60 protein-coding genes (2 of these 60 running past the window's edge) are annotated in these 54,154 nt (G+C 60.8%); 29 read left to right on the top strand and 31 right to left on the bottom strand.

Translation table 11 applies throughout. The annotated features are described in order from the left end of the window. On the bottom strand, nt 1-1,070 hold the 5' portion of the coding sequence (gene nadA / locus ABQ278_RS14590) for a quinolinate synthase NadA (protein ID WP_349320225.1). It extends 19 nt beyond the left edge of the window; the window shows 1,070 of its 1,089 coding nt (coding positions 1-1,070); the start codon lies at nt 1,068-1,070; the stop codon falls past the left edge of the window. A gap of 260 nt (nt 1,071-1,330) precedes the next feature. Between nadA and ABQ278_RS14585 the strand changes: the two genes are divergently transcribed. From ABQ278_RS14585 to ABQ278_RS14575, 3 genes are all read left to right on the top strand, one after another. Beyond that, a complete protein-coding gene (locus ABQ278_RS14585; RefSeq protein ID WP_349320224.1) occupies nt 1,331-1,789 on the top strand; it encodes a DNA starvation/stationary phase protection protein in 459 nt (152 codons plus the stop codon). Between the two features lie 67 nt (nt 1,790-1,856). Then, entirely contained in the window at nt 1,857-2,288 is a 432-nt protein-coding gene (gene arfB, locus ABQ278_RS14580; protein ID WP_349320223.1) for an alternative ribosome rescue aminoacyl-tRNA hydrolase ArfB, read from the top strand. After that, nucleotides 2,278-2,793 (top strand): N-acetyltransferase, encoded by a 516-nt coding sequence (locus ABQ278_RS14575; RefSeq protein ID WP_349320222.1) that lies wholly within the window; start codon nt 2,278-2,280, stop codon nt 2,791-2,793. Before arfB ends, ABQ278_RS14575 begins: the two co-directional genes overlap by 11 nt. Here ABQ278_RS14575 and ABQ278_RS14570 read toward each other — a convergent pair. Beyond that, the gene (locus ABQ278_RS14570) at nt 2,762-3,889 is read right to left on the bottom strand and encodes a glycosyl transferase family 4 family protein (RefSeq protein ID WP_349320221.1); all 1,128 of its coding nucleotides are present in this window, start codon (nt 3,887-3,889) and stop codon (nt 2,762-2,764) included. The genes ABQ278_RS14575 and ABQ278_RS14570 overlap by 32 nt on opposite strands. A 180-nt stretch (nt 3,890-4,069) precedes the next feature. After that, nucleotides 4,070-5,278, bottom strand: a complete 1,209-nt coding sequence (locus ABQ278_RS14565) for a pyridoxal phosphate-dependent aminotransferase (protein WP_018081202.1) — start codon at nt 5,276-5,278, stop codon at nt 4,070-4,072. Nucleotides 5,279-5,562: 284 nt separating this feature from the next. Here ABQ278_RS14565 and ABQ278_RS14560 point away from each other — a divergent pair, with 284 nt between their 5' ends. From ABQ278_RS14560 to ABQ278_RS14530, 7 genes are all read left to right on the top strand, one after another. Beyond that, nucleotides 5,563-6,252, top strand: coding sequence for a VTT domain-containing protein (locus ABQ278_RS14560; RefSeq protein ID WP_349320220.1), 690 nt, complete (start codon nt 5,563-5,565; stop codon nt 6,250-6,252). A gap of 405 nt (nt 6,253-6,657) precedes the next feature. After that, complete coding sequence (locus ABQ278_RS14555; RefSeq protein WP_349320219.1) at nt 6,658-7,701, top strand: rod shape-determining protein; 1,044 nt, start codon at nt 6,658-6,660, stop codon at nt 7,699-7,701. Nucleotides 7,702-7,774: 73 nt separating this feature from the next. Beyond that, the gene (gene mreC / locus ABQ278_RS14550; protein WP_349320218.1) at nt 7,775-8,932 is read left to right on the top strand and encodes a rod shape-determining protein MreC; all 1,158 of its coding nucleotides are present in this window, start codon (nt 7,775-7,777) and stop codon (nt 8,930-8,932) included. 14 nt (nt 8,933-8,946) lie between these two features. Continuing rightward, entirely contained in the window at nt 8,947-9,516 is a 570-nt protein-coding gene (locus tag ABQ278_RS14545) for a hypothetical protein (protein WP_349320217.1), read from the top strand. A 15-nt stretch (nt 9,517-9,531) separates the two neighbouring features. After that, entirely contained in the window at nt 9,532-11,523 is a 1,992-nt protein-coding gene (mrdA, locus tag ABQ278_RS14540; protein WP_349320216.1) for a penicillin-binding protein 2, read from the top strand. A gap of 10 nt (nt 11,524-11,533) precedes the next feature. Next, complete coding sequence (gene rodA / locus ABQ278_RS14535) at nt 11,534-12,703, top strand: rod shape-determining protein RodA (protein WP_349320215.1); 1,170 nt, start codon at nt 11,534-11,536, stop codon at nt 12,701-12,703. Between the two features lie 277 nt (nt 12,704-12,980). Further along, nucleotides 12,981-13,133: a hypothetical protein gene (locus tag ABQ278_RS14530; RefSeq protein WP_349320214.1), complete on the top strand. Its 153-nt coding sequence runs from the start codon at nt 12,981-12,983 to the stop codon at nt 13,131-13,133. Here ABQ278_RS14530 and ABQ278_RS14525 read toward each other — a convergent pair. After that, nucleotides 13,130-14,374, bottom strand: coding sequence for an Hsp70 family protein (locus ABQ278_RS14525; RefSeq protein ID WP_349320213.1), 1,245 nt, complete (start codon nt 14,372-14,374; stop codon nt 13,130-13,132). The genes ABQ278_RS14530 and ABQ278_RS14525 overlap by 4 nt on opposite strands. On the opposite strand from ABQ278_RS14525, the gene ABQ278_RS14520 reads away from it, so the two are divergent. After that, a complete protein-coding gene (locus tag ABQ278_RS14520; RefSeq protein WP_349320212.1) occupies nt 14,373-14,525 on the top strand; it encodes a hypothetical protein in 153 nt (50 codons plus the stop codon). The two genes, ABQ278_RS14525 and ABQ278_RS14520, sit on opposite strands and share 2 nt — an antisense overlap. Here the strand turns inward: ABQ278_RS14520 and ABQ278_RS14515 are convergent. From ABQ278_RS14515 to ABQ278_RS14505, 3 genes are all read right to left on the bottom strand, one after another. Next, nucleotides 14,522-15,214 carry a hypothetical protein gene (locus ABQ278_RS14515; RefSeq protein WP_349320211.1) on the bottom strand — a complete coding sequence of 231 codons (693 nt, stop codon included), beginning with the start codon at nt 15,212-15,214 and terminating at the stop codon, nt 14,522-14,524. The two genes, ABQ278_RS14520 and ABQ278_RS14515, sit on opposite strands and share 4 nt — an antisense overlap. A gap of 1 nt (nt 15,215) precedes the next feature. After that, nucleotides 15,216-15,980 (bottom strand): TPM domain-containing protein, encoded by a 765-nt coding sequence (locus ABQ278_RS14510; protein ID WP_349320210.1) that lies wholly within the window; start codon nt 15,978-15,980, stop codon nt 15,216-15,218. Nucleotides 15,981-16,181: 201 nt separating this feature from the next. After that, nucleotides 16,182-16,829: a LemA family protein gene (locus ABQ278_RS14505; RefSeq protein ID WP_349320209.1), complete on the bottom strand. Its 648-nt coding sequence runs from the start codon at nt 16,827-16,829 to the stop codon at nt 16,182-16,184. A 196-nt stretch (nt 16,830-17,025) separates the two neighbouring features. Between ABQ278_RS14505 and ABQ278_RS14500 the strand changes: the two genes are divergently transcribed. Together ABQ278_RS14500 and ABQ278_RS14495 are read left to right on the top strand one after the other, a co-directional pair. After that, complete coding sequence (locus ABQ278_RS14500; protein WP_349320208.1) at nt 17,026-18,036, top strand: tetratricopeptide repeat protein; 1,011 nt, start codon at nt 17,026-17,028, stop codon at nt 18,034-18,036. A gap of 80 nt (nt 18,037-18,116) precedes the next feature. Continuing rightward, nucleotides 18,117-18,542: a type II CAAX prenyl endopeptidase Rce1 family protein gene (locus ABQ278_RS14495; protein ID WP_349320207.1), complete on the top strand. Its 426-nt coding sequence runs from the start codon at nt 18,117-18,119 to the stop codon at nt 18,540-18,542. Here the strand turns inward: ABQ278_RS14495 and ABQ278_RS14490 are convergent, their stop codons facing one another. The 3 genes from ABQ278_RS14490 to ABQ278_RS14480 form a co-directional block, all read right to left on the bottom strand. Next, complete coding sequence (locus tag ABQ278_RS14490) at nt 18,543-19,052, bottom strand: GNAT family N-acetyltransferase (protein WP_349320206.1); 510 nt, start codon at nt 19,050-19,052, stop codon at nt 18,543-18,545. Between the two features lie 278 nt (nt 19,053-19,330). Next, nucleotides 19,331-19,837 carry a GNAT family N-acetyltransferase gene (locus ABQ278_RS14485; RefSeq protein ID WP_349320205.1) on the bottom strand — a complete coding sequence of 169 codons (507 nt, stop codon included), beginning with the start codon at nt 19,835-19,837 and terminating at the stop codon, nt 19,331-19,333. 89 nt (nt 19,838-19,926) lie between these two features. Next, entirely contained in the window at nt 19,927-21,780 is a 1,854-nt protein-coding gene (locus tag ABQ278_RS14480; RefSeq protein WP_349320204.1) for an alkaline phosphatase family protein, read from the bottom strand. Nucleotides 21,781-21,955: 175 nt separating this feature from the next. Here ABQ278_RS14480 and ABQ278_RS14475 point away from each other — a divergent pair, with 175 nt between their 5' ends. Beyond that, nucleotides 21,956-22,861: a tetratricopeptide repeat protein gene (locus ABQ278_RS14475; protein ID WP_349320203.1), complete on the top strand. Its 906-nt coding sequence runs from the start codon at nt 21,956-21,958 to the stop codon at nt 22,859-22,861. 49 nt (nt 22,862-22,910) lie between these two features. After that, nucleotides 22,911-23,375 carry an Lrp/AsnC family transcriptional regulator gene (locus ABQ278_RS14470; RefSeq protein WP_018081184.1) on the top strand — a complete coding sequence of 155 codons (465 nt, stop codon included), beginning with the start codon at nt 22,911-22,913 and terminating at the stop codon, nt 23,373-23,375. Between the two features lie 98 nt (nt 23,376-23,473). Here the strand turns inward: ABQ278_RS14470 and ABQ278_RS14465 are convergent, their stop codons facing one another. Next, on the bottom strand, nt 23,474-23,671 hold the full coding sequence (locus tag ABQ278_RS14465) for a DUF465 domain-containing protein (RefSeq protein WP_018081183.1): 198 nt from the start codon (nt 23,669-23,671) through the stop codon (nt 23,474-23,476). Nucleotides 23,672-23,841: 170 nt separating this feature from the next. Between ABQ278_RS14465 and ABQ278_RS14460 the strand changes: the two genes are divergently transcribed. The 3 genes from ABQ278_RS14460 to ABQ278_RS14450 all read left to right on the top strand — a co-directional run bounded on the left by ABQ278_RS14460 (nt 23,842) and on the right by ABQ278_RS14450 (nt 25,418). After that, complete coding sequence (locus tag ABQ278_RS14460) at nt 23,842-24,438, top strand: UbiX family flavin prenyltransferase (protein ID WP_349320202.1); 597 nt, start codon at nt 23,842-23,844, stop codon at nt 24,436-24,438. Next, nucleotides 24,428-24,931 (top strand): TIGR02444 family protein, encoded by a 504-nt coding sequence (locus ABQ278_RS14455; RefSeq protein ID WP_349320201.1) that lies wholly within the window; start codon nt 24,428-24,430, stop codon nt 24,929-24,931. Before ABQ278_RS14460 ends, ABQ278_RS14455 begins: the two co-directional genes overlap by 11 nt. A gap of 70 nt (nt 24,932-25,001) precedes the next feature. After that, entirely contained in the window at nt 25,002-25,418 is a 417-nt protein-coding gene (locus ABQ278_RS14450) for a DUF465 domain-containing protein (RefSeq protein WP_349320200.1), read from the top strand. Between the two features lie 96 nt (nt 25,419-25,514). Here ABQ278_RS14450 and nagA read toward each other — a convergent pair whose 3' ends face one another. The 8 genes from nagA to ABQ278_RS14410 form a co-directional block, all read right to left on the bottom strand. After that, nucleotides 25,515-26,666, bottom strand: coding sequence for an N-acetylglucosamine-6-phosphate deacetylase (gene nagA, locus ABQ278_RS14445; protein WP_349320199.1), 1,152 nt, complete (start codon nt 26,664-26,666; stop codon nt 25,515-25,517). Continuing rightward, the gene (locus ABQ278_RS14440; protein ID WP_349320198.1) at nt 26,663-27,730 is read right to left on the bottom strand and encodes an SIS domain-containing protein; all 1,068 of its coding nucleotides are present in this window, start codon (nt 27,728-27,730) and stop codon (nt 26,663-26,665) included. The genes nagA and ABQ278_RS14440 overlap by 4 nt, the downstream gene beginning before the upstream one ends. 22 nt (nt 27,731-27,752) lie before the next feature. Continuing rightward, complete coding sequence (locus ABQ278_RS14435) at nt 27,753-28,493, bottom strand: GntR family transcriptional regulator (protein ID WP_349322174.1); 741 nt, start codon at nt 28,491-28,493, stop codon at nt 27,753-27,755. A gap of 41 nt (nt 28,494-28,534) precedes the next feature. Next, nucleotides 28,535-29,311, bottom strand: coding sequence for a copper homeostasis protein CutC (locus ABQ278_RS14430; RefSeq protein WP_349320197.1), 777 nt, complete (start codon nt 29,309-29,311; stop codon nt 28,535-28,537). Then, entirely contained in the window at nt 29,311-30,222 is a 912-nt protein-coding gene (locus ABQ278_RS14425) for a BadF/BadG/BcrA/BcrD ATPase family protein (RefSeq protein WP_349320196.1), read from the bottom strand. Before ABQ278_RS14425 ends, ABQ278_RS14430 begins: the two co-directional genes overlap by 1 nt. 60 nt (nt 30,223-30,282) lie before the next feature. Then, entirely contained in the window at nt 30,283-31,572 is a 1,290-nt protein-coding gene (locus ABQ278_RS14420) for a sugar MFS transporter (protein ID WP_349320195.1), read from the bottom strand. A gap of 263 nt (nt 31,573-31,835) precedes the next feature. Then, nucleotides 31,836-33,542 (bottom strand): sulfotransferase, encoded by a 1,707-nt coding sequence (locus ABQ278_RS14415; RefSeq protein WP_349320194.1) that lies wholly within the window; start codon nt 33,540-33,542, stop codon nt 31,836-31,838. A 94-nt stretch (nt 33,543-33,636) separates the two neighbouring features. Further along, a complete protein-coding gene (locus ABQ278_RS14410) occupies nt 33,637-34,788 on the bottom strand; it encodes an acyltransferase (protein WP_349320193.1) in 1,152 nt (383 codons plus the stop codon). A 98-nt stretch (nt 34,789-34,886) separates the two neighbouring features. Here ABQ278_RS14410 and ABQ278_RS14405 point away from each other — a divergent pair, with 98 nt between their 5' ends. After that, a complete protein-coding gene (locus tag ABQ278_RS14405; protein WP_349320192.1) occupies nt 34,887-35,714 on the top strand; it encodes a LytTR family DNA-binding domain-containing protein in 828 nt (275 codons plus the stop codon). On the opposite strand, the gene ABQ278_RS14400 is transcribed toward ABQ278_RS14405, so the two are convergent. The 5 genes from ABQ278_RS14400 to ABQ278_RS14380 are packed head-to-tail and all read right to left on the bottom strand — an operon-like array spanning nt 35,702 to nt 41,071. Continuing rightward, nucleotides 35,702-37,309, bottom strand: a complete 1,608-nt coding sequence (locus ABQ278_RS14400; RefSeq protein ID WP_349320191.1) for a glycoside hydrolase family 92 protein — start codon at nt 37,307-37,309, stop codon at nt 35,702-35,704. The two genes, ABQ278_RS14405 and ABQ278_RS14400, sit on opposite strands and share 13 nt — an antisense overlap. After that, complete coding sequence (locus ABQ278_RS14395; RefSeq protein ID WP_349320190.1) at nt 37,260-38,030, bottom strand: hypothetical protein; 771 nt, start codon at nt 38,028-38,030, stop codon at nt 37,260-37,262. Before ABQ278_RS14395 ends, ABQ278_RS14400 begins: the two co-directional genes overlap by 50 nt. After that, entirely contained in the window at nt 38,030-39,451 is a 1,422-nt protein-coding gene (locus ABQ278_RS14390; protein WP_349320189.1) for a glycoside hydrolase family 125 protein, read from the bottom strand. The genes ABQ278_RS14395 and ABQ278_RS14390 overlap by 1 nt, the downstream gene beginning before the upstream one ends. Before the next feature lie 57 nt (nt 39,452-39,508). Next, a complete protein-coding gene (locus ABQ278_RS14385) occupies nt 39,509-39,835 on the bottom strand; it encodes a low molecular weight protein tyrosine phosphatase family protein (RefSeq protein WP_349320188.1) in 327 nt (108 codons plus the stop codon). A gap of 54 nt (nt 39,836-39,889) precedes the next feature. Beyond that, nucleotides 39,890-41,071 (bottom strand): TIGR03862 family flavoprotein, encoded by a 1,182-nt coding sequence (locus tag ABQ278_RS14380; protein ID WP_349320187.1) that lies wholly within the window; start codon nt 41,069-41,071, stop codon nt 39,890-39,892. 164 nt (nt 41,072-41,235) lie between these two features. Between ABQ278_RS14380 and ABQ278_RS14375 the strand changes: the two genes are divergently transcribed. From ABQ278_RS14375 to ABQ278_RS14360, 4 genes are all read left to right on the top strand, one after another. Further along, nucleotides 41,236-41,364, top strand: coding sequence for an entericidin A/B family lipoprotein (locus tag ABQ278_RS14375; protein ID WP_018081166.1), 129 nt, complete (start codon nt 41,236-41,238; stop codon nt 41,362-41,364). A 135-nt stretch (nt 41,365-41,499) separates the two neighbouring features. Further along, complete coding sequence (locus ABQ278_RS14370; protein ID WP_018081165.1) at nt 41,500-41,625, top strand: entericidin A/B family lipoprotein; 126 nt, start codon at nt 41,500-41,502, stop codon at nt 41,623-41,625. Further along, nucleotides 41,606-42,226: a DUF1287 domain-containing protein gene (locus ABQ278_RS14365; protein WP_349320186.1), complete on the top strand. Its 621-nt coding sequence runs from the start codon at nt 41,606-41,608 to the stop codon at nt 42,224-42,226. Before ABQ278_RS14370 ends, ABQ278_RS14365 begins: the two co-directional genes overlap by 20 nt. Nucleotides 42,227-42,242: 16 nt before the next feature. Beyond that, nucleotides 42,243-42,899 (top strand): hypothetical protein, encoded by a 657-nt coding sequence (locus tag ABQ278_RS14360; RefSeq protein WP_349320185.1) that lies wholly within the window; start codon nt 42,243-42,245, stop codon nt 42,897-42,899. Here ABQ278_RS14360 and ABQ278_RS14355 read toward each other — a convergent pair. Then, nucleotides 42,861-43,877, bottom strand: coding sequence for an adenosine deaminase (locus ABQ278_RS14355; RefSeq protein ID WP_349320184.1), 1,017 nt, complete (start codon nt 43,875-43,877; stop codon nt 42,861-42,863). The two genes, ABQ278_RS14360 and ABQ278_RS14355, sit on opposite strands and share 39 nt — an antisense overlap. A 754-nt stretch (nt 43,878-44,631) precedes the next feature. Further along, on the bottom strand, nt 44,632-45,513 hold the full coding sequence (locus ABQ278_RS14350) for a LysR family transcriptional regulator (RefSeq protein WP_349320183.1): 882 nt from the start codon (nt 45,511-45,513) through the stop codon (nt 44,632-44,634). A 106-nt stretch (nt 45,514-45,619) separates the two neighbouring features. On the opposite strand from ABQ278_RS14350, the gene ABQ278_RS14345 reads away from it, so the two are divergent. Genes ABQ278_RS14345 through ABQ278_RS14335 form a run of 3 tightly spaced genes read left to right on the top strand, consistent with a single transcriptional unit; the run spans nt 45,620 to nt 47,712 of the window. Next, the gene (locus ABQ278_RS14345) at nt 45,620-46,018 is read left to right on the top strand and encodes a DUF4260 domain-containing protein (protein WP_349320182.1); all 399 of its coding nucleotides are present in this window, start codon (nt 45,620-45,622) and stop codon (nt 46,016-46,018) included. Continuing rightward, nucleotides 46,015-46,926 carry an NAD-dependent epimerase/dehydratase family protein gene (locus tag ABQ278_RS14340; RefSeq protein WP_349320181.1) on the top strand — a complete coding sequence of 304 codons (912 nt, stop codon included), beginning with the start codon at nt 46,015-46,017 and terminating at the stop codon, nt 46,924-46,926. The genes ABQ278_RS14345 and ABQ278_RS14340 overlap by 4 nt, the downstream gene beginning before the upstream one ends. A 30-nt stretch (nt 46,927-46,956) precedes the next feature. Further along, nucleotides 46,957-47,712: a metallophosphoesterase gene (locus ABQ278_RS14335; protein ID WP_349320180.1), complete on the top strand. Its 756-nt coding sequence runs from the start codon at nt 46,957-46,959 to the stop codon at nt 47,710-47,712. Nucleotides 47,713-47,877: 165 nt separating this feature from the next. Here the strand turns inward: ABQ278_RS14335 and ABQ278_RS14330 are convergent, their stop codons facing one another. Further along, on the bottom strand, nt 47,878-48,597 hold the full coding sequence (locus ABQ278_RS14330) for an SDR family oxidoreductase (RefSeq protein WP_349320179.1): 720 nt from the start codon (nt 48,595-48,597) through the stop codon (nt 47,878-47,880). Nucleotides 48,598-48,826: 229 nt separating this feature from the next. Here ABQ278_RS14330 and ABQ278_RS14325 point away from each other — a divergent pair, with 229 nt between their 5' ends. The 3 genes from ABQ278_RS14325 (at nt 48,827) to ABQ278_RS14315 (ending at nt 52,033) form a co-directional block, all read left to right on the top strand. Then, nucleotides 48,827-49,393, top strand: a complete 567-nt coding sequence (locus tag ABQ278_RS14325; RefSeq protein ID WP_349320178.1) for a TetR/AcrR family transcriptional regulator — start codon at nt 48,827-48,829, stop codon at nt 49,391-49,393. A 21-nt stretch (nt 49,394-49,414) separates the two neighbouring features. Beyond that, nucleotides 49,415-50,125: a YoaK family protein gene (locus ABQ278_RS14320; RefSeq protein ID WP_349320177.1), complete on the top strand. Its 711-nt coding sequence runs from the start codon at nt 49,415-49,417 to the stop codon at nt 50,123-50,125. A gap of 120 nt (nt 50,126-50,245) precedes the next feature. Beyond that, nucleotides 50,246-52,033 (top strand): chloride channel protein, encoded by a 1,788-nt coding sequence (locus ABQ278_RS14315; protein ID WP_349320176.1) that lies wholly within the window; start codon nt 50,246-50,248, stop codon nt 52,031-52,033. Between the two features lie 3 nt (nt 52,034-52,036). Here the strand turns inward: ABQ278_RS14315 and ABQ278_RS14310 are convergent, their stop codons facing one another. The 4 genes from ABQ278_RS14310 to ABQ278_RS14295 all read right to left on the bottom strand — a co-directional run. Further along, nucleotides 52,037-52,663 carry an SOS response-associated peptidase gene (locus ABQ278_RS14310; protein WP_349320175.1) on the bottom strand — a complete coding sequence of 209 codons (627 nt, stop codon included), beginning with the start codon at nt 52,661-52,663 and terminating at the stop codon, nt 52,037-52,039. A 21-nt stretch (nt 52,664-52,684) separates the two neighbouring features. Next, on the bottom strand, nt 52,685-53,431 hold the full coding sequence (locus ABQ278_RS14305; protein WP_349320174.1) for a LuxR family transcriptional regulator: 747 nt from the start codon (nt 53,429-53,431) through the stop codon (nt 52,685-52,687). 160 nt (nt 53,432-53,591) lie between these two features. Then, nucleotides 53,592-53,840 carry a hypothetical protein gene (locus tag ABQ278_RS14300; protein WP_349320173.1) on the bottom strand — a complete coding sequence of 83 codons (249 nt, stop codon included), beginning with the start codon at nt 53,838-53,840 and terminating at the stop codon, nt 53,592-53,594. 91 nt (nt 53,841-53,931) lie between these two features. Then, nucleotides 53,932-54,154 carry the final stretch of a LuxR family transcriptional regulator gene (locus tag ABQ278_RS14295; protein WP_349320172.1) on the bottom strand. The gene runs 521 nt beyond the window's last position, so the window shows 223 of its 744 coding nt (coding positions 522-744); its start codon lies beyond the right edge, outside the window — the gene reads right to left on this strand; it ends in the stop codon at nt 53,932-53,934.

Genomic DNA, 54,154 nt, shown 5'->3' with positions numbered 1-54,154 from the left:
TCGACGTGATGGCGGGCCTTGACCATGTCGTAGCGGGCCGGGGTTTTCAGCGGCGGCATATCGATCATGCGCTGTACGGCAAGCGCGGCGCGCGGGATCAGCGCCGGGTCAACCTCGACCTCGTACTGATGGAAGCGCAAGCTGTCATAGATGCCTTGCAGCGTGATGCGCTTCATGTGCGGACACAGATTGCACGGCCGCAGGAACTCGACGCCCGGCGCATCGCTCGTGACATTATCAGACATCGAGCACTCGGTGATCAGCACCACCTGTTTCGGCTTGTTGTGCGTTACATAGTCGCTCATGGCCGTGGTCGAGCCGGTGAAATCCGAGGCGGCGATCACCTCCGGCGGACATTCCGGATGGGCCAGCACGACCACGCCCGGATGGGCGGCGCGGACCTCGGCGATATCCTCGGCATTGAAGCGCTCGTGCACTTCGCAGGCACCGGCCCAGGCGATGATCTTGATATCGGTCTGGCGCGCCACGTTTTTGGCCAGGAACTGATCGGGGATGAGGATGACGCTATCGACACCCCATTCAGCGGCGATGTGCTCGACCACCTGCACGGCGTTGGCCGAGGTGCAGCAGATATCGGTTTCGGCCTTCACGTCGGCCGTGGTGTTGACATAGGTGACGACCGGCAGACCCGGATAGCGCTGCTTGATCAGGCGCACCTGCTCGCCGGTCAGCGACGAGGCCAGCGAACAGCCGGCACGCAGGTCGGGGATCAGCACGGTCTTTTCCGGCGCCAGAATCTTGGAGGTTTCGGCCATGAAGTGCACGCCGCCCTGGACGATGATCTGCGCGTCGGACTTGGCAGCTTCGCGGGCGAGGCCCAGGCTGTCGCCGACATAATCGCCGACGCCATGGAAGATTTCCGGCGTCATGTAATTATGCGCCAGAATGACGGCGTTCATCTCTTTCTTGAGCGTGTTGATCGCATGGATCAGCGGCGCCTGTAGCTGCCATTCCAGCAGCGACACCTTGCCTTGGAGACGGGCGAAAATCTCCGCGGTTTCCGCCTCTACGCGTGGGGTGAACTCAAGTGGCTGAACCGAATCCGCCATGGACTATTCTCCTGTGCCACTTATGCTCACTTTCAGCATAAGTTAGATATAAGATAATCCGAATGCGGCACGATGCAAGGCGATTTTCAAAAAATGCTTATCACGAATTGCTGACGTTGACTTTGGTGCCGGAAAATAAACATCGGCTGACGCGGCAAATAAGGGAAATATTCGACTAGACGGCTTTCCCTCATTGTATCTTTATGCCGCTATTCTCATATGTGAACCATCGCATTCGAAACTTATCTGAGGAGATTATTATGAGCGAATCCGGCGTCGACAACAGCAAGAAGGTGGCCCAGGAACTGTCCAAGGTTCTGGCTGACTCCTTCACCATCTATCAGAAAACCCACGGGTATCACTGGAATGTCACGGGCCCGACCTTCCGTGGCCTGCATCTTCTGTTTGAAGAGCAGTATAACGAGATCTGGACCTCGATCGATGAGATCGCCGAGCGCATCCGTGCGCTGAACGCCACCGCCCCGATGGGTGCTGCCGCCATGGGCAACCTGACCTCGATCAAGGACGGCGACCCGAACGCCAGCGCCGAAGACATGCTGAAAGACCTGGCCGCCGATCACGCCACGGTCGTCGCCACGCTGAAAGCCACCGTGAAGGCCGCCGAAGCCGCCGGCGATGTCTCAACCGCCGATCTGTGCACCACGCGCCTGACGGCGCACGAAAAGCACCTGTGGATGATCAACGCCACCCTGCGTTAAGTTTCGCGGTGATATTTAAAGCCGCCGTGTCTGTTTCCAGACCGGCGGCTTTTTGCTATGTGCCGTCATGGTTTTCATAACGCCCCGCATTACTGTTCCCGATGATGAACTGCACGAGACCTTCGTGCGGGCGTCGGGGGCTGGCGGGCAGAATGTCAACAAGGTCTCGACTGCCGTCGAACTGCGCTTTTCGATCTTCGAAAACCTGACCATTCCTTACGACGTCAAGCAGCGCCTGATCGCGCTTGGCGGGCGGCGCGTCAATAATGAAGGCGTGCTGGTGTTGTTTATCCAGACCCACCGTACTCAGGAAATGAACCGCAAGGCGGCCGAGGCGCGCTTTGTCGAACTGGTGCAAAAAGCGGCCCTGCCACCGCCACCGCCGCGCATTGCCACCAAGCCGACACGCGGTGCGGTCAAGCGGCGACTGGTCGGCAAGGCGATCCGCGCCACCGTCAAATCCAACCGCAAGCGTCCGGATGGCGAAGATGAGCTATAGGATCCGCCCCGCCACCCTCGCCGATGAACCCGGCATCTATGAGGTGTATCGCGCCGCGGCCCGTCAGGGCAAAGGCATATTGCGCCGTGAGGACGAGGTGACGCACGACTATATCGGCCATGGTCTTGAGAACGCCTTGCGCATCGGCATCTCGCTGGTGGCGGCGGAGGATGAAGGTCGTATTCTGGGTGATATCCATGCGTGGCCATCGGAAACGCGCCAGTTGGGCCATTGCCTCGCCAACACCACGATCGCCGTTGATCCGGCCGCGCAGGGTCGCGGGGTCGGCCGGGCCTTGTTCGAGGGCCTGATCGCGGCGGCGCGCGCCACGCCAAAGTTCCGCATCATCGAGTTGTTTTGCCGCGAGGACAATCAGCGCGCCATTGATCTCTATCAGTCACTGGGCTTCACGTTCGAGGGGCGTTTGAAAGGTCGCGTCTGGCAGGAGCATGGCCCCTATCTCGACGATCTGGTTATGGCTTTGCACTTAACAAAGGACGCTTGAGCAGGCTGCCGCGCAAGCGCACCCAGCCATAGCTGTAGGCGCTGATCAGCACGACCAGCACCAGAAAGCGCAGATCGGTCTGATAGAGCCGGTCGATCATGCGGGCGCCGAGACCGACGAGGCTGGAAAACAGGCACAGCGACCACACGATGATCGCCAGCTTCAGGTGCGAGCCGTCGCGGCGCTGCAGCCAGATCTGGTAAAGGTGTTCCTTGTGAGGCTTCAGGATGTTCTGCTTCTTGCGTGTGCGCACGATCAGGGTCAGGACCACATCGACCAGCAGTGGCGCCAGCAAATAGCCACCGAACCACACCGAACCGATGCCATAGGCCTTGACCACCAGAATAGAGCCGCCGATCAGGGCACCGGAGAACATCGAGCCGGCGTCACCCTGGAAGGCTCTGGCCTGTTGCGGCTGTCCGGGCGGCAGGTTGAAGGGGGCGAAACCGATATGGGCGCCCGCCACGCAGACGCAGACCAGGAGCACGCCGCCGACATAGGCGCCGTAGAGGTTAAGCGGCGCCATCAGCACAATGAGCCCGGCCATGATCAGCAGGGCGATGGTCTGGGTGCCGACCGCCAGGCCATTGGCGCCGTCCATGAAGTTGATGGTGTTGATGGTCAGGATCAGCCAGGCGGCGCTGCCGAGCAAACCGAACGGCCACCACACATCGAACTCAAGGCCGGGGCCAAAGTCGATCTCGGTGACGCGGTAATACCAGGCGAAGATGAGGCATAGAACGACCTGAAAGCCGAGCCGCCACTTGGCCGGCAGGTCGATGACATCGTCCACCGCGCCGCAAATGCCCATCAGGGACGCGAAGCCAAACAGGATCAAGCCATCGCGCCAGTTTCCGGGAATGACCGGGCCGTAAAGCCAGATGACGAGGCCGATCACCAGCGCCGAGGCGGCCATGATGGCGAGGCCGCCGCTGGTAGGGGTGGGGGAGAGGTGGGCGCCGCGTTCGCGCGGAATATCGATCGGGCCGCCTTTAAGTACCAGCAGGCTGAACGCCGCCGATGCAAGCGCAGAGGTAACCAGTGCACCCAACAGGAGCCCCGGCGGAATCAGCCATGTCATGTGCCAGTCGCTCATAGTAGGGTGACTAACGCCTTTTTTCACAGGAGGGCAAGCGCAAGTTGCGGCATAATGCGCGGAAAACATGAGTATAAATGAGAACGGGCGCGAAGGAGGTCATCCTTCGCGCCCGTCAAGGTCTCAGGTCAGAAGCCGGCTTTACTTCAGGCTGGCGCAGAAGCGTTGCCCCGCGTCAGCTTACTTCAAGCTGGCGCAGAAACGTTGAATGCGCGAGCAGGCTTCAGTCAGGACCGATTCCGACGTGGCGTAGGAGATGCGGAAGAAGGGTGACAGGCCGAAAGCCGCGCCATGGACGACGGCGACTTCCTCGGTTTGCAGCAGTTCGCCGGCAAATTCCTCGTCATTGGTGATGATCTTGCCCGAAGGCGCGGTCTTGCCGATGCAGCCGGCGATCGACGGATAGACGTAGAAGGCGCCTTCCGGTGTCGGGCAGGTGATGCCACGGGCGTTGTTCAGCATGGCGACGACGAGGTCGCGGCGCTTTTGGAAGATATCGGCGCGCGGGGCGATGAAGTCCTGCGTGCCGTTCAGCGCTTCGACGGCCGCCCACTGAGCGATCGAGCAGGCGTTGGAGGTCGATTGCGAGATGATCTTGGACATCGCCTTGATCAGGGGCTCCGGGCCGGCGCAATAGCCGATGCGCCAGCCGGTCATCGAATAGGCCTTGGAGACGCCGTTCATGGTCAGGGTGCGGTCGTAAAGCTCCGGCACCACCTGGGCGATGGTGGCGTATTCCATGCCGTCGAACAACAGGTGTTCGTACATGTCGTCGGTCAGGATCCACACCTGCGGGTGACGCTTCAGAACCTCGCCGAGCGCCTTCAGGTCGGCAGCGGTATAGACCGCGCCGGTTGGGTTCGATGGCGAGTTGAGGATCAGCCACTTGGTCTTGGGCGTGATGGCGGCTTCCAGAGTTTCCGGCGTCAGCTTGAAGCCGGTTTCCATGCCGGCCACGGCGAAGACGGGCGTGCCGCCGGCCAGGAGCACCATATCGGGGTAGGACACCCAGTAAGGTGCGGGCACGATGACTTCGTCACCGGCGTTCAGCGAGGCCATGAAGGCGTTATAAATGACCGGCTTGCCGCCCGGCGACACCGAAACCTGGGTGGTCTTGTAGTCGAGGCCGTTCTCGCGCTTGAACTTGGCCACGATGGCGGCCTTCAGTTCAGGGATGCCGTCGACGTCGGTATAGCGGGTCTCGCCGCGCTTGATCGCCTTAATGGCGGCGTCGCAGATATTTTCAGGCGTGTCGAAATCGGGCTCGCCGGCGCCCAGCGAAATGACTTTCTTGCCCTGACGGGCCATTTCACGCGCCTTGGCGGTGACGGCTATGGTCGGCGAGGGTTTTACGCGCTTCAGCGTATCGGATTCGGAGAAATCGGCCATGGGAGTGCTCACAGGGGGAAGACGGTTCTCAGGGGAAGAACCGAAGGAAAAATGCAGGCCCTTCTTTACCCGCACGCGCTCATTTGTCCAACTGTCATCATCCATCATCGCTGAATTTCTCTCTTACCTGTGCAGATCGCGGCACGTTTGGTTGCAAACGTTTCTAAAAGCCGATTTTTCGCACGAATTTCACTTGTGCAGACCCTAGCTTTGAAGACATACAGCCTGCAATGCAAAACCGATTTCAACATTTATGGCGAAGAGTAACAGGTTTCTTCCTGCACATGGACGGGAAGAACTCGCGCGCCCTGATGATGAGCCTGCTGTTGCTGGCCTCGGTGGTGGCGGTCTTTCTTATTGGCAAGTCGGCCTGGGGCCAGGAAATGCTCCTGTCGCTGGAGGCCTGGATGGCGCAGTACCGCCATTCGCCGCTGGCCGTGGTCATCGTCACCCTGGTGTTTTGCGCCTCGGCTTTGTTCGGCGCGCCGCAATTCGTGCTGATCGCCGCCTGCGTGGTGGTGTTCGGACCGGGCTGGGGCTTCGTCTATAGCTGGGTGGCGACCGTGATCTCGGCGGTCATGACCTTTTACATGGGCCGCTTTGCCGGCGCCGGCGTCATGAAGCGGCTCGGCGGCAATCATGTGGGCCGCCTCAGCGACTATATCGGTAAGAACGCCTTTTCCGCCTCGTTCATTGTGCGCAATATACCCTCGGCGCCGTTCATCGTGGTCAATATGGCGTTCGGGGCGTCGCGCGCGCCCTTCCTGAGTTTTATCAGCGGTTGCGCGCTCGGCATCCTGCCCAAGACGGCGCTGGTCGCTATGTTCGGCTCGTCCTACACCTCGCTGGTCAAGGGCGGCAACTGGCAGATGGCCCTGCTGATGGCCGGCGTCGCGGTGGTATGGCTTGGCCTTATGCTGCTGGCGCGCAAGGTCTATGAAAATGCCAAAAATAAGGATCAAACGCCGGAGTAATCCACAGGATTCCTCCAAGGCTTTTAGCCTTGGCAAGTACAAAGTACGCCGCCGCCTTTGCGGCGAAAGCCATGCGGCGACTGAGCTACAAAGTCATGATGACATTTTGTGTGATCTGTGCGTTCCGAAATCAGGGTTTCCTATTGAAAACAAGCTGTTAACCATTTCGCTTGTAGGGTGAAACTATCTTTTTTTTCAACCCCCTTGAAATATGATTCAGATAAGGGCAAGTGAGGGCTTTCCGGGATTCAGAACCTGTTGACTCAAGGCTTTTGCCTTGATCCGGCAAACTCCTACCCGATCTGCCCCCAAAATGCCTTCCTTACACTTTAACGGGTTCCACCCCACCCAAAACCGGCTTTTCCAAGCGCCCAGCCTTTCTAAGCACCAAGGTAGTTAGTCTCAATGTTCAAATCCTTCTTCGGCGGTTTCTCCAACGATATTGCCATCGACCTTGGTACCGCCAATACGCTGATCTATATGAAGGGGCGCGGCATTGTGCTGAACGAGCCTTCGGTCGTGGCGCTGCGCAATGTCGGGGGACGCAAGCTGGTGCACGCCGTGGGTATCGAAGCCAAGCAGATGCTGGGCCGCACGCCGGGCCACATGGAAGCCATCCGCCCGATGCGCGATGGCGTCATCGCCGACTTCGAAGTCGCCGAGGAAATGATCAAGTATTTCATACGCAAGGTGCATAACCGCAAGGGTTTCGTAAATCCTAAGGTCATCGTCTGCGTGCCGTCGGGCGCCACCGCCGTTGAGCGCCGCGCCATCAACAATTCCTGCCTGAACGCCTCGGCACGTCGCGTAGGCCTGCTCGATGAGCCCATGGCGGCCGCCATCGGCGCCGGCCTGCCGATCCACGAACCGACCGGATCGATGGTTGTTGATATCGGCGGCGGCACCACCGAAGTGGCCGTGCTGTCACTGTCGGGTATTGTCTATTCCAAGTCGGTCCGCGTCGGCGGCGACAAGATGGACGAAGCCATCACCAACTTCATGCGCCGTAACCACAATCTGCTGATCGGCGAAACCACCGCCGAGCGCATCAAGAAGGACATCGGCACAGCCCGCGTCCCGCACGATGGCGAAGGCCTTGCGATCGACGTCAAGGGCCGCGACCTGATGCAGGGCGTGCCGCGCGAAGTGCGTATCTCCGAGCGTCAGGCGGCGGAAGCCCTGGCTGAGCCGGTGGCGCAGATCATCGACGCCGTCAAGGTGGCGCTGGAAGCCACCCCGCCTGAACTGGCCGCCGATATCGCCGACAAGGGCATCATGCTCACCGGCGGCGGCGCCTTGCTGCGTGGCCTCGATATCGAAATCCGCGATCAGACCGGCCTGCCGGTTTCGGTGGCCGAAGATCCGTTGTCCTGCGTCGCCATCGGCTGTGGCCGGGTGCTGGAGCATCCGCGCTGGATGAAGGGCATTCTCGACGCGACTATGTCTTAGATATCGGGCATGTCGTAATATCGAGCGAAATCAACACCAGATCAAAGCTCTCCGCCTCAAGGAAAAGTAAAGCGTGGCTTACGGGGACAACAACAAGCACTTCGAGCACCTGAAACTGCCCATGACCTGGGCGGTAATGGGGATAGTCGGTGTTGTCTGCGTCGGGGCGGCGCTTTTGTTTCTGGGCGATCACCGCGAAGAGGTCGAGCAGGCCTCCTTTGCCAATCGCGCCGGGTTCGATGGTGTCGCCAGCCTGCCGGACAAGGCGCTGTCCCTGCCGGTCCATGCGGTCGGCGATGGCACCAACTGGCTGGATGACTATCTCTTCGCCGTCCGTGAAAACCGTGTCCTCAAGCGCAAGGTGGCTGAACTCAGCCAGTACCGCGACCTCTATACCGAGGAGAAGGACATCAATGCGCGCTACGAAAAGCTGCTGAACCTGCGCACCGAGCCGGCCGTTGAGGCTGTGACGGCGCGTTCGGTGGCCGTATCGCGCGGGCCGTTCGCCAACAACCGCCTGATCAATGCCGGTTCGTCCAAGAAGATCACCTTCGGCAACCCCGTCATCACCGAACATGGCCTGGTTGGCCGCGTCATCGGCGTGTCGCCCGATGTCAGCCGCGTGCTGATGGTGACCGACGTGACCAGCAATGTGCCCGTCATGATCCTGCGCTCCGACGCCCGCGCCATGATGCGCGGCGATGGCGGCGGCTATCCCAAGCTCGATTTCGTGCGCGGCAAGGAGTCGGTCAAGGTGGGCGATCAGATCCTGTCGTCGGGCGATGGCGGCATCTTCCCGCGCGGCCTGCCGGTGGGCGAAGCGGTCAAGGGCGTCGATGGCATCTGGCGCGTCCGTCTGTATTCCAACCGCTCGGCGATCGATTTCGTCAAGGTTCTGCTGTTCAAGGATTTCTCGCAACTGCCGAACGCCGACACCTTGCTGCGTACCCCCGCCGTCAGCGATGTGCTGCCGCCGCCGGCCCTGCCGCCCGTTCAGGCGGCGCAAAGCAGCGTGTCGTCGTCCAGTGCCTCCTCTGGCTCCACCAGTTCCGCAACATCCTCATCGGCGACCGCCGCCAGTGCCTCCGTGGCCAAACCGCCCGTAGTTAAGCCAAAGCCGAAACCGGTCATGCCCAGGCCCGCCGCCACATCGGCCTCTTCGGCGGCGCCGGCGGTTGAGCCGGACCTGAAGCCTTTCGTGCCGCCCGCCGTACCGACGGGGCAAAACTGATGAAAATGCCGGGCATGCTTGGCATGAGAAAGCGTGGCATCGCCGGCATGGCCATCAATCGCGGCGTGCGCAGCGGCATGGCGTCCAAGGTCATCGGTCCATGGGACTGGATCATCGCGCCGGCCCTGATCGGCCTGGCCCTCACCATTGTGCTGGCCACCGCCTTTCAGCCGTTTGGCTTCTATCTGCCAGAGCCGGTATCGCCGTTTATCCTGGCCTTCGCCTGGCCGCTCATTCGCCCCTCCTATATCGCGCCGTTCGTTCTGGGCGCGCTTGGCCTGTTTCTCGATTTCTTCTGGGGCGCGCCGCTTGGGTTCTGGACGCTCGGTCTGATGCTGGTCTATGCCTCGCTGATCACCGCCCGCACCTTTATCATCGGGCAGGAATGGATCGTTGTCTTCGGCATCTTCCTGCTGGCCGAACTGGCCTTTTTCGGGCTCTGCATCCTGCTGACCACGATCGACACGGGCTTTGTGCCGCGTATATGGGGCGTGGTCGAACAGGCCATTGCCACCACGATCCTGTTTCCGGTCGTGCTCTATCTGCTCGAAAAATACGTCCATACCGACGTCCGGTTTCAGTAAGGGGAGGGGAGACACATGGCTGCCGAACCGTCCCTCGTCTTTACCGATGTCAATGAGCGTCAGGGCGCTTTCACACGCCGCGTCTTCCTGATGGGGGGCGTGGTGGCGTTTGGCATGTTCGCCCTGATCGGTCGACTGGTCCATCTGCAAATCTTGCAAGGCAGCAAGTTCCAGAAGCTGTCAGCCGCCAACCAGTTTAATTTCCGCCTGGTGCCGCCGCCGCGCGGTAATATTCTTGATCGTAACGGCAAGCTGATCGCCGGCAACCGGCCGTCTTTCCGCGTCATGATTGAGACCAATGAGATCAAGAATATCGACGATACGTTGGACCAGGTGTCGTATATCCTGCCTCAGACCCTGACCAGCCGCCGCCGCATCCTGCGCGATATCAACCAGAACCAGCGCTCGGTGCCGACCATTATCGCCTCCGATCTGAGCTGGGAGGATTTCTCCAAGGTCAGCCTCTACGCCAACGATATTCCGGGCGTGGTGGCCGATATGGACGAGATGCGCGCCTATTATTACGGTGGCGCCTTCTCGCATGTCGTTGGTTACGTCGCCAAGATTTCGCAAAAGGACATGGATAAGGAAAAGGGCGGGCCGGAAGGCGAGTTCAATCTCCTGCACCACCCCAGCTTCCGCATCGGCAAGTCAGGCATTGAAAAGGCCTTTGACCGCGATCTGCGCGGCACGGCCGGCGGCAAGAAGGTCGAGGTCGATGCCCGTGGCCGCGTGGTGGCCGAGGATGGCGAGGGCTCGATCGCGCCGGTGCCGGGCAAGGATATCGTGCTGACGCTCGACGCAGATATCCAGCAGCGCGCCATCGATGTGTTCGGGCAGGAATCCGGTTCGGCGGTCATGATGGATATCGAGACCGGCGAAGTGCTGTGCATGACGTCCAGTCCCGGTTTCGATCCCAACCTGTTCGTCTCCGGCATCTCGAACGATGCCTACAAGCTGCTGCACGACTATGACCATAACCCGCTGCTCGACAAGGCCCTGACTGCCACCTATCCGCCAGGCTCGACCTTCAAGACTTTGGTGGGGCTGGCGGCGCTGGAAAACGGCTTCGATCCCAAGACGACCCACACCTGCAATGGCGCGTTTCCTTATGGTAATCGCGTCTTCCACTGCGACGGTCGCCACGGCACGCTCGATCTGCACGGTGCCATCGTCACCTCGTGCGACGTCTATTTCTATCAGTGCGCCCTGAGCGTGGGGCCTGACAAGATCGCCGATGTGGCGCGCAAGTTCGGGCTTGGGCAGATTTTCGATATCGGTATCGATGGCCAGAAGGCCGGCGTGGTGCCTGATCAGGCGTGGAAAAAGGCCTATTTCGAAAAGCGCCAGCCCAACAATACGCGCTGGTGGCCTGGCGAAACCCCGTCCATGGGCATCGGACAGGGCTATACCAATGTCAACGCCCTGCAAAACTGTGTCGCCGTGGCGCGTCTGGCCAATGGCCGCAAGGCGGTGATGCCGCGCCTGATCAAGTCGATCGGCGGCAAGCCGTATAAAGACACCGAATTCGAAGACCTGCCGGTTGATCCGGCCCATATCGCCTTTGTCCGCGCCGCCATGGCTGATGTGGTGACCAGCGGCACCGCTGCGCGTTCGGGCAAGCTCGACCTCGGTCCCATCCTGATGGCGGGCAAGACCGGTACGGCGCAGGCCCATACCTATGCCGCCGGCGGGTCTCGCGCCACGCTGCATCTCGGCTGGGAAAAGCGCGACCACGCCTGGTTCGTCGCCTTCGCGCCGGCCGATGCACCCAAATACGCCATGAGCGTCATCGTCCAGCACGGCGGCTGGGGCGCGTCCTCGGCAGCGCCCAAGGCGCGCGAAATCATGCGTATGGCCCTGCTCAAAGACCCCGAAATTCAAAAACGCATTGTCGCCGTCAATCCAGCCGATCTGGTCGACAAGCCGGTATCGGATGTGCCCGACCCCGAGAGCGATACAGGCGCCGCGCCGCCACCGCCCGATATCATCGATAACGGCGTATAGGTAGAACATCATGGTAGATTCCGCCCTTTCACGCCCCGGCCAACGCGAACGCTACGATTCAAAGCTCGCCCAGATCGACTGGCTGTTTGTCGGGCTTTTGTGCGCCCTGACCGGCATCGGCATCATCATGCTCTACAGTGTCGGTGGCATGACCTGGGGCGGCCCCGGCTGGGCCTATAAGCAACTGATCTTCTTTTCGGTCTGCCTCGTCATGATGTGCGGTCTGTCCCTGCTCGATCTGCGGGTCTGGCTGATGGGGGCTTACTGGTTTTACGGCGCTTCGCTGTTGTTGCTGATCGCCGTTGAGGCCGTGGGCGATGTCCGGATGGGCGCGCAGCGCTGGCTCAGTATCGGTGGCTTTACCTTCCAGCCGTCGGAATTCATGAAGCTGGCCATCGTTCTGGCCCTGGCACGCTTTTATCATGAGTGTTCGGCCAAGGACGCTAACCTCTCTTGGAAGCTGCTGATCCCCGCCGCCATGATCGGCGTGCCGGCCACGCTCGTCATGCACCAGCCCGACCTCGGCACCGCCGTGCTGATCTCGCTGACCGGTGCCTCGGTCATGATCCTGGCCGGCCTCAACTGGAAGATCATCGCCGCCGCCGCTGCCGCAGCACCCGTCGCCGTGTTTTTCGCCTTCCAGTACGCCCTGCACGACTATCAAAAGAAGCGCATCCTGACCTTCCTCAATCCGGAGGGCGATCCTTCCGGTGACGGCTACCACATCCTGCAATCGAAAATCGCCATGGGCTCCGGCGGCCTGCTCGGTAAGGGACTGGGCCTCGGTTCGCAATCGCAGCTCAACTTCCTGCCTGAAAAGCATACCGATTTCATCATGGCGGCGGTTTCGGAGGAACTCGGCTTTGCCGGTGGCTTCACCATCTTCCTGCTCTATGCCCTGATCATACTGATGGCCTTGCGCATGGCCTCGCTGTCGCACTCGCACTTTGGCCGTCTGGCCGCGGCGGGCGCCACGGCCACCTTTGCGCTCTATGTGCTGATCAACGGCGCCATGGTTATGGGCATGTTCCCCGTGGTCGGCGTGCCCATGCCGCTCGTCTCCTACGGCGGTTCGGCCATGCTGATGGTGATGACAGGGTTTGGCGTCGTGCTGGGCGTCAAGGTCCACCGCTACCAGGAACTGCCACGGCAGGCCTCGATCTTCTCGCGCTTCGAGTAAAAGTCAGGTCTTTGGCCGATTGCGTCGCAGTCGTCGCTAGCAGGTACCAGATGTACCCGCGTCGCTTGCCGCCGGCTATTCGACTCAAATCTCTGACTTTTATGCGTCGGTGCTGACGTGTCCTTACTGCTTTTTTTCACCGCGACAATTATACGGCGCGGATTTCTTACGGCAGAGTCGTCAGTCTGAGGCCTGAAAGGGGATTGGTCATGACCACCCGTGAGCCACCCGATCGAAAACCGAGAAGAGGCGCGCCAAGTGGGCCGCCGGCGTCCTTGTGGCCATGATTGTCGCTGTTCTGGCGATGATCCTCATAGCGCCGCAAGGGCCGCATGATCGACCGGGCTCTGACGGCAGCAACCCCGCCGCCGCCGAAGGGGTCGCAAAAGGCGGGCTGACCGGACGAACAGCGCCGGCCATAACGCCTTAGCTTTTACCGCCAAACCGTTCTTTCGCCGCCAGTCCCAGACCGCTGGCGACAGACGAGAAACGGTCGCCATAGGTCATCTGCGCCTTCGGAAAGGCCGCCTGCATCGCCGCCTCAAAGCCAGGCAGGGCGGTTGAGCCGCCGGTCATGAACAGGGTCTGGACCGCATCGGCGTCCAGACCAGCGCGCTCCGTCACGGTTTCCAGCGCCACTGCCACCACCTTCACCACTTCCCGCTCAACGCTGTTTGTCAGGGTATCGCGGTCGATATCGAGTTGCCAGTCCGGATCGATGGCGGTGAAATCGACCGTCGTCGTCTCGGCATCCGACAGCGCGATCTTGGCTTTTTCGATGCGGTTGGCGATATCGTGACCGGCCTGACGCTCGATGACCTCCAGCAGACGCGCCGTCTTTTCGCGTTCACCGGAGAGATAATGGGTCTGGCGGAGGCTCGTCATCACCTTCTGCGTATAGAGGAAGTTGATCAGGTGCCAGGTCGCCAGTTGGAAATAGGGCTGGCTCGACATCTCGTTGCCGTTCTTGAGCTTGCCGCGATAGCCGAGATCGCGCATGGCGGTGTCCAGGCTGAGGCGGGTGTCGAAATCGGTGCCGCCGATATGGACGCCGGCATTGGCCAAAATTTCGCGCTGACCGGAGCCTAGGCGCAGCACCGAGAAGTCGGACGTGCCGCCGCCGATATCGACCACCAGCACGATTTCCTCGGTGGTCAGGGTCTGCGCATAGTCGCGTGCCGCCGCAAGAGGCTCATATTCAAACGAGATATTGCGGAAGCCTTGCGCCTCGGCGATGCCGCGCAATTCGGCCTCGGCGCGGTTATCGGCCTCCTGATCGCCATCGACGAAATGGACCGGGCGCCCCAGCACCACGTCCTCGATGGTCTCGCCGCAGAAGTCCTCGGCGCGCTTCTTCAGTTCGGAGATATAGTAGCCGATGATGGCGCGGAAATCCTGACGGCGTGTGCCGATCTGCGTCGTCTCCGAGATCAGACGCGAACCGAGTATCGATTTCAGCGCGCGCATCAGGCGGCCTTCGTAGCCGTCGAGATATTGCGCGATCGCTTCGCGGCCAATGCTGACGCGGCCGGTTTCAAAATTGAAGAAGATAGCGGACGGCAGGGTGACCGACTCGCCCTCGACCGGCACCAGTTGCAGGCCGTCATCATCCCCTACGCAGACAGCGGAATTGGATGTACCGAAATCGATACCGCAATAGGGACGGGACATGAGCGCAAACCTTGGGGAGAAGGGGAGGCGCTGTTTAACGGGCGGCGGCGTCAAAAGCCAGTGGGAAGTTAAAGAAAACCAGAAACCCCACCACCACATCCGCATCGGCGGTCCGATCACCGCTGCGCGGTTCGTGGGGTATCTTGCTTAAATCTCGATCAGCACGTCCGGCAGTTCGTTGGGATTGTCCTCGTCGGGCGGGAAGTGCGCGGCCAGAGCCTCGCCGCATTTTTCGACGGCCGCCTCAAAGCCGCTGGTCAGGTCGCCATTCTTCACATGCCTAAGCAGAGCCGCCACGGTGTCATTCCACAACGTCTTGTCGACCTTGGCATAGATGCCGGCGTCGGCAATGACATCGACGAAATGCTCTTCCAACGCACAGAAGATCATCACGCCGGTCTGGCCCTGTGTCAGATGCAGGCCGCGGGCGTAGAATTGCTCCATGGCCTTCTGGTGGGCTTTGCGGTTGCGCGTGGCTTTTGGCGTCAGGATGAGTTTTAGGCCGGTGAAGCGAATGAGCGCGTAGACGACGGCGAAGACGATGACCTGCAGGAAGCCGTAACCGATCAGCACCTCCCAGGTGGCGAAATCGCCGCTGACGCCGATGCCGTTCCAGCCGAAAATATGCGTCAGCAGAGGCGCCAGCCATTCGTGCGGCAGGGTTCCCATGGCGGAGAGTAGCATGGGCACGACAAAGGCCGCCACTGCCGCCCAGCCGAGCGGGGTTTCACCGTAATCGAGCGCCTTCGACTTGATGATGCAGGTGATCTCGCCGGACGTTGTCAGTTCGGCTTTGGCGATGGCCGCATTGATGCGGCTATGGTCGATTTTCAAGGTCATGTTACCAGCTTCCCGAACTGCCGCCGCCGCCAAACGAGCCGCCGCCGCCACTGAATCCGCCGCCACCGCCGAAGCCGCCACCGCCGCCCCAGTCACCGCCGTCACGTCCGCCGCCGCCCAGGAGGCTGCCGAGCAGGAACCACGGCAACCAGCCGCGTGAGAACATCACAAAGATAATGATGATGAAAATAATGAGGGGCAGAGGTAAGCCGCCCTTGCGGCTGCCACCGGTATCGGCGGCCGTCTGCGCTTCCTGTGCTTTTTGAATGGCGACCTGACGATCCTGCGCCAGTTGGGCAATGATCTGGTCGGTGCCAGCCACAATGCCGGCGGAATAATCGCCCGCCTTGAATTGCGGCAGGATAGCGCGCTGAATGATCACGGACGACATCGCATCCGTCATCACCGGCTCAAGTCCGTAGCCGACCTCGATGCGAACCTTGCGCTCATTGGGCGCCACGATCAGCAGGATGCCGTTGTCCTTGTAGGTCTGGCCGTTGCTGGCCGCCGGGCCGCCGGCCTTCTGGCCGATGCCCCAGTGACGGCCGAGCTGATAGCCGTAATCGGCGATATCATAGCCTTCCAGATCCGGCACGGTGACGATGACCACCTGATCGGTGGTGGCGTCTTCCAGCCCCTTGAGCTTGAGCGTCAGGTCGGCCTTGGTGGCGTCAGAAAGCAGGTGCGCGTCATCGACGACGCGCTGGTTGTTCAGGTCGGGGTATTTGGGTTCGGCAAAAGCTTGCCCGACCCACAGGCCGGTCATAAGCACAGCCAAGACCACCATGAATCCCGCAAACCAAGGTTTGCGGGATTTATCTTTTCTTGTGCGCTCAGGTGCCGCGCGGGCTCCTCGCATAAGCTCGGGCGGGCACTTGCCCTTGCCAAAACCTGTTGGTTTTGGAGGCGTCCTGAGTAAACGGTTCATTCCGGGTGGCCTTTATCGGCTTCTGGGCTGGTTACTGTCTTAGTGCGAAGCCGGCGCAGCTGCTGGCGCGGTGGCCGCAGGGGCTGCGGGCTTGTCGAAGCTGACGACAGGCGCGGTTTCGGCGCCAGCCGAAGCGGTGAAGAGTTCCATCGGCTTGCTGCTGGAATACATGGTCTTCGCCCAGATCACGCTCGGGAAGGTGCGCAAGGACAGGTTATATTGCGTGGCGGCGGCGTTATAGTCGCGGCGCGCAATGGTGATGCGGTTGTTGACGCCTTCGATCTGGCTTTGCAGCGCCAGGAAGTTTTCATTGGCCTTCAGGTTCGGATACTGCTCCTGAATGACCATCAGGCGACCCAGCGCCGACGACAGGCCGTCCTGCGATTGCTGGAACTGCTTGAACTTGGCCGGATCGGAAATGGTCGAGGCATCGACATTGACCGAGGTCGCCTTGGCGCGTGCTTCCACAACGGCGGTCAGCGTGCCCTCTTCGTGGGCCGCCGCACCCTTGACGGTGGCGACAAGGTTAGGAATCAGATCCGCGCGGTTCTGATAGGCATTCTGGACATCGGCCCAGGATTGCTTTGCCGTCTCTTCCTTGGTCGGGATATTGTTGACCCCGCAGCCCACAAGGCTCAGCGCAAGGCCGGCGGCGGCGATAAGGCCCAAAACGCGTGTGAATTTCATCTAAGGAGCTCCCTTTGAATGCTCAATGACAGGGATGCACTCCAAACGCGGCCCCCTGCGCCCTCACTATGTAGGCAGTCTTAACCGATTTTGAAGGGGGATACAAAGGGGGACCGCATTACCGTTTGGCAATATCGAAAAAAGCGAGACAAATCAGCGATTGTCATCTATCTTTTTGCTCTACTCTGGGGGGATTATGCAACATCTGAAGATACAAGCCGCCAGCTGGGCCGTCCTGTCCGTTATACTGTTGGGCGCGCCTGCCATGGCCGAAGACAGCGCCGACAAGCGCACCGTCGCCGAACTGCAGACGGCGGCGCAAAGCGGCGAAATCACCGCCACCCGCGCGCTGGGCATTCTCTATTACGAGGGCAAAACCGTGCCGGCGGATTACCCGAAAGCCTTCGCCTTTTTCAAAACGGGCGCGGATAAGGGCGATGCCCGCTCGCAATACTATCTTGGCCTCATGTACAGCAATGGCGAAGGTGTCACCGAAGACGACAAGACCGCCTTTGCCTGGGCGCTGAAAGCGGCCCAGCAGGGCGACAGCAAGGGGCAGAACCTGCTCAGCTATTTCTATCGCTATGGCGAAGGCGTTGAAAAAGACGAGCCCAAGGGGCTGGAATGGTTGCGCAAGGCGGCAGATCAGGGCCTGGCCGACGCGCAGGAAGTCCTGGGTTACCTCTATCTTGTCGGTGAAAGCGGGCTTGCCAAGGACGAGAAGGCCGCCTTCATCTGGTATAAAAAGGCGGCCGATGGCGGTGACGAGAGCGCGCGCCGGCAGGTCGCGTTTATGCTGCTGACTGGCAAGGGCGCCACAAAGGATACCAAGGCCGGTCTGGACAGTTTGAAGGAAGCCGCGCGCGAGAAAAGCACCGGGGTCACGTCTCTGGGGCTGGTCTATCTTAATGGCATCGGCGTTCCGGCGGATTATGGCAAGGCTCTGACCTATCTGACGCAGGCGGCGAATGAGGGCGATGCTTATGGCCAGTATAAGCTGGGCGCCATGTATGAGAACGCCATGGGCGTGAAGCAGAACCGCGTCGAGGCGATGAGATGGTATCTGCTGGCGGCAGCACAGGAAGATGACGACGCCATCGCCGCTTTGGACTTCATCGGCAAGCAGATGTCAGGCGGCGACAAGACCAAAGCGAGGGCTTTGGCCAAGGCGTTCAAGCCGGTACCGCACGCCGCGCCGGCGACGTGATCCTTTTTCATCGCCTGAAGCGCGCGATCCTGACATGGCCAGATGGTCGTAAGTGGAGGGTGTGCTTTATTATAGGTGTTGTGAGTCTGGTACTCATCGCCGCCATAGCTGGCTTCGGCTGTCTATTGATCTGGCAACCGCTTTGGCATGGCGCGGCTGTAAGGCTTGTCACGGTCACGGCGATGCCAGCCTTTACCGAAGAGCTTGTCTTTCGAGGCGTGCTGGTGCCTGACAAAGGGGAGATCCGCCGTCCCGTCCTGTGGATCGGTCTGGCGGTTCTTGTCTTCATGCTGTGGCACGTTTTCGAGGCTGTGGTCATCCTGCCGAACGCGCAGCTTTTCCTTGCGCCGGCCTTCCTGATCAGCGCAGGCGTTCTGGGGCTCGCCTGCGCGATCATGCGCTATCATACAGGTTCGCTATGGCCTGCTGGGGTGTTGCACGGCTTGCTGGTCTGGTTGTGGCAAACCTTGCTGGGTGGGCCTGATATCGCGCAACTGATGCGTTGATCAGGCGGCGCGCATCTGGTGATGCGGCAGCGCCTTGTGCATGACGAAATCGGTCAATTCGCCATATTCCGAGGGAGTTTCGCCGGCAATCTTGAAGCCGCTGCGCAGGCAGAAATTGACCGCCGGGTCGTGATCCTTGTGGACGCAGATGACCAGATCATCGGCCGGCGAGAAATGTTCCTGCGCTGCGTCGATCAGCGCACTGGCGAGGCCGAAGCCGCGGAAATCGGGCAGGATGCACAGCTTGCTGACCCAGATGCGGGTGCCTTCCAGATGAGCTGCGCAGAAGCCGACATCGACACGGCCGACGCGCATCACGAAGAAGACATGGCCGCGCTGCATGATGTCGTCTTCGAGCTTGTCGATATCGAAGATTTCGCTGGCCAGGGAATCGATCCGGTCAGGCGAAATGCTGGTGCGGTAGGCCTTCGGCCAGATTTGCAGGGCCAGATCGCGGACGATATCGAGTTCGTCGGCGGAGATGGGGCGGGCTTGGGGCATCAGGATCATGGGTGGCTCCATGGTTGCGATGTGAATAGGCACGTCCTCAGAACAGGTTTGGCTCAGACTAGCTTCGTAATTTGTGCAGAAAAGGGCGAGCCTTATATCGCCCTCGTCATGATTCGACGTGATGTTAAGGTAACACAGAAAGTCTGCGCGCGTAAGTTGTCAAATGAACGGTAACAGGCTTGTTATAGGCCGTGAATGCGCGTTTTGCGCGTATAGTTTATGAGAGGTAAAGATAAACCCCTGACGAACGCTGTCATCTTGTAATAAAAGGAGCGCTTTTACAGGGCGCGCTGCATCACATAATCGGTAAAGGCATAGGGGCCCATCTGCACTGGCACTTCGGCCTCGACCTGAAAACCGGAACGCAGATAGTAGTTGATCGCCGGCGTATTGTCCTTGTTGACATAGAGCGCCAGCTCTTCAGCACTGACCCGTGCCTCGGATTTGAAATGGTCGAGCGCGGTGTCGATCAGCGCCTTGCCAAGCCCCTGGCCGCGAAATTCATCACGCACATAGAGCTTCTTCAGCCACAGGCGACCGCCTTCCTGATAGGCGGAAGCATAACCGACATCGAGATCATTGAAGCGTACCAGCCAGAAGACATGACCATCTTCGAGCATTTCTTTTTCGAGATGGTCGGTGGCGTAGAGCACGGCCAGCATGGCGTCGACGCGATCGGGGGCGATGATGTTACGGTAACATTTCGGCCAGATGATCAGCGCCAGTTCGCGCACGATTTCCAGTTCATCGACGCCGATTCTGCGTATCCGGACATTCCGGGCCATGTTTCACTTCCTGCTTATTACAAAGATTTTTCTATTTAACGGGAACTATGTTGCAGAAAGCTGAATTCGCCAAGAAAAATAATGGATGTCTATTTCGTCGTCTTGAGGCCAACCACGCGCCCAGGCATGCCGGCGGCATCGAGATAGACTTCATCGCCGACGCTCTGGCTTTCCAGCACCGTGACGAAGCCGTTGGCGGCGGGGCCTGAGCGCGCGACGTGCGGGGTGCTCTGCGTGGTTTGCGGCCCTTCTTTCAGCGCCTCATCAATGACGCGGCCTTTTAGTTTGCCGATCGACGGCAGGTCAAAGCCTAAGATATGCGCCAGAGTCGGGGTGATGTCGGCATTGGAGATCGGCGCGTCATTGGCGAAGCCGGCTTTAAAATCCGGGCCGATGGCGGCCATGAAGTTGCGCGTATTGGCGCGGGTGAAGCCGCCGTGATTGCCCTGGCCCTGCTGCAGATTGGTGTCGTTGATCATCACCGAGCAGACCTCGGGGTTCTTCCATTTTTTAAGGCATGAGGGCAGGGCGAAATCGGCGAAGCTGACATAGATAGAAGGGCGCTGCGTGCGGGCGCTGCCAGTCAGGCCAACCGCGCTCATCGGCAGTGTGCCGGTAATGGGGCCCAGCGCATCATCGACGAACAACGCCGCCACATAGTCCTGTTGCGTCAGGGCGGCGATGATCTTCGGCGCCAGGTCTTTCGCCTTGGCCGGATCGATGAAAAGCAACTCGGAGCCGCCCGAACCCACCATCAGCACGTCCGGATGATCGGCATCGCCGCCAATGGCTGAATAGTTGTGCGGATGCTCGCCCTTGTCGATATCGATCGGCGCCTTGTAGGAATTGAGCAGCGGCAGGTTGAGGGCGTGGGCCAGATCGATGGCCGGGAAGCCCTCCGGCAGGAAGCCCTTCACCGTGTCATCCGGATAGGCGTGCCTGGCGGCGTAAGAGGTTTTCGACTGGCGCGAAATGGTTGAGAAGCCGTGGTCGGCGGTGACGAAAATGTCGGTGTTGTCGTAGATGCCAAGCTCTTTCAGCTTGTCGATCAGGGCCTGCAGGTTATCCGACGCATTGCGCACGGCGGCCAGCGAGGTCGGGCCGTTGATGCCGGGCGACAGGGTGTTGAGGCTGTCGCCGGTATTGTGCTGGGTGCCATCCGGGTCGCGTGACCAGTAGACCATGGCGAAGGGCTTGCCCGATGCGGCGAAGCGCGGCAGCAGCACTTTCGTGGCGACGCCGGTAAACCACTGCTGCTGATAGATATTGGCGACCTGTACGCCCGGCAGATTGTAGGCACCGGCGGACTGATTGAGGCCGCGATCGCGCGCTGTCGTTTCCAGACCGGCGTCCTTGATGGCCTGCATCACATCGGCCGGCACCGGAATGGCGTGGTTCTTTTCGTAGTGCGTGCCGGTGGCGTCATCAATGAAGATGGTGCTTTTGCCATCGGCCGCCGTGATATCCTGAATGAGGATCGGACCTTCCTTGCCAATGGCGGCGGTTTGGTAGCCGTGGTCGCGCGCCAGCCGCAGCAGGCTCATCTCGTTGAGATAGTTGTCGCCAAAGGCCGCATCGGTTTCTTTTAGGATCAGGTCGCTTTCCATGAAATGGACGGCGCCGGGCTCGGCTTTCAGCGGCGGCAGCAACAGGGAGTTCGACCATTCGCCGGTATCGCCGATGCCATGACCGGTGGCGATGGCCGAGGCGTTGGTGGTGGTGACGGTCGGGTAAAGCGCATGCGAATTACGGAAATCGACGCCGTTTTTCTGGATGTCGGCCAGGGTCGGGGCGGTGTCGTGGGTGACGATGCCGTAGCGCAGGCCGTCGGCCACAAAGACGATGACATTCCGCGGCGTGCGCGCGGCTTCGGCGTGGGCGCTGCCGACCGCCAGCAAACTGGCCGTCAAGATCAGGGCCTTGAGGATGGGCTTGGTGGTCATGACGGTACTCCTGCGCCTAAAGCTATGACCTCAGGCCATAGACCGCGATTATGACACTTTGAGGTGCGAAGTGGAAAGGCCGTAAAATTTTCATCCGGTTAGCAAGTGCGCCATGCGAAGGACGTTTTTTATCGGCGATTGTGCTAGAGTGGCGATGTAGCTATGAGGGCGATTCATGAACCTGACCTGTAAGACGCTTGTCTGCGTGATCCTTTTGGGCGCCACGGGCCTGAGCGGCAGCGCCTATGCCGCCGACTCGATGGATCAGGCCATCGAACTGTGTCAGGCCAAGGTGGCCAATACCGCTGAACGGGCCGATGAGGCCGATCCCAACACCATGTTCTGCCACGGTTTCGTGGTGGCTTTGCGCGATAAGGACGATGCCAAAGCCTTCACCTGGTTTCAGAAAGCGGCCGATGCCGGTTATGCGCCGGGGCAATATCTGCTGGGGCAATATTTCAAGTATGGCAAGGGCACGGCCGCCAATGCGGGGGCCGCGACGGGGTGGAACCTGAAGGCCGCCCTGCAAGGCCTGTCCGAAGCGCAGTACGTGCGGGGCTACGCGCTGGTCTATGGCGAGGGTGATCTGCGACCCGATCCGGCGCAGGCGGCGATGTGGCTGCAAAAGGCCGCCGATCAGGGCAATATCAATGCCAGGGTATCGCTGGCTGATGCCTATTATAATGGCCGCGGCGTGAAGCAGGATTTCAAAAAGTCCTTCGCGCTCTATAATCAGGCGGCGACGCAGAACCATAGCTACGCCGCCTATATGCTGGGGGTTCAGTGCATGGATGGCAGCGGCGTCGATAAGGACGTGGCAGCGGGCTTTTCCTGGCTCTTGCGTTCGGCCGGCCTCAATTTTGCCGATGCGCAACTGGGCGTCGCCCGCTCCTATGCCGCCGGTATCGGTGTGGCGAAAGACCCTGTCGCCGCCGAGGTGTGGTTCCAGATCTATGCGCTCAATGGCCACCCGGAAGCCTTGCCCGATCGGGAAGCGCTGGAAAAGACCCTGACGCCGGAACAACTCGCTGATGCGAAGGCCCAGGCGCAGGCGCGCTGGGCGTCGATGCCCCGGTCATAGGAAATTTTGGCGCTTGATCTGACAGGTCGGTGGATATATTCTCAATAACATGGCCAATAGCGATAAATTTTCCGACCTTGATTCTTTCGATCGCGAGCTGATCAAGGTTTTGCGCAGCGATGCAAGGGCCACTTCGGCCGATCTGGGCGAGGCCGTGGGCCTGTCCCCCTCCGCCGCCCACCGCCGGGTGAAAATCCTGGAGCAAAAAGGCGTCATCACAGGCTATCGCGCTGTCATCGCCGAGAATGTTCAGGGCAAGCAGGGCACCGTGTTCGTCCACGTCACGCTCACCGATCAGCGCCGCGAGACCTTTGAAAAGTTCGAGAAGGCGGCGCTGGCCTGCGCTGCCATCGAGGAATGCCATCTGATGTCGGGTGAGGCTGATTACCTGCTTAAGATCGTGCTGCGCGAGAGCCTCTCTTATGAAGATGTCCACCGCGATGTGCTGAGCATCATGCCGGGCGTGTCGAAACTGGCGTCGAGCTTCTCGATCCGCACCGTCAAGATGGGCTGAGCAGGGATAGCAGGTTAAAAAAAGACCTCCGGAACGTCTGTCCCGGAGGTCTTTGCTTGTGCGCGGCGCGACGGCGGCGCTAGAATTTTCCGGTTGAGCTACTGGACCGTATCATACATGTCCTTTCGCTGGAGGGTCTTGATCCGCTCGATTTCTTCCTTGAGCTTAAGTTTCTTCCGTTTCAGTTCCTTAAGGTATAGAGAGTCCACGGAGGGGCTGCGCTCTTCGCGGGCAATGATGGTCTTGAGGGATTGATGACGATGGTCGAGTTCACGAACTCTCGCTTCGATGGTCATAAGGCAGTATCCTTCAACGTCTCTATGTTGGGTTCATCTGACGGCGGGACCGGATTGTCCCGACAGCCTAGGGAACACCCGTAACGGGCGAATGTAGAATCACAAACGATTACAACCGATCACGGTAACGAGAGAATTATAGTTTAGAGCGAGTTAAGCTGTTTTACGTCATGAACAATGATAAATTAAAACCTAATCAACGTCTTATTGTCGCCATAAGCGGCGCGTCCGGAGCAATTTACGGTATCCGCACGCTGGAAGCCCTGCGTGCGGCGGGCATCGAAAGTCACCTCGTTATCTCCAAGGCGGCGGCGCTCAGCCTGACCGCCGAAACCGATCTGACCCTGGCCGATGTCCATGCCCTGGCCGACGTGGTCTACAAGCCGGCCGATATCGGCGCGGCTATCGCTTCGGGATCGTTCAAAACGCTCGGCATGCTGATCGCGCCGTGCTCGGTGAAGACGCTTGGCGAGATCACCACAGGCGTCACCTCGTCGCTGGTCAGCCGCGCCGCCGATGTCTGTCTGAAGGAGCGCCGCCGGCTGGTGCTCATGGTGCGCGAAAGCCCGCTGCACCTCGGCCATTTGCGCTCTATGGCGGCGGTCACCGAGATGGGCGCCATCGTGGCCCCGCCTATGCCGGCCTTTTACACCAAGCCGGAAAGCCTCGATGAGATGGTGCGGCAGAGCGTGGCGCGCACGCTTGGCCTGTTCGATATCGACGCGCCGATGAAGCGCTGGGGCGAGGATATCGGCCTTGAAGGCTGACTTCTGGACCTGGGCGGTCAAGGCCTATGGCGGCGAGGGTGTCGCTGCGGCCTGCCTCAGCCTGCAGGATGATCACGGTCAGAATGTGCCGCTGCTGCTATGGGCGGTGTGGCTGGATGGCCCCGTGGATGAAGCTCTGGCGCTAAAGGCGGCGGAGCTGGCGCGACTCTGGTCGGACGAGGTCATCGTGCCGTTGCGATTCCTGCGCCGGCGGTTGAAAACGGCCCTGACCGAAGGCGATGCGGCGCACAGATTGCCGTTACGCGAAAAAATAAAAGGCCTGGAGCTGGAGGCCGAACGCGCCTTGATGGCGCAGTTGGTTGTGCTTGAAAACCCTATTAAATTTGAAACAAATCAAAACGTTAACGAACGAGCCATGGCCAGTTTGCGCAGGGTTTCCGGCGTATGGGGTGAGGTTGCACCCGACCTTGCGCTGGAGCGCCTGACAGAAGCCCTTATCAAAGGGCAATTTTTGGGTTATGATGGGGAATGAAGGGCGGCCTCCGTGGCGCCTTTTTGTCCTTTAGCTTCAACCCCTTAAGCCACAGAGGAGTTGGCATCTCATGCATGACGACAGCAACATCCGGACCCTGCGCGGAAACGATAATCTGCATCTCGTCAAGTCGGATGGCCAGGATGGCAAGGGCAACAGCGACAAGGACATCGAGCGCCGCATCGCAGAACGCCTCGAAGGCGATCACAGCTATATCGGCCTTGTGCCTGATGAGGCGCCGGCGCAGTTGGATGATCTCGAACCGCGCGTCCGCGAATTGCCGATCGATGGCAAGGTCGTCATCCTGCGCAATGAATGCGCGCTGCTGAAGCAGGAGCACAAGGATCTCGACAATTCGATCAACGCCCTGCAACAGGCACGCCTGCCGGATCAGATCCTACTGGCCCGCCTCAAGCGCAAGAAGCTCTATCTGCGTGACCGGATTGCCAAGATCGAAGACAAGATCCGCCCGGATATCATCGCTTAGGCTTAGGTCTGGCGGACGATTTTCTGACAACAAAAAAGCACGAACTTCACATCATGACGTTCGTGCTTTTGTTTTGAATATCAGGCCGCCCAGACTTTAAGCCGAAACAGCTAGGTCCTCATCGAGCTTCGCACCAATAAAGGTGCCCTTGACCTGCAAGCCCTTGTCCAGCCACACGATATCGGCGCGCTGACCCACAGCCAGCGAACCGCGTGAGGCGCCGAGGCCCAGGAAGTTTGCCGGTGCGGTGGCGGCCATGATCGCCGCGTCGCCGAGGCTGACCCCGACATGCTCGACTGCATTGCGCACAGCCGTCGCCATATCGAGATCGGAACCGGCCAGGGTGCCGTCCGGCCCCATGCAGACGCCGTCGCGCACCACGATGGTCATGCCGTTGAGCACAAACGTCTTGGTCGGAGACCCTACGGTCGGCATGGCGTCGGTCACCAGCATGAAGCGGTCGATCGGACGCGTGCGCAGGGCAATGCGTAGCGCGGCCCAGTCGACATGGTGGCCATCGGCGATCAGGCCGGAATAGCTCGTCTGGTCTTCCAGCGCGGCCCCCACAACGCCCGGTGCGCGGTGCGTGAAGGGCGACATGGCGTTGAACAGGTGGGTGAAGCCGGTGACGCCGGCTTTCAGCGCTGTCACGGTGGTGTCATAGGTCGCGTTGGTGTGGCCGGCGGCAAGGATGACGCCCGCCTGCGCCAGTTCGGCAATATCTTCCGGCGTGCAGTTTTCCGGCGCCAGGGTCACCAGAGTCTTGCCACGCTTGAGGCTCTTCAGCAGGGCTTTTGACTCCGCGTCGAGCGTGCGGAACACCGCGGCATTATGGATTCCCTTGCGCTGGGTCGAGATGAACGGCCCCTCGATATGGATGCCGAGCACGCCCGGAACGCCCTTGGCGATGGCGTCTTCGGTGGCGCGCATGGCGGCATCGATCACGCTCAGCTCGTCGCTGATCAGGGTGGGCATAAAGGCGGTGGTGCCATAGGCGCGGTGGGCCTTGCCGATGGCGGCGATGCCCTCGGCGGTGGTTTCATCATTGAACAGAACGCCGCCGCCGCCATTGACCTGGGTGTCGATGAAGCCGGGCAGCAGATAGCCGCCCTGCACATCGATGAGGCGCGCGCCGGCCGGGGCTGATCCGCCGATGGCGGTGATGGTTTCGCCTTCGCAGGTCAGGGTGCCGGTCGTGATCTGACCATCGGGCGTAGCGATCTGCGCGTTGGTAAAGGAGGTGATCATACCGTTTTCGTGACCTTGTTCAGGTGTGGAGGGCTGTCCGGATCGAGGCCGCGCGCTACCGACAGGCTGTTGGCCAGACGGTAGAAGCTCTGGATCTGCAGGATCGGCTCAAGCGCCGGATGGCTGAGCAGGGCGGGCAGGTGCTGGGTGGTGGCGATGGCGCCGGCCGGATTGGCCAGCAGCACCTTGGCACCACGGGCGGCGAATTCCTGCGCCGCTTCGCGCACGCCGTCACCGGCGGTGTCGGAGGTGGCGAAGGCGAGGATCGGGAAGCCGTCATTGATGATGGCCATCGGGCCGTGCTTGACTTCGGCGGAGGAGAAGGCCTCGGCGTGAAGGGCGCAGGTTTCCTTCAGCTTGAGCGCGCCTTCCTGCGCCACCGCGAAGCCGTAGCCGCGACCGATGACGAAGAGGTTGCGCGCATCGGTCAGGAGCGGCAGGGCCGGCGTCCAGTCGAGCGCAAAGGCGGCCTTCAGTTGCTCTGGCAGGCCGCGTAAGCCATCCTGCAAGGCTTCATCGCCTGACCAGCCGGCGGCGATGGCGGCCAGACCGGCCAGCGACGCGATGTAGGACTTGGTGGCCGCGACCGACTTTTCCGGACCGGCGCACAGGGGCAGAAGTTCATCGGCCAGGGCTGCCAGCGGCGAGGTTTCGTCATTGACCAGGGCCACGACATAGGCGCCCGCCTTGCGGTGGGCCTCGACCGTGGCCAGCAGGTCAGGCGAACGGCCCGACTGCGAGATGGCGATGCACAGCGAATCCTTCGCCACGACCGGCGCGGCATAGATCGAGGAGACCGACATGGCGGCCGTTGAGGTGGGCACGCCCGTCAGGGTCTCGATCAGGTACTTGCCGAAGGTGGCGGCGTGATCGGAGGAGCCGCGCGCCACGGTGGTGACCGAACGCGGCGGATTGGCCTTCAGGCGCACCGACAGGCGGGCAAGGGCGTCCTTGTTGTGGGTGAGGAAGCGTTCGACCGCCGCGCCGCCTTCGGAGGCCTCGGCAAACATCAGGGTCGATTCGGCGTCAACAACAGCCGGCTGGGTCAGGGTAGGGGATGTCATGGGTATTCCTTGGTACGTAAATCTAGCTGATATCGTTCAGCTCGGCGACGACATCGTAGGCGTCGCCGCGGTAATAGGACTGGGTGAATTCGGCGGCGCGGCCATCCTGAAGGAAGCCGCGACGTTCGATGAAGAGGCCGGGATCGCCGGGTTTGACGCCCAGGCGTTCGGCCTGTTCGGCATTGAAGGCCACGGCGCGCAGGCGTTGCAGCGCCCGCACAGGCCGGTGCCCGGTCTTTTCCAGCGCGTCATACAGCGAACTGGTGACGGCTTCGGGCGAGGCGAGGCAATAGCCGGGGATGGTCGAATATTCGAGCGCCATGGTGGTCGAGTTGGCGAAACGGACGCGATGGAAGCGATAGACCAGCGCGCCGGGCGACAGGCCGAGCGACAGCGATTCTTCCGGTGTGACGGCGCCGGCCGATTTCGACACCCATTCCGAATGGGGTTTGCGGCCGCGCGAGATCATGTCTTCCGAGAAGGACGACAGCTTGGAGAAGCTCTTTTCAACGCGGCTGGCCACGAAGGTGCCTGCGCCGCGACGGCGCGTCAGCAGGCCTTCGGAGACGAGGCCGTCGATCGCCTTGCGCACCGTGATGCGCGACACCTCGAAATCCTCGGCCAGATCGCGTTCGGGCGGGATGGCGTCGTCCTGATGCAGATGCCGGCTCTGGATGGCGTCACGCAGGTGCCGCTGCAATTGCAGGTACAGAGGTGCCGGATCGTCCTTGGCCAGGCGGCCGATGGTTTCAGCAAACGACATGGAGCTATCTTTCGTCAGCGAAGAGGATTTGTGCTGCAGGCTCATGATACGCCTCCCGCACCCGTTAGTATGGCCTTCAACTGCGCCACCGACCGGGCCGAGGTGTCGCGCATGCCGGCATTGACATAGCCAAGCGCGAAGGCGCGGTTGTCGTGCGGCGGGATCGGCGCGCTGCATGAAGCGTGGACGGAGGTGACGCCCGACACCAGAATGGCCGCGACATTCTCAGCTGTGATGCCCTTGCCGGCCAAGATTTCAATACGGCCGGCGGCGTGCTTTACCAGCGTGGTCAGCCCGTCGACACCTTGCGCCGCTGTCTGGCCGCCGCCGGAGGTCAGGAGGGTGGTGATACCGAGCGAAAGAGCGATATCGAGTGCTGCCAGCGGATCGGGCGCAAGGTCGAAACTGCGATGCAGGGCAACGGACAGGCCATGCGCCTTGGCATGCATGACCAGGCTCTTCAAAGCGGGTTCGTCGAGCGCGCCGGAGGTCTGGTTGGCGCCCAGCACCACGCCTTCGAGCCCGCACGCCGCTGCCGCGACGATATCATGGTGCATGATGTGCAGTTCGTCCGCCGTATAGGTGAAATCGCCGGCGCGCGGCCGGATCATCGCCCGCGTCGGGCAGCCTGTTTCCGCCGCCAGTCGCATCAGCCCGACCGATGGGGTCAGCCCGCCTTCACCCAGCGCCGCACACAGTTCGATGCGGTCGGCGCCGTTATCGGCCGCCGCGCGCAGGCCTGCCGACGTGTCGACCACGACTTCGAGCAGCACATGGCCGGCCTGAGGATGCGGTTTTTGCGGGCGGGTGTCGGCCATCAGGATGGCACCTTTTCCGTGGTCATGCCGTTGCTGACGCCATGCGCCATCAGGATAGCGCCTTCGAGTGCATCGTGTTCGGGCTCGGCCAGCAGGGCGCTGGCGGAGGGCCTGAGCCACGGTGTGAAGACAGGGGCCATGCCGCCGACGAGGCAGATTTTCGTGGCGCCCAGAACATGCAGGTGTTCGATATAACGCGCCAGATCGTCGGCCGAGCGCTTTACCAGGGCCACGGCCACGATGTCGGCCTTGTCGGCAAAGGGGATGATGATCGGGGCCAGGGTGCCGTAATCGCGCGGCTTGGCGTGCGTCACCCAATGCACGATATCGGCCGGATGACCGCCGAAATGCGCGATCAGGGCGCGTGTGAAGTCGGTATGGGGACCGAGGCCGTCGAACCCTTCCAGCGCAGCGCGGATGGCAGAGCGGCCCAGATCGGCGGCCGAACCGTTGTCGCAGACCTCGAAGCCCCAGCCGCCGACCTGATGGGCCTTTTGCCCGACCCAGGCATAGCCGGCGCTGCCGGTGCCGGAGATCAGAATGGCGCCATCACGACCGGAAAAGGCGCCAAGGCAGGCGGTGTGGGCGTCGGACGCCGCATCACAGCGGGCGAATGTCGGCCCGCCCTTTATGGTGGCCACGGCGTCATCGAGGCAGGAGATGCCGGCGAGACCGAGGCCCAGGCTCATATGGGCATAGGCTGAGCGGTCGAGACCGTTTTGTGCCAGAATTTGATCGAGCGCGGCGGTGATATTGCCCCACACCAGTTCGAGGCCGAGGCGGATATTGCCGGAGCCGCCTTCGGCTTCGCCCAGCAGGACGCCCTCGGCATTGCGCAGACGGACGCGGCATTTGGTGCCGCCGCCGTCAACACCGGCGAAGAGCGTAAGGCGGGGATCAGGTTGGTTCATCAGGTGCAACATAACACGGTTGGCTTTGAAGGCGTTAGGTTTTGGTGAAGGAACAACTTTTCAGACATCTGTCGGTGCGGCGGCAGCGGCGTTGGGCTTGCCTTTTGCCCCGGCGATCAGTCCAAAGAACAGGATGTAGATGTAGCAGGGCACGGTCAGGCAGAGGAACACGAGCTGGAAGCCGTATTGGTCCTTGAAGTGTGCGAACAGTTGCGGGATGACCGCGCCGCCGATGATGCCCATGACGAGGAAGGCGGCGCCGAATTCGGTCAGTTTGCCGAGGCCACGGATACCGAGCGGGAAGATGGCGGGCCACATCATGGCGTTGGCAAAGCCTAAGGCCCAGACGAAGGCCACGGAGGTATAGCCCTTGGTCATGAAGGCGCCGATGCTGAACAGAACACCGAGCACCGCCGAGAAGGTCAGGTACTTTTCCTGGCTGGTGAAGCGCGGAATGGCGATCAGGCCGCAGATGTAACCAATCAGCATGGTTACCATGGTGAAGCTGGTGAAGAACTTGGTCTGGTCGAGCGGCAGATTGAAGCCGTTGCCGTAGGTGCCGACGGCATCGCCTGCCATGACCTCGACGCCGACATAGAAGAAGATGGCGAGGAAGCCAAAGAACATCTGCGGAATGGCGGCGGTGAAGCTCTTGCCGGAGCCCGGATTGGCGTCATCGCTGATATTGGGCAGGGGGGATTTGTAAACCAAGAAGGCGATAACGGCCAGGAATGCGCCCATCAGCAGGTAAGGCAGATGGATGCGGGCGGCAAAGGCGTTGAGAATCACTTCGCGTGCGGCCGCTGTGGGGGCCGAATCGACCTGGGTCTGCAACTCACCGATACCCGTGAGAATCAGCGTGCCGATGACCAGCGGTGCTGCGGCGCCCGCCAGTTTGTTGAAGATGCCAAGCAGCGCGATGCGTTGTGCGCCCGATTCAATCGGCCCCAGGACCGAGATGTAGGGGTTGGACGCCGTCTGCAACAGCGAAAGGCCAGCACCTATGATGAACAGGGAGGCCAGCGTCGGCGGGAACAGGCGCATGGAGGCAAACTGCCCGAAAGCGGCGGCGCCGATCGCCATGGCGAGCAGGCCGAGCGCCATGCCAGTTTTCATGCCGGTCTTGCGCAGGATAAAGGCCGAGGGCAGGGCCAGGAAGAAATAGGAGAGGTAAAAAACCGACGGCACCAGAAAGGCTTCGACGTCGCTTAAGCTAAAGGCCAGTTTGGAAAAGGTGATGAGCGGCCCATTGAGCCAGGTCACGAAACCAAAGATGGCAAACAGGCCGCAGAACAGCAGCACGGCGCCCCAGGGCGTCTTTGTAACAGGCGTTGTCACGTTAGCGGACATGGTCGGCTTCCCCTTATAATACCAATTAACCTAAGTGGTATGGCTTGGATGCAGTTGAATAGCAATCGGTCTGTGCGTAAATCTATTAATTGGCGCAAATTTTTAGCAAAGCAAGCCTGATTTCAAAAATTATCCCACAATATGCCGCGATAACCCATGAATTTGCGGTGTCATAATGACGTGCAGGCCACATAGCCGCAATATGTTTTTAATACCAAAAATGGGACAGGTATCTTAATGGTATCGCGTGGAAAATCGTCCCCCTAAAGACGATAACCCAGCGCCTCGATGACCGGCCCGATCTCATCCATAAAAGGCACGAAGAAGCGCTCATACGCTTTCCAGCGTCCGATCGAGCGGTCATTCAGAGGTCTGGACACCTGCGTATAGGTCGGCGTCGGCGCGTGGCGTTGATGGGTGTGGAAGCGCAGGGTCGCTTCATGAAATCCCAGGCCGATATGACCGAGCACCCGCAGGGTATGGCCCTTTTGCTCGGCGATGAAATCCTCATACCGCAGGATCAGCGCCGGATGGCCCAGCACCGCGTCATAGTGCGTGTTGAGCGCCTGCATCGCCACCTTGTGAGCGATGATCGTCTCGATCTTGTAGCCGCAATGATAGCCATGCGTCAGGTTGTGCGACAGCATCGACAGGGCGACGTCGAGCGGGTGGCGCACCATGCGTATGACGGTCGATTGCGGAAACGCCAGCCGGATCAGCGGCAGGTGGACGTCATTGAGCGGCATCCTGTCGGTGAAGAAGGTCTTGCCTTCGCCAAGCAAGCCATAGGTTTCAGCGCGGTCGAGATAATGGTCGCGTAATACGCCAGCGACGTGATGCAGGTCGGCGGCCTGCATCTGCGCCAACCGTTCGGGGTAGGGCTTCGCGCCGGGTAACAGGTCAGCGATCAGCTTTTGCCATTCCGCCACGAACGGCAGTTCGCCGCCGGCGCTGACATGAGGGTGGGCATCCAGCATCTGCTCGATCATGGTGCTGCCCGAACGCGGAAAGCCTAAGATGAAGATCGGCTGCGGGCCTTGCCGCACCGTCGCCTTCGGCAGGTTTTGCATCCGTTCGGCGGTGAAAAAGTCGGTCAGCGCCGCGTACTCATGCGCCACCCGGGTGGCCTCGTAACGCACGCCCATATCCTGCGCCAGCCGCGCCTTGGCGGTGACGAAGCCCTGCATCGCCTCGTCGTGGCGACCGAGTTTATCGAGCAGCACGGCGCGTTCCAGCATGGCGGGTGGTGCCAGAGTATCTGGCGTGGACTCGATCAGGTCCAGCGCCTGCTTTGGCTGTTCGGCATGGCGCAGGTAAAGCGCACGCTGAAGGGTGAAGCTCTCACCGGTCTTGCGGCCTTGCGCCTCGGCGCGTTCCAGCCAGATATAGGCGTCGGCCATGTCGCGTCTGGCCTCATAGGCGCGCGAGATATGCGCCATGACCTGGGCCTGCTCCGGTTGCAGCCGGTGCGCTTCCAGAAGCGCGCTCAGGGCGTCGTCGATACGGCCCTGACGGTAGAGGCAGAGGCCGAGCGTGATGAGGATCTGCGGATGCGATCCGGCCAGATCGAGCGCGCGCCGGCTATGGAATTCGGCCGCCGGCAGATCGCCCTTTTCACCCAAAATGACGGCCAGTTGCAGATGGGCCTGCGGGTCTTCCGGCCGCTGGATCAGCGCCTCGCGCGCCGCGATCTCGGCGGCCAGGGCCTGACCATTATTGTGCAGCAGTTGTGTCAGGTCATTGAGCGCCCAGTCAGAGGCCGGATCATGGTCGATGGCCAGCCGCAGGGTGGCCTCGGCGCCGCGCACATCGCCACGCGAGGTCTGGATGACGGCCTTGAGTTCCAGCGCGTGTCCATCGGTTGGCGCCTCGTTCAACCGCATGCCGCACAGACTCAGTGCGCCGGAAACATCACCGGCCTGAAAGGCTTGACGGCCCTTGAGAACAAGAGGGTGCGGGGATGCGGTCAAGTCGACACTTTCAAAACGCACGAACCCGTAACGTGTAGAGGGATTCTCCCATTGTCACAAGGCAAGGGCGCGCCATCCCCGCGCGGGTAAGGCTTTACGCATTATCCTTGACTTTCAACCCGAAGAACGGCCGCAACAGCGGAAGGCGGCGGACGATGATATAGCTCAGCCAGCAGCCGGTGACCGTGATGGCGACCAGCAGCGTGGCCTCCAGCGCCACCGGCAAATGCAGGCGGTTGAGATTATAGGCCGCCACCACGATGATCGTCTGGTGGACGATGTAGAAAGGGAAGATGGCCTCGGTCAGGGTGCGGCGCAGGGGGGTATCGACATGGCTGAGATGCTGGCGAGCAAAGCCGAGCAGGGCCATGATCATGAACACCGCCTGACAGGATTCGGCGAAGGTGCCGATGATCCAGGCGGCCTCTTTGGGCAGGGGCAGATAGCCGCCGTAATAGGCCATGCGCAGCCAGCTTACGCCGGCGTAGGCGATCAGGCCGATGATCACACTGAACCAGCGCGAGGCGCAGGCGATATCGAACAGGCGGTCGAACCTGGCCACGGCCGCGCCCATCAGGAAGAAGCCGAACGAATGGGCATGGACGGTCCAGTCACCGACAAAGGCGTGGGTGTCCTCGAAGAGCGGCTGCAGGATACACTGCGCGAACCAGTATAGCGCAATCGGAATGGCGAAATAGACCGGCGCCCGCAGGCGCGTGGCCCACCGTAACGGCAGGCGTTTCAGCGCAGGCCACAGGGCCGCGAAGATCAGGCTGTAGGCCAGCAGATAGGCGACATACCACAGGTGATTCCAGGTCGGCACGGTCAGGCAGCCATTGTGATCGCACCAGCCCTTATAGGCGGTCAGGTACTTGCCGTAGAAATCGAGATAGCCGCCTGAGAAATGGATATCGGAGACGATCTCGTAATAGCTTTGCGGCGCCACGATCACCAGCATGCCAAAGAGAAGCGGCCAGAACAGGCGGGTAAAGCGCGAACCGGCCAGTTGCAGCGCGCTCATCTTGCCGGCCAGAAACACCGTGGCGACGCCGGAGATGAAGAACAGAAGATCGAGCCGCCACGGATTGACCAGACGCATCAGCGGTTCGATCAGCGAACTGGCGTGATCGCTTTTGACGTGCCAGTCCCAGGTCACGTAAAACATGCCGATGTGATAAAAGATCAGCAGTCCGAAGGCGATGATGCGCAGCCAGTCGAGATCGTAGCGGCGGGTGGCGGTGGTCATGAGAAACTCCATTATGGCGATGGAAATCCTCATGACATCGGTCTAGTCTGGGGCAAATCGCCGAGACATGGACGGCGGTCGGGATGGGGCAAACGGTGATGAGCGGAGAGCGATCAGGGACAGGCGGCGGCCTCTCAGGGACGAACGGAATCGCTTTTCCAGTCGTCCCCTGGAAGCTGTTCGCCGCTCTGGCCTGCTTCCTGCTGGTGGTGATCGTTGTCAATATTTCCTCTCACGCCATCGAAGACCCGCAAACCGCGCTATGGGAGCCCGTCCTGTGGGAATGTTCCAGCTACCTCGCCATCCTGGTTCTGGTACCTGGCATCTATTACAGCTATCAGCGCTTTCACTGGCAAAGGTTTGGTGTGCCACGCTTTCTGGCGGCGCAGATGGTGGCCTGCTTAGGGTTTTCGCTGGCGCACATCGCCATTATGGTCGGTTTGCGCCTCATCGGTTACGGCTTGGTGCATCAGCATTACGATTTCGCGCAAGGCCATCTGGCGCTCGAACTGATCTACGAAGGCCGCAAGGACGCCCTGACCTTTCTGGTCGCGTGCGGATTCATCTGGGTCTATGAGCGGTTGGGCCAGACCGTCCCGGCGGCCCTGCCGGAACGCATCGAGGTCCGGTCCGATGGCCGCACCCTGTATCTGACGCCGTTTGAGATTCTCTATGCGGAGGCGGCGGGCAACTATATCGAACTGCACCTGACGACCACGCCCAAGCCTTTGCTGCTGCGCGGCACCCTGATCGAGTATGAGAAGCGCCTCGGCGCCTATGGCTTTGTGCGCATCCATCGTTCGCGCCTGCTCAATCGCGACCACATGCGCAGTTTCACCAGCACGACGGCGGGTGATCTGCGTATCACCCTGAGCGATGGCCGTGAACTGACCGGCAGCCGGCGCTTTCGCGATCAGATCACCTGAAACGAGGGTGGTCGGTCCGCCTCCGCGCGGCCGAAATCGAGGTTCGGCGTGTCCGACATCGTGAAGACCAGTTCGCCGCCGATCATCAGGTCGGCATGCGTGATCCATGAACGCGTGTAGGGATGTCCGCGCCAGGTGACGCTTTCGATATAGGGCCGGTCGTCGCCGCCCTGCTCAGTCCTGATCGTTAGGATCTGCCCGCCGGTGACGGTGATCTCGGCCTTCGGGAACAGCGGCGATCCGAACACATAGACCCCGCTGACCGGATCGACCGGATAGAAGCCGAGCGAACTCAGGATATACCAGGCGCTCATCTGGCCGCAATCCTCATTGCCCGCCATGCCATCCGGCGCCGCGCGATACTGCGTGCGCAGGATCTGGCGTACACGCGCCTGGGTTTTGTGGTGCGCGCCGGCATAGGCGTAGAGATAGGCGATGTGGTGGCTCGGCTCGTTGCCGTGGACATATTGCCCGATCATGCCGGTCATGTCGGGCGGGGCATCGGACGGCAGATCGGAAGGCGCGTTGAACAGGGCGTCCAGCTTGGCCTCGAAAGCCGCATCGCCGCCAAACAGCGCGATATAGCCGTAAAGATCATGCTGATTTAGGAAGGTGGCCTGCCAGGCGTTGCTCTCGGTATAGTCCCACCAACGCTTGGAATTATAGCCCATGCTGCGCGGATCGAAGGGCAGGGCCCACTGGCCGTTGTTGAGGCGCGGGCGGCAGAACTGCGTCGTCGCGTCGAATACATGGCGATAGTTGCGCGAGCGCTCACGCATCAAGATGGCGTCGACCGTGGCGCCGGCGGCCTGTGCCATATGCGCCATGGCCCAGTCGTCATAGGCGTATTCCAGCGTTTTCGAGACCGACTGATCTTCCTGATCGCAGGCGATATAGCCCTTGCCGCGATAGCTGTTGAGGCCTTGGGTATCGCGCTCGAAGGCCAGCTTGCGATAGAGGGGCCAGGCGCGCCTGGCGTCGATGCCGGGCAGGCCCTTGTTGAGCGCCTCGGCGATGACCGGCGCCGAATGCCAGCCGGTCATGCAGAAGGTCTCGATACCCTGCAATGGCCAGATCACCGGGCCGGACGGGCTTTGTTCGCCCTGTTCGATCAGGTTTTGCGCAAAGGCGCCAGCCCGCTCAGGGTCGATGATCGTCATCAGCGGATGCAGGGCGCGGTAGGTGTCCCACAAGGAATAGGTGCTGTAGTTGAGCTGGCCGTCCGACAGGATGTGAACCTGCTTGTCCATGCCGCGATAGCGCCCGTCGGCGTCGCAGAAGAGCGTCGGGGCCATCTGCGCATGGTAGAGCGCGGTGTAGAAGATGGCGCGATCCTCGGCCTTGTCGGTTTCGATGCGGATGGCCTTCAGGTGGGTGTCCCAGGCCTTATCGGCCGTCGCCGCCACGGCGTCGAAATCGAAACCGGCGCCATCCTCTTCCAGATTGCGCAGGGCGCCGTCGATATCGACCGCCGACAGCGCCGCCTTGACCAGCAACGGCCCCTTCAGATCCTTGAAATGCAGGGCCACCTTCAGAGACTTGCCATTATAGGCGGTGGCGCCGGTGATCTCGGTATCGTCCTTGTAAAAGGTCATCGAACTCGGCCGGTTGCGACAGGCGCAGCGCGAAATGGATGACGCGGCCTTGCGCCCACTGCCGGACCTGCCGTGAGCCGACCAGGGTGTTTTCGTCCATCAGGCGCAGGCTGGACGAGAGCAGGCGCGTAGCCGAACGGTCATCATTGCGGAATCCATGCGCCCAGTCGATAAGCAGATGGGCGCCCTTGTCTTCCGGACCAGAATCCGGAAACGTGTAACGGTGCAGGCCGGCGCGGGTGCTGGCGGTCAGTTCGGCGCGGATACCGTTTTCCGGTAGGACGATGCTGTAATAGCCGGGTCGCGCGGTCTCCTGCGCATGGCTCATGCGCGTGCGGTAGCTCCCTTCCGGATCGGCCAGGGTGCCCGGCTTGATCCGCACCTCGCCTGTCACCGGCACCACCAGAAGGTCGAGCATGTCGCTGGCGCCGGTGCCGGAGAGGTGGGTATGCGAAAAGCCCAGCAGGGTCTTGTCGTCGTAATAATAGCCCGAACAGGCATCCCAGCGGGCATTATCGGTATCGGGCGAAAGCTGGATCATGCCAAACGGCAGGCTGGCCCCGGGATAGACGTGGCCATGGCCGCCGGTGCCGATCATCGGATCGACGAAAGCGGTCAGGCCGGCCGTCTGCGCACGTGACGCACGCGGCAGGGCGCTGGCCAAGACGCTGCCGAGACCGGTGGCGGCCACCGAGGCGAGAAGGGTACGGCGTGAGAGCATCAGACCACCAGTTTCGGTTTGCGTTTGACAATATCGAGCACCAGTTCGCCGAACAGGGTGTTGGCCCAGGCGAACCAGGCGCGGGTGAACTTCGCCGGATCGTCCTTGTGGAAGCTTTCGTGGATGAAGCCGGTGCCTGCGGTGGTGGCTTTCAGCGTGGTCAGGCTTTGCGTGATCTCGACCTCGTCGGCGCTGGTCAGGGCGCGCATGATAAGCGACATCGGCCAGATCATGTCCATGCCGATATGCGGCCCGCCGATGCCTTCGCCGGCGGTGCCCTTGAAGAAATAGGGGTTGGCGTCGCTCCAGATGGCGGCGCGGGTCGCCTGATAGAGCGGATCATCCATCTCGCAGACACCGAGATAGGGCAGGCCGAGTAGCCCCGGCGTGTTGGCGTCGTCCATGAACAGCGTGTTGCCGAAACCGTCGGCCTCATAGGCCCAGACCACGGTGCCGTCCGGCCTATGGTGCTTGCCGTATTGCGCCGCCGCCATGCCGATTTCGTCGGCCAGAGTGCTGCACTCGCTGCGGAAGGCGGCGTCGAACCCGACGCTTGCGCCCATCTCCGCCAGGTGGCGCAGCGATCGGGCGGCGAACAGATTGGAGGGAATGAGGAAGGGCAGCACGCAGGCGTCATCGGAAGGACGAAAGCCGGAATGGATGAGGCCGACTTTTTTCGTCGGGGCGCCGTAACCATTGAGCGGCATCATTTCATTGGACGAGGTCGCTTCGCGCAGGAAACGGTAGGGGCCCTGATCGGTTTTGCGTTGCTGCGTTTTGAAGGTGGCGACCACGGTGTGCATGGCCTGACGCCACGCCTCATCAAACGGCGTGGTGTCGCTGGTCACCTTCCAGTAGCCGTGGGCGAGGCGGATCGGATAGCACAGGCTGTCGATCTCCCATTTACGCTCGGCCACGCCCGGCTTCATGTCGGTGTCGTCCGATTGCGACCATTCGAGATTTGTTTTGGCGGTCGGGTCACGCATATAGGCGTTGGCGTAGGGGTCGAGCAGGATGCAGCGCGCCTGCCGGCCGATCAGACCCTGAAACAGGGTGGTCAGCGCCTTGTCCTTGGCGGCGTAGGGCAGGTAGGGCCAGACCTGCGCCGAGGAATCCCGCAGCCACATGGCATCGATATCGCCGGTGATGATGAAGGTGTCCGGCTTTGCCCCGGACTCGGTCATCATGACCGACGTGGTGACGGTGGTATCGAGCGTGTTGGGGAAGCAGGTCTCGAACAGAGTGGCGAGTTGCTTGTCCTTGAGCTTCTTCTTCGTCTGGCTGATCACCTGCTCGATGGCCGGACTGACGAACTTGCGCTCAGCGACCGGCGGTCGTCCGCTTTTTAGCGTTTCGGCCTTTACGCTGCCTGCCAGCGCCATCGAGGCCAGACTTAATAAAACTTCGCGTCGCTGCAACATCAGGGCCCCCGCTTTTGCAGGTATACTGACGCAGTCTTCGTCACAGGTAAAGCGCGCTTAACCGCGCAGATGCGGGGTAACGCGGGCTTTCAACAGGGTTATGAGTTCGGGCTGCATAAAGGTGTAATCGTCGGGGATGTCGAGGCAGACGACTTTCGCCCTGCCAAGATACTTTTTGAAGTGTCGGGTCAGCTTGGCGAGATGCGCCTTTTCCATCACGAAGACGATATCTACCCCCTCCAGATGTTCCGGCGTCAGAATCTCCTCGGCATCAGGTGCTAACCCAGCAGAACTGGCATCCACTGCGGGGTAACCGGCGAAGATCTGTTCAGCGGTCGGACTGCGCAAGCGGTTGCGTGAACAGAGAAAGAGGATGCGTTTCATGTTGCGGTTATAGCAAATGGCAAGGCCCGCGACGACTGTAACATTGCGGATGTTTTACTTGCCGGTGATCGCGCGTGACGCCGCCACGGCGGTCGAGAAACAGGCCTGTAACAGATAGCCGCCGGTCGGGGCCTCCCAGTCGAGCATTTCGCCGACCGCATAGACACCCGGCAACGCCTTCAGTTCAAAATCCGGCGTCAGGCTTTCAAATCGGATGCCGCCGGCCGAGGAAATGGCGCGGTCGAGCCCTTGCGCCGCCGTCAGTCGCACCGTCACGCTCTTGAGATCGGGGCCAGGCTTTTCATGGATCAGCGCGATGGCCGCCGGCGACAGGTTGAGCGCCTTGCGCAGGCGGTTCGACTGGCTGTCCTTGGGCGAGGCGCGTTTCAGCTTGTTGATGGCCTGATCGGCGGTCAGGTCGGGGCGCAGATCGATGACCAGATCGGCGTGGCCATCCTTATGAATGGCATCGCGCAGGGCCGCACTGAGCGCATAGATGGCGCCGCCTTCGAGACCGGCGCGGGTCAGCATCAGTTCGCCTTTGACCTCACGCCCGCCAAATTTCACAGCGATGTTCTTCAGCGCTTCACCGGCGAATTTATCAGCGAACAGCCCGCTCCAGCCGACGTGGAAACCGACATTGGCGGGCTGGAAAGGCGCCACCTCGACCCCGCGCGCTTTCAGCAGGTCCACCCAGCCGCCATCGGCGCCGAGCTTTGGCCAACTTGCGCCGCCAAGCGCCAGCAAGGTCGCATCCGGCGTGACGCGCACGGTGTCATCGCCGTGCGCGAACACCAGCGCATCCCCCTCCCAGCCCCGCCAGTCATGGCGCGTGTGCAGCCGCACACCTTGTGCTTCCAGACGCCGGAGCCAGGCGCGCAGCAGGGGCGAGGCTTTCATCGCCTTGGGAAACACGCGGCCGGAGGTGCCGACAAAGGTATCTGCCGCCAGACCATCGGCCCAGGCGCGCAGATCGCGGGTGCTGAAAGCTTCGAGCACCGGACGTAAAACCTGCGCCCGCTTGCCGTAGCGCGTCACGAAGCGGTCGAAAGGTTCGGAGTGGGTCAGGTTGAGCCCTCCGCGGCCCGCCATCAGGAACTTGCGCGCCACTGAGGGCATGCGGTCGTAGAGATCGACACGCCATCCTGCGGCATTGGCGGCGGCGCTGACACGTTCGGCGGCCATCAGGCCTGCCGGGCCGGCGCCTATGATGGCAAGGGTGGGGATGTTTGTCATGGTTTGCGCTCATAACCCGAAGAGGCGCGAAACGCTATTGAATATGACCGTTGCGTCCTTGATCTTTCAAGGCATCGCGTCCCATTGAATCCTTATGGGCGGAATCTGATGCTTGTGCCCACGTGGCGCTTCATGTCCACGCAATCTGAGAAGGACACAAGACCATGAAACGCATTATTCTCATCTCCGTTATCGCCCTTATGCCTATGCTCGCCGCCTGCCATACCGTTCAGGGCGCCGGCAAGGACGTGACTGCCGTTGGCAAGGGCATGGAAGACGCTGCCAAGAACTAATGGGCAAGCTATATATCTAACGGTCGGCCCACTGCATTCGCGTGCCGTGGGCCGTTTGCATATGTGGGCGATCTCTCCTAAAATCGCCGCAATTGCGAGTCACTTTTCGCACGACCCCTATCTGAGGATTATAGCATGAAACGCATCGTTCTTATTTCCCTGCTGACGCTGGCCCCGCTGCTGGCGGGCTGCCACACCATTCAGGGCGTCGGCAAGGATGTCACCGCCGTTGGCAAGGGCCTTGAAAACGCCACCCACTAAACCGATGCAGCGTCGCGCTTTCCTGACGGCCTTGCCCGCCCTGGCTTTTTCAAGGCCGGCACTCGCCCGTCCGGTGAGGCGCGACACCTTTATCGAAGCCGCCCGCGAACAGACGCGGCATGCGGTGACCTACGACAGCGCCTATACGCGGATCGCCTATCCGATGGGGGATGTGGCGGCCAATAAGGGCGTTTGCAGCGATGTCGCTATCCGCGCCTACCGCGCTATCGGCATAGATCTGCAACAAAAGGTCCATGAGGATATGGCGGCGCATTTCGCCCTCTATCCGAAAAACTGGGGCCTGAAGCGGCCGGACAGCAACATTGACCATCGCCGCGTGCCCAATCTCGAAGTCTTTTTCAAGCGCTTTGGCACCTCGCTGCCGACCACGCGTCAGGCATGCGACTATGCGCCGGGCGATCTGGTCACCTATCGCCTGATGGGCAATCTGCCGCACATCGCCATCGTCAGCGATCAGTATGCGCTGCTTGATCGTTCGCGGCCTCTGATCATCCATAATATCGGCTGGGGTCCGAAGCAGGAGGACAGCCTCTTCATCATGGGCGCCAAGATTAGCGGACACTTTCGCTATGGCCTGTAAACGCCTATAATGCCGCATGACCTTCCGGCGCTTCCTCATCTGGCTGATTGAAAGGGCAGTTGAGCTGCAACTGGCGATCGCCTGCCTGATCGCGGTCAAGTTCCTGCTGCCGGTGAGCGACGCAAGCTATGCCAGCGTTGAGACTTTTACCGCCGCCGTGCGCGAAACCCTGCGTGCCAATCTCGATGAGGCGGGCTTCATCACGCGCGCCTTCATGGACGGCGACCGGGGGCTCTATCTCTGGAAGACCTGGCTGGCCTCGGCCTACACGCTCGGCTTTTTTGTTTACCTGCAAGGCCTCTATCTCTTTAGCTCTCTGCTGGCGCGACGGATCAGTCAGGGGCGCGACATGCTCTATGCGCTGGCGGCCTTTCTGCTCAGTTTCGTGCTGATCTGCGCGCTGTTTGTGATTGGCCACGACGGCCTGCCCGATATGACCAGCGTGCGCCTGGCGCTTTGCCTGCTGATGGGTGGCCCGATGGTTGTCACGCTCAGCGCGCAATTGGGCAAGCTGTTGGGCGGCCAGTCTGTGCGGGCCAAGTCTGTGCCGGCCAAGCCTGTGCCAGCGAGGCCCGCCACCTTCAGGGCGCCGGCTTTGACCGAAGATCTGCCGGCGGTGGCCGAAGCGCCGCCGTCAGTCTTTCGCCGCGAACGCCTCTATTTCAGCGAGTAAAGCCGTCTTGCGGGCGTCATCGAGAAAGGCGCCGGTTATGCTGTTGCGCGCCAGGGTCAGGCAAGCGTCTCGATCGATCAGGCCAAGCCGCGTCAGGCTGAGGAAATTGTCGTTCACATACCCGCCAAAGTAAGCCGGATCATCCGAATTGATCGTGGCGCGCAGGCCCTTTTTCAGCATGTCGGGGATGGGGTGCTCTTTGAGATCGCTCACCACGCAGAGCTTGTGGTTCGAGAGCGGGCAGACGGTCAGGGTCAGGCCTTCGCGGACAATATGCGCCACCAGAACAGGGTCTTCCAGCGACCGGTTGCCATGGTCGATGCGGTCGATATGCAGGACATCGAGCGCTTCGTAAACATAGGCCGGCGGGCCTTCCTCGCCGGCATGGGCGCACAGTTTCAGACCGAGTGCCTTGGCCTTGGCGAAGACATTGGCGAATTTCGACGGCGGGTGGCCCACTTCGGAAGAATCGAGCCCCACGCCGATGATCCGGTCGAGGTAGGGCACGGCCATGGCCAGGCTCTCGAAGGCAGCCTCTTCGGATAAATGACGCAGGAAGCTGTGGATCAGCGAGACCGACAAGCCGAGCGCTTCGGCATCCTTCGCCGCCCGGCTCAGGCCTTCGATGACATAGCCATAAGGGATGCCGCGATCGGTGTGGGTCTGCGGATCGAAGAAGATTTCGGCGTGGCGGACATTATCGGCCGCTGCCCGCCGAAAATAGGCCATCGCGAGATCGTAAAAATCGGCCTCGGTGCGCAGAACATCGGCGCCCTGATAATAGATGTCGAGGAAGTCCTGCAGATTGGAGAAGTCATAGGCGGCACGCAGGGCTTCGACGCTGTCATAGGGCAGGCTGATATTGTTACGCTGCGCCAGGTCGAACATCAACTCCGGCTCTAGCGAGCCTTCAATATGCAGGTGTAGTTCGGCCTTGGGCAATCCGGCGACAAAGGCATCAAGGGAGGTGTCGGGCATCAGTAGGGCTCTCATGGTCAGTCGTAGGGTGGTTGCCCTTCGGGCGCGCCGCCGCGATTTTCAGGGCGCCTTGGGGAAACTATAAGCCCTTTGCCTGCGCATGGCCAACCAAACTTCGGCGCGCTGTTTCGTTGATCCGCTTCAGGTCTCAGGGCCTTGAAGCTGCGCAGGGCTTCTGCGGTTGTGCGCCTGTATGCGACGCTTCGAGGCTTGCCTTATCGGTAATATGGGCGCAGCCCGTCTCTCCAAAGGTCTTCGTCCACAGGATCATCAGGCCTTGGATCACCAGCCACCAGGTGGCCACGCACAGACCTGTGCACAGTATCCAAATCCACCCCCGAAAGGATATTCTCATAATGTACGCCTTAACTAATAAAGCAGTTTAAGAAAACCCTTAAGTATTCTTTCAGCATGTTATGCTATGAATAACTTTGTTCATAGAAAACATTTCACTTATTGTGGAAACGTGCTGTTACGTTTAAATAATTGTAGATTTTGTTTTGTTGAGTCAATTGAGCGGTTTTTTATAACTGTGTATTGAATCTGTATGTTATGTGTAGGTTTTGTTATGATTGTTTGTGATGCCGTAATGCCGGCTGTTAAGTTTTTGTCTGATGCTTTTGTTTTCAAAGCGTTTAGGGTTTCCTATAGGCCGACGCGGGATCGGGTGCGTTGCCACGTTCTGTTGTCTACAGGCCGTCATACGCCGAGCCTTCCGGTGACGGGCGCGGGCACAAGGTGAGAGGGGCAGAACTTACGCTTTCAGGCGTGCGCTGAGGGCGGAGCTAAGAAAATCAGCGACGCGGCGGATGCGGGCATTGCTGCGCACCTCTTCGTGCATCACCAGCCAGACCGGCAGGGCGGGCAGCCGCATGCCGATATCGAGCTTTTCCAGGTCGGGTTGCGCCCCGGCCAGCAGGTCTTGCGCGAATCCGATGCCGGCGCCCGCGAGCAACAGGTGCCAGCACACCATCTGATCATCGCAGCGCACCGGGAACTGATGGCGCGTCACCACACGTCCCATGGCGGCATAACCGCGGATGATATCATCGAGCCGGTCGAAGCCGATAACGTCATGGTCGAGGATGTCGAGCATCTCCCGTGGCCGGCCCTTGCGCGCAATGTAGGCTTTCGAGGCGTAGAGCCCAAGCGGCGTGTCACCGAGCTTGCGGGCGATCAGGGCGTTCTGCGTCGGGTCGAACATGCGCAGCGCGATATCGGCATCACGGCGCAGCAGGTTTTGCGACGCATCGGACGCGACGATCTCGATCTGGATCAGCGGTTCGGTCCGGCGCAGCTCGGCGATGATTGGCGGCAGGATGAGGTTCGACACCACCACCGAGGCGGTGATCCGCACCGTGCCGGACAGGGTTTCGGCCTTGCCTTGCGCCTTGAGCGCCAGAGCCTCGGCGGCGCGGCCCATCTCGCGGGCGTCATCGACCAGCCCAAGCGCCGCTTCGGTCGGTTCCAGCCCCTTGACCGAACGGCGGAACAGCGGCGTGCCAATAACCTGCTCCAGTTCCTTGATGTGGCGGCTGAGTGTGGGTTGAGTTGTACCGATGTGGGTGGCCGCCGCCGATAACGATCCGGTATCGATCGTCGCCAAAAAGGAGCGAAGCAAGGTCCAGTCGAGCATGTTGAGAGCTTTCTATCCGTTTATGCATATAAGATATCAAAAATTAGCCAATAAACATACGAAAATAATAGCCTTATTCTATCTCTACCAACTAAGGAGATATCAGATGTCTGGATTTGTAAGCGGTCCACCAAAAACCATACTGCGCCTCGAAGGGCTCGCCGTGCTGGCCCTCACCACCTTCGCCTACACCAGATACGGTGCCGGGTGGTCAGTTTTTGCCCTGGGCTTTCTAGTGCCGGATCTGTCGATGCTCGGTTATGTCTTCGGCAAAAAGTCCGGGGCGCATATTTATAACATTGGCCATAGCTATCTGATCCCGATGGGGCTTCTGGCCTATGGCGTGATCACTGAAACACCCCTGGCCACGAGTGCCGCGCTGATCTGGACCGCGCATATCGGTCTCGACCGTCTGTTGGGCTATGGCCTGAAATATACCCAAGGCTTTGGCCTTACCCACCTCGGCCTCAAAGGCAAGGCCGCCAAAAAGGAACACTACACATGAAAACGGTTCTGGTTCTGGGCGCCAATGGCGGCGTCGGCAAGGTCGTGGCGAAGGCATTTCTGGCTAAGGGCTGGCGGGTGCTGGGTCTGGTGCGCGCCGGCAAGACGGCGGGAGAGGGGATTGTTCCCATCCATGCCGATCTGTTTGATGCGTCCGCCGTGGCAAAAGCGTGCGGGCCGGTCGATGTCGTCTTCAATGGCCTGAATGTGCCCTATCCGGTCTGGGCTACGGAAGCCTTGCCGACCTATACCGCCGCCGCTGATATCTGCGAAGCGCTTGGGGCCCGCCAGATCTATCCCGGCAGCGTCTATAATTTCGGTTCCTCCATGCCGCCGGTGCTGACGCCGCAGACGCCTTTCGCGGCGGATACCCTGAAGGGCCGCATCCGCGTCGGCATCGAAGCGATGTTTTCGTCACGCGCCGAGGCCGGGCGCGTGCGCACCCTCGTTATCCGCGCCGGCGATTTCTTCGGCAGCGATGCGTCGAAGAGCTGGATGAACGCCCTTGTCGCCAAGGACCTCGGCAAAGGAAAGCTGGTTACCCCCGGCAAGAAGAAGACGGTCCACGCCTGGGCCTTCCTGCCCGATCTGGCGGCCACGATCGTCAAACTGGCCGAGGTGGAAAGCACGCTTGACGCCTATGAGGTCTTTCACTTCGAGAGCCATAATGTCTCGGCGGAAAGGCTGGCTGAGGCGGCGCGCATCGCCCTGGGTCGCAAGGTCACCGTGGGGCATATGCCGCGTGTCATGTTCTCACTGATTGCTCTGTTCGATCCCTTCATGCGGGCGGCGCTCGAAATGCTGTATCTGTGGGACGTGCCGCACGCGCTGCACGATGATCGCCTGGCAAAGGTGATCGGCGAAGTGCCGCGCACGCCGCTTGATCAGGCTCTGAAGACTTTGCTTTAAATAGGTGTGCGTCCTGCCTATATAGGACGCATGACCTCCCGCATTGCACAACTGACCTACGCCATCGGCGATATCCACGGGTATGACGACCTGTTCGAGTGTATGATCGACCGGATCCGGATCGATGCGGAATTGATCGGTGAACGCCCACGCATCGTGCTTTTGGGGGATTATATCGATCGTGGACCTTTGTCGCGTCAGGTGCTGGACCGTGTGCAGCGCCTGCAAAAGGCACTGTGGTGCGATGTGGTGGCGCTGATGGGCAATCACGAAGAGGCCCTGCTGCGTTTCCTCGATGAGCCGGAATTCGGCACCACCTGGCGCGACTGGGGCGGGGCGGCCACGCTCGATTCCTACGGCGTGCCCATGCCCTATATGGCGCACTCGGAAGCCATCTGGCAGGCGGTCCGTCAGGATTTCGCGGCGAAGATGGATCCGGATCATCTGGCCCTGCTGCGGGCGATGCCGACATCGTTTCAGGCCGAGGATTACCTTTTTGTCCATGCCGGTGTGGACCCGGACCGGCCGCTGGCCGATCAGAACGGCGCCACCTTCATGTATATCCGCGGCCGTTTCCTGCGCGCCGATCAAGCCTGCGAATATGTTGTGGTGCATGGCCATTCGCCGCACAAGGTGCCGGTCAATACGCGCTGGCGCATCGGCATCGACACCGGCGTCTATTACAGCGGCATTCTGACGGCTGTGCGGCTGCATGGCGAGACGCGCGAACTGATGCAGGTGCAGCGCGAGATGGACACGGATCGTCCGTCGCCGGTTTTTTTCTAAGGAAAGTTGATCCAAAGATAAGCCAGATAAGCACAGATGTCATAAGGATCGGTGTCTTCTATGAACCGGTCATATAGTGAAGGCGCGAAGCGCTATCTGTGCTTATCTGGCTTATCTGTGGATACCTTAAAGCAAAGGCCGGGATTGCTCCCGGCCTTCGTCATTTTAGGCCTCACCCGCCAGAGCCGTATCGAGCGTCTTGCCATCGGTGGCCCAGAGATGACCGATCTGCAAAGCCACCGGATCGGGGAAGATGTAGGTCTCGCCTGCCGCAATGCCCGCCACGATATGCTGGGCGGCGTGTTCTGGCGTGGCCTTATCCATCGGGATGTCCTTGGCCAGATCAGTATCGATCGGGCCCGGATAGATGCCGAGCACCTTGATGCCTGATCCTTTCAGCGTGGCGCGCAGGCTTTGGGTCAGGGATTGCAGTGCCGCCTTGGAAGCTGAATACCCGCCCATGGGCGGCGCCGAGGTCAGGCCCACGACGCTGATCACATTGGCGATGGTGCCGCTCTTGCGGGCCGTAAACTGCGGCGTAAAGGCGCGGATGATGCGCAGCGTGCCGTAATAGTTGACATCCATATCGCCATTGATCAGTTCGATCGGGCTCTCGATGAAGTTGGCGAAGACGGCGGTGCCGGCGTTGTTGAGCAGGATATCGGTGTCGGCGGCGATTTTCGCGGCCGCATCGACCGAGGCCTGATCGGTGATGTCGAGTTGCAGCGGCACAACGCGGCTGTCCCCAAAGTCAGGCAACGAATCCAGGCGGCGGGCACCGGCATAGATTTTTTTGACGTCGGTCTTGAGCAGTTCGCGGACGGTGGCGGCGCCGATGCCGCGGTTTGCGCCGGAAACGAGGACGGTTTGACTTGTGTACGACATGACTATCTTCCTTTGAAAGAGCCGTCGGTTTCAGGCGGCTGATGGATGTAAACCGATCTGTTTACATCGCCGCAAGTAAACAGATCGGTTTACATTGTCAAGCGGACATGATAGTTTTTTTAGCTCAAGCGCCGGACTGGGCGTCCCCCATGGCTCCTAGCATTCACTCGGGACGGCCTTCGGCCTCGCCAAATTTCCTTTAGAAATTTGGAATTCAGGAGATTTCGACATGGCCGACACCGCCACGCCCACCAAAAAGCAGGAAATCATCGCTCAGGCCTATGATGCCTTCTATGACGGCGGCTTCCACGCCACCGGCATCGACACGGTCATGGCCAACAGCGGCATTTCCAAGCGCACCCTCTATAAGTATTTCCCCAGCAAGGAAGACCTGATCGAGGCGGTGCTGGAACAGTATGGCGAGGACACCGACACCTTCCTGTTCAAACCGGCGCTCGGTCGCAGTGATGATCCGCGCGAACAGATCCTGGCGCTGTTCGATATTCGTCAGGAAATGATGTCCAAAAACTGCCGGGGCTGTCTGGCCATGAAGGCGGGACAGGAATATATCGGCAAGCACGACGGCATCGCCGCGCGAGGCAAGGACGCGTCGGTCTATGTCGAGAGCCGCTTTATCGAGCTCTGTGAAAAGGCCGGCCTGAAAAACCCGACCGATACCGGCCGCCAGCTCAACCTGCTGTTCCAGGGTGCGGCACTGGCCGGCCACATGCAGCAGGACCTCGGCGTTTTCGACGTGGCCAAAAGGGCGGTGCATATCCTGCTTGCCGCCGCCTGACCAACCGGCCAGAATAGGCGTATGACGAATCCCAAGCCTGAACGCACCCTGCCTGTGGCCGCTCTTTTGATCACCGCCGCCGGCATGCTGGATGCCTTCACCTATGTTGGTTATGGCGGCGTGTTCGCCAACGCCATGACCGGCAATATCGTGCTGCTGGTGGTGCGTGTGGCCAAGCAGGACTATGCCGCCATCCTGCCCTTTCTGGCGCCGATCCTGAGCTATCTCTCCGGGGTGGCGGTGGCGCACATCCTTAAGGAAAGACCGCTTTTCGGACGATTGCGCTCGCCGGCGCGCACCTTTCTCGCGCTGGAAATCGCCTTTCTCATCCTCGTCGCCTTCCTGCCGCGCAGCATACCGGACATGCTGGTGGTGACAGGCATCGCGTTCGTGGCGGCCATGCAGGCCACCGCCTTCACGCGCATTGGTGAATTCGCCTACACCTCTGTGACGACCAGCGCCAATCTGCGCCACTTCGCGACAGGCCTTCTGGACTGGCTGGTGTTTCGCAAAAACCGCGAGAGCCGCCGCCAGGCGGTATTTTTCCTGACCCTGTGCGCAGGCTTCATCGGTGGGGCGCTGGCCGGTGCCGAGGCTACCACCTACTTTGGCCATGGCGCCGTCTGGTTGCCCGCCGCACTGTTGGCGGCGGCGCTTGTGCTGTGCCTGCCGTGGAACGTGCCGATGCGCGGTCTGTTCAATGGCGAGCCGATGAAAAAGCCCAACTCGTAAGGTTTTTCTTATTGCCTTCAAGTGTATGATGGCTTCACAAGGCGCAGGGGCGGGCTTAGGATTACCTTCGAAGCGCGCTTTTCATTCGAAACGTGCGCCCCACTCTGCGGAAAGCGCTGTATGTCGCATAACGCCCATCTTGGTGATCTTCTGCTCGGCAAGGCCGTCAGGCGCCCGGTGCTGCGCGGCGTGGCCCTCATCAAGCGCCACCTGCAAGGCTCCGAGGTGTGGTTCATCGTGCTGGCCGGTGGCGTCGGGCTGATCGCCGGCATCATGGCGGCGCTGCTCGGCCATTTCGCCCACCTGCTGCAATCCATGCTCTACGGCTTTTCGCCCGATCTGCGCCTGAGCGCCTTGCCCACCATCGAACCGTGGCACCTGCTGGCCCTGCCGCTCGGCGGCGCGGCGCTGGGTCTTGTGCGTTTCATCTTCCCGCGGCGGACCCGCGCCCCGATCGACGTCGTCGAGGCCAACGCGCTCTATGGCGGTCGCATTCCTCTGCGGGACAGCCTGATCGTGTCGTTCCAGACCTTCCTCTCCAACGGTTTCGGCGCCTCGGTCGGGCTCGAAGCCGCCTATGCCCAGTTGGGTGGCGGCATTGCCTCGAAGATCGGTCAGTGGCTCGATCTCAAGCGCCAGTCCCTGCGCACCCTGGTCGGCGCGGGTGCTGGCTCGGCCATCGGCGCGGCTTTCGGTGCGCCCCTGGCCGGTAGTTTCTATGCCTTTGAACTTGTGCTCGGCGGCTACACCCCGGCGGCGCTGGCCCCGGTGGCGGCGGCCTCGCTCATGGCGGTGCTGGCGGCGCAACTGATGAACATCGAGCCATTCGTTATCGCCTCCACCGCTGGCCAGAGCATCGAGATCAGCGGTTACCTGCTCTATGCCGTGCTGGGTGCCATCTGCGCCGGCGTGGGCATCGCCATCATCCGGCTGGTGGCCAGCGTCGAGGCCATTGTGCGCAAGATGCCGATCGGTGAGATCTGGCGCCCCATGATCGGGGGGCTGTTCCTCATCCCGGTGGCGTGGGCCGCCCCGCAGGCGCTCAGTTCCGGCCACGGCGCCATGCACCTCTACATGGCGCAGCAGGCCCTGGTAACGACGCTGCTTCTGGTCTTCGCGCTCAAGCTCGTGGCGTCGGTCATCTCGCTGGCCTTCGGCTTTCGCGGCGGGCTGTTCTTCGCCTCGCTGTTCCTGGGCTCCTTGCTGGGCTCGATCTTCGCGCAGATCGTCAACCACATCTATCCCGCCGCCGATCTCGACATCCTCAACGCTTCGCTCGTCGGCATGGCGGCGCTGGCCGTGGCCGTCGTCGGCGGCCCCATGACCATGTCGCTGATGGTGCTGGAGGTGACGCACGATTTCGCCCTGACGGCGGCGGTGGTGACGGCGGCGCTCTGCTCCAGCGCCATTATCCGCGAACGGTTCGGCTATTCCTTCTCGACCTGGCGTCTGCACCTGCGCGGCGAGGCCATTCGCAACGCCCGCGATATCGGCTGGGTGAAGGCCCTGACCGCCACCAGCCTGATGCGTCGGAACCATACGACCATGGGGGAGAGCGAAGGTATCGCCGCCTTGCGTGACAAGGTGCCGTTGGGCTCGACCTCGCGCGTACTGCTGGTCGATGATCAGGGCGATTACCGCGGCATCGTGCCGACCGCCGAGGCCTATATCGACCATGTATCGCTCGATGCGCCGCTGAAAGAGCTGGCGCGCCAGACCGAGGTCTATGTGCGGCCGGACATGGATATTTCGGCGATCATGCGCGTGTTCGAGCATTTCGGCGTCGATGATCTGGCCGTGGTGGACGAAGACCACAAGCTGCTTGGCCTGCTGACGGAAAAGTACGTCAACCGTCGCTACGTCGAAGAACTGGAGCGCTCACAGCGTGAATTTTTCGGCGAGATGTAAGCGCTAAAATAATCCGCCCGGAACGGGCTCGAGCTCAGACGTCACCTTCAGTGGTGCGCTGCGCGCCAGATCGACAGGTTTGCGTCTCAGCCAGGCATCCCACTGATCCGGATGCAGCACCACCGGTTCGCGGTCGTGAATGGCTGACATATCCCCGCCGGCGTCGCGGGTCAGGATAGAGAAACTCCAGATCGTGCCCTCAGTGAGATCGGCGCAATCCCACAGTCCGGCGAAGGCCAGGGGCTGATTATCCGCGCGCGTGATGCGCCATTTGTCCCGCGCCGTCTTCGGCCCCGACCATTCGTAGAAACAATCGGCTGGCACCAGCGCATGACGATAGCGCCACGCCGCCTTGAAGACGGGCTTTTCGTCGGCGCTGTCGAGCCGCGCGTTGAAGGTCGTGGCCTTCCAGTCCTTGAGCGATCCCTTGTACCAGTGCGGGATGAGGCCGAAACGCGCCGGTATCAGGCCTAGCTTGCCTGTCTCCGGATTTTCAATGACGATCGAGGTGCCAAGGCTGGGCGCGATCTTCATAGTCTCGCCATACTCGATCACGTCTGGCATATCGGGCATATGCAACATGGTCTTCAAAAAGCTGAGATATTTGAGCGCGTCGAACTGCCCGCACATGCGATGATCCTGGATGATGGCCTAGAGATGGATATGGCCATGCATCAGGCCGGCCACAACCGCCGTGACGCGATTGCAGGCGTTAAGCTTAAGGAAAATATGGCGGACGTGGCTATCGACCGTATTGCGGCTGATGCTGAGGATCATGCCGATCTCGTCATCGGTTTTGCCGCTGGCCATCCAGGTCAGGACCTCGCGTTCGCGCGGCGACAGGTGCGCCGGTTCTGTCTGTTCGGATGCCGTGCGGGGATTCAGGCGCTTGAAGGCGGCATAGAACTGGGTGCAGAAGGCGCTGAGCATATCGAGGTGCGGATGCGCGGCGTCGCAGCGTTCGGTCGAGGCCAGCCCGACGCCGGCGATCGTTGACCCGCTGCCGCGGATAGGGACGCCGACGCCATTCTTGAGGCCGGCCTCGTCGGCCAGGCGCATGAAGCGCGTTTGTTTGGGCGTATAGACGGATCGTTTTTCTAGTCCGTCCCAGGTGAAGGCGTTGGCTTGGGTAGCGCCGGCCTTCATGACCGGATCGAAGGACGCGCAGTTGTTCTCTATGTAGTATTTTACCCAGTCCTCGGGGTAGCTGTAGAGCAGGGCATGGCCATTGAGCGATTCGGGCAGGTCGACATCGCGCCGGACGGTGAATACCAGACGGTCATAGCCATATTGCCCGACGCCTTTGCGTAACAGGCCAAACAGCTCGTCACCGCTGCGCGCGCGCCCGGTATCGGTGATGAAATCCTCGAAAATATAACGGGTGGGCGTATCGAACATAGCGTTTCTGAACATAAAGAGACGCAACGATACCACGGTACGATCGAACTGTCCGCACAATCAGGTCTCCCACCCGAATGCGCGGACAATTCTTCCCCCATGCCCCCCGGCACTTATCCTGAAGAGGTCAATGATCAGGACAGGTGAGAATGCGTATTCGTCAGTGCATGTAAGGTTTTGGCGGCTGAAAGTGCCGGCGCATCTGGCTGTTCAGCGCGGCGTGTTTGGAATCGCAGTAGCGCTTGAGAAAACTTTCAAAAACCTCGGCCAAACCCTCCTGCAGGGCCACATCACCAACATCGAGCGCCAGGATACGCAACTCGTCAAGCCGGTTCAGCACCGCCATGACCGTATCGTCATAGCTCTCAGGCGCGTCGAAAGCAGCGATCTCACACATATTGTCGGCCATACGCGCCCCCTTTTATTATGGCTTTCAGGCAAACATATTGCCGGTCACCGCGCCATCACGAGAATTCGTGAGTTGGGGCAGTATGGACGTATTACGGCCGGATCAGGCCTTCGCCTATGGCCTTGACCACGGCGGTGACGCGATTGGGGGCATCGAGGCGGGCGAAGATCTGGCGCATATGGGTATCGACCGTATTGCGACTGATCCCCATAATCGTGGCGATCTCGCTATCGGTCTTGCCGGCGGCCACCCAGCTCAGGATTTCGGTCTGCTTCTGCGTGATGCCGATGGCCTGGGCGCGCGGTGTTTCACCC

Origin of the sequence: Asticcacaulis sp. MM231 (assembly GCF_964186625.1) — a bacterium.
Classification (GTDB): Bacteria; Pseudomonadota; Alphaproteobacteria; order Caulobacterales; family Caulobacteraceae; genus Asticcacaulis.
The sequence above is the reverse complement of the archived record's forward strand: the minus strand, read 5'-3'. Positions and strand labels throughout refer to the sequence as shown.

Coding starts and splice junctions, on each gene's coding strand:
- ABQ278_RS14585 (WP_349320224.1), top strand. CDS start 1,331: ATGAGCGAATCCGGCGTCGACAACAGCAAGAAGGTGGCCCAGGAACTG.
- arfB (WP_349320223.1), top strand. CDS start 1,857: ATGGTTTTCATAACGCCCCGCATTACTGTTCCCGATGATGAACTGCAC.
- ABQ278_RS14575 (WP_349320222.1), top strand. CDS start 2,278: ATGAGCTATAGGATCCGCCCCGCCACCCTCGCCGATGAACCCGGCATC.
- ABQ278_RS14570 (WP_349320221.1), bottom strand. CDS start 3,889: ATGAGCGACTGGCACATGACATGGCTGATTCCGCCGGGGCTCCTGTTG.
- ABQ278_RS14565 (WP_018081202.1), bottom strand. CDS start 5,278: ATGGCCGATTTCTCCGAATCCGATACGCTGAAGCGCGTAAAACCCTCG.
- ABQ278_RS14560 (WP_349320220.1), top strand. CDS start 5,563: ATGGACGGGAAGAACTCGCGCGCCCTGATGATGAGCCTGCTGTTGCTG.
- ABQ278_RS14555 (WP_349320219.1), top strand. CDS start 6,658: ATGTTCAAATCCTTCTTCGGCGGTTTCTCCAACGATATTGCCATCGAC.
- ABQ278_RS14545 (WP_349320217.1), top strand. CDS start 8,947: ATGCTTGGCATGAGAAAGCGTGGCATCGCCGGCATGGCCATCAATCGC.
- mrdA (WP_349320216.1), top strand. CDS start 9,532: ATGGCTGCCGAACCGTCCCTCGTCTTTACCGATGTCAATGAGCGTCAG.
- rodA (WP_349320215.1), top strand. CDS start 11,534: ATGGTAGATTCCGCCCTTTCACGCCCCGGCCAACGCGAACGCTACGAT.
- ABQ278_RS14520 (WP_349320212.1), top strand. CDS start 14,373: ATGAGCGCAAACCTTGGGGAGAAGGGGAGGCGCTGTTTAACGGGCGGC.
- ABQ278_RS14525 (WP_349320213.1), bottom strand. CDS start 14,374: ATGTCCCGTCCCTATTGCGGTATCGATTTCGGTACATCCAATTCCGCT.
- ABQ278_RS14515 (WP_349320211.1), bottom strand. CDS start 15,214: ATGACCTTGAAAATCGACCATAGCCGCATCAATGCGGCCATCGCCAAA.
- ABQ278_RS14510 (WP_349320210.1), bottom strand. CDS start 15,980: ATGACCGGCCTGTGGGTCGGGCAAGCTTTTGCCGAACCCAAATACCCC.
- ABQ278_RS14505 (WP_349320209.1), bottom strand. CDS start 16,829: ATGAAATTCACACGCGTTTTGGGCCTTATCGCCGCCGCCGGCCTTGCG.
- ABQ278_RS14500 (WP_349320208.1), top strand. CDS start 17,026: ATGCAACATCTGAAGATACAAGCCGCCAGCTGGGCCGTCCTGTCCGTT.
- ABQ278_RS14490 (WP_349320206.1), bottom strand. CDS start 19,052: ATGATCCTGATGCCCCAAGCCCGCCCCATCTCCGCCGACGAACTCGAT.
- ABQ278_RS14485 (WP_349320205.1), bottom strand. CDS start 19,837: ATGGCCCGGAATGTCCGGATACGCAGAATCGGCGTCGATGAACTGGAA.
- ABQ278_RS14480 (WP_349320204.1), bottom strand. CDS start 21,780: ATGACCACCAAGCCCATCCTCAAGGCCCTGATCTTGACGGCCAGTTTG.
- ABQ278_RS14475 (WP_349320203.1), top strand. CDS start 21,956: ATGAACCTGACCTGTAAGACGCTTGTCTGCGTGATCCTTTTGGGCGCC.
- ABQ278_RS14470 (WP_018081184.1), top strand. CDS start 22,911: ATGGCCAATAGCGATAAATTTTCCGACCTTGATTCTTTCGATCGCGAG.
- ABQ278_RS14465 (WP_018081183.1), bottom strand. CDS start 23,671: ATGACCATCGAAGCGAGAGTTCGTGAACTCGACCATCGTCATCAATCC.
- ABQ278_RS14460 (WP_349320202.1), top strand. CDS start 23,842: ATGAACAATGATAAATTAAAACCTAATCAACGTCTTATTGTCGCCATA.
- ABQ278_RS14450 (WP_349320200.1), top strand. CDS start 25,002: ATGCATGACGACAGCAACATCCGGACCCTGCGCGGAAACGATAATCTG.
- nagA (WP_349320199.1), bottom strand. CDS start 26,666: ATGATCACCTCCTTTACCAACGCGCAGATCGCTACGCCCGATGGTCAG.
- ABQ278_RS14440 (WP_349320198.1), bottom strand. CDS start 27,730: ATGACATCCCCTACCCTGACCCAGCCGGCTGTTGTTGACGCCGAATCG.
- ABQ278_RS14435 (WP_349322174.1), bottom strand. CDS start 28,493: ATGTCGTTTGCTGAAACCATCGGCCGCCTGGCCAAGGACGATCCGGCA.
- ABQ278_RS14430 (WP_349320197.1), bottom strand. CDS start 29,311: ATGGCCGACACCCGCCCGCAAAAACCGCATCCTCAGGCCGGCCATGTG.
- ABQ278_RS14425 (WP_349320196.1), bottom strand. CDS start 30,222: ATGAACCAACCTGATCCCCGCCTTACGCTCTTCGCCGGTGTTGACGGC.
- ABQ278_RS14420 (WP_349320195.1), bottom strand. CDS start 31,572: ATGTCCGCTAACGTGACAACGCCTGTTACAAAGACGCCCTGGGGCGCC.
- ABQ278_RS14410 (WP_349320193.1), bottom strand. CDS start 34,788: ATGACCACCGCCACCCGCCGCTACGATCTCGACTGGCTGCGCATCATC.
- ABQ278_RS14405 (WP_349320192.1), top strand. CDS start 34,887: ATGAGCGGAGAGCGATCAGGGACAGGCGGCGGCCTCTCAGGGACGAAC.
- ABQ278_RS14400 (WP_349320191.1), bottom strand. CDS start 37,309: ATGACCTTTTACAAGGACGATACCGAGATCACCGGCGCCACCGCCTAT.
- ABQ278_RS14395 (WP_349320190.1), bottom strand. CDS start 38,030: ATGCTCTCACGCCGTACCCTTCTCGCCTCGGTGGCCGCCACCGGTCTC.
- ABQ278_RS14390 (WP_349320189.1), bottom strand. CDS start 39,451: ATGTTGCAGCGACGCGAAGTTTTATTAAGTCTGGCCTCGATGGCGCTG.
- ABQ278_RS14385 (WP_349320188.1), bottom strand. CDS start 39,835: ATGAAACGCATCCTCTTTCTCTGTTCACGCAACCGCTTGCGCAGTCCG.
- ABQ278_RS14380 (WP_349320187.1), bottom strand. CDS start 41,071: ATGACAAACATCCCCACCCTTGCCATCATAGGCGCCGGCCCGGCAGGC.
- ABQ278_RS14375 (WP_018081166.1), top strand. CDS start 41,236: ATGAAACGCATTATTCTCATCTCCGTTATCGCCCTTATGCCTATGCTC.
- ABQ278_RS14370 (WP_018081165.1), top strand. CDS start 41,500: ATGAAACGCATCGTTCTTATTTCCCTGCTGACGCTGGCCCCGCTGCTG.
- ABQ278_RS14360 (WP_349320185.1), top strand. CDS start 42,243: ATGACCTTCCGGCGCTTCCTCATCTGGCTGATTGAAAGGGCAGTTGAG.
- ABQ278_RS14355 (WP_349320184.1), bottom strand. CDS start 43,877: ATGCCCGACACCTCCCTTGATGCCTTTGTCGCCGGATTGCCCAAGGCC.
- ABQ278_RS14350 (WP_349320183.1), bottom strand. CDS start 45,513: ATGCTCGACTGGACCTTGCTTCGCTCCTTTTTGGCGACGATCGATACC.
- ABQ278_RS14345 (WP_349320182.1), top strand. CDS start 45,620: ATGTCTGGATTTGTAAGCGGTCCACCAAAAACCATACTGCGCCTCGAA.
- ABQ278_RS14340 (WP_349320181.1), top strand. CDS start 46,015: ATGAAAACGGTTCTGGTTCTGGGCGCCAATGGCGGCGTCGGCAAGGTC.
- ABQ278_RS14335 (WP_349320180.1), top strand. CDS start 46,957: ATGACCTCCCGCATTGCACAACTGACCTACGCCATCGGCGATATCCAC.
- ABQ278_RS14330 (WP_349320179.1), bottom strand. CDS start 48,597: ATGTCGTACACAAGTCAAACCGTCCTCGTTTCCGGCGCAAACCGCGGC.
- ABQ278_RS14325 (WP_349320178.1), top strand. CDS start 48,827: ATGGCCGACACCGCCACGCCCACCAAAAAGCAGGAAATCATCGCTCAG.
- ABQ278_RS14320 (WP_349320177.1), top strand. CDS start 49,415: ATGACGAATCCCAAGCCTGAACGCACCCTGCCTGTGGCCGCTCTTTTG.
- ABQ278_RS14315 (WP_349320176.1), top strand. CDS start 50,246: ATGTCGCATAACGCCCATCTTGGTGATCTTCTGCTCGGCAAGGCCGTC.
- ABQ278_RS14310 (WP_349320175.1), bottom strand. CDS start 52,663: ATGTGCGGGCAGTTCGACGCGCTCAAATATCTCAGCTTTTTGAAGACC.
- ABQ278_RS14305 (WP_349320174.1), bottom strand. CDS start 53,431: ATGTTCGATACGCCCACCCGTTATATTTTCGAGGATTTCATCACCGAT.
- ABQ278_RS14300 (WP_349320173.1), bottom strand. CDS start 53,840: ATGGCCGACAATATGTGTGAGATCGCTGCTTTCGACGCGCCTGAGAGC.